The organism is Paractinoplanes toevensis, from assembly GCF_018332695.1.
Lineage (GTDB): Bacteria > Actinomycetota > Actinomycetes > Mycobacteriales > Micromonosporaceae > Actinoplanes > Actinoplanes toevensis.
Genome location: NZ_BOQN01000073.1, coordinates 1 through 55685 on the forward strand (window position 1 = coordinate 1; position 55685 = coordinate 55685).

Consider the following 55685-nt stretch of genomic DNA (forward strand, 5'->3'; position numbering starts at 1 on the left):
ACGACTTCCTCGAAACCCTCGAAACCACTCAGAAGTGAACGGCGTGGGGCGCGAGCGGGCATCAGAATGCAAGGCTTGTGCCGGCCCCGCCTGGGGCCGGCACCTTCCGGACTCACTCAGGAAGCGTTCTGCGCAGCCTGCTGGGTCTGGTCCTTGACGTCCTGCGCGGACGACTGGGCTTGGTCCTTGGTGGTCTGCGCGGCGTCGGTGGCGGTCGCTTTGACCTCGCCCGCGGCGTGTTGCACCGTGCTGGACAGGTCGTCCTTCAGGTCGGCGGCGATGTCCTTGACCTTGTCGGTGAGCTCGCCACTGTTGTCCTTGAGCTGCTGCCCGGCGCGCTTCTCCACGTCGGTCACCGGGATCAGGGTGGCGGCGAGCATACCGACGCCGAAGGCGATGATGCCGGCGGCCAGGGGGTTGCCCTGAGTCCGGGTGGCGACGGCCTGCGGGGCGTTGCGCACCGCGTCGGCCGCGTCATGGGCCTTCTCGCTCGCCACGTCACCCAGTTGCGACGCCTTGTCCTGCACGGTGCTCACCGCGGACGAGGCCGAGTCGCCCGCCGCGTGCCGGGCGTGGTCGGTGCTGCCCATAACTTTCTCCTTCACCGTGTTCCAGCGCCGCTGGGCGACCTTGGTGGGGCTGGTCTTCTCGGCCAGCAGGTCCACGTCGCGCGTCATCCGGGCGCGCGTGTTCTCGATGTCCTGCCTCAGCCGGTCGGGTTCTTGAGCCATTGCGCGTCCTCCTTGATCGTGTCGACGGTGCGGTGCGGCACGGGGTCGACGGTCTTGAGCTGGTTGCGGCCGGTGACGAACAGGACCGCACCGACGATTCCCCAGAGCACGGCCACGATGAGCGCCGCCCATCCGGCATCCATGACGTTGGCCAGGGCGAAGACCAGGGCGAAGCTGAGCAGGACGACGGCGAGGTAGCCGGCGAACCCGGCGACGCCGAGCATCCCGGCGGCCTTGCCGGCCTTGGCCGCCTCCTGCTTGACCTCGACCTTGGCCAGCTCGACCTCCTGGCGGAACAACTGCGACAGATCGTTGCTGATGTTGCCGATCAGCTCACCGATCGACGTCTGAGCGACCTGCTCCGTACGCGGCGACCCGTCGTCGGGGTATGAGCCGGTCACGGCCGCAACCCCGGCGCCGGGGAGACGTAGGGGTCCTCGACGACCACCGGCGTGCCCGTACCGGTGGTGGCGTACTCCGTACCCGTGTAGTCGGCCCCCGCGCCGGCGGTGGCGGCGAAATCAGGAGTCGGGGAGGCTAGCGGGTAGTCCGAGGTGAGCGCTTCGCTGCTCGCCTTCCCGGCGGCCGGGTCGGCTTTGGCGACGGTCTTGCCCAGGCGCCCGACAACGAACCCGGCCGCCAGTGCGGTCGCCAGGAAGGCGCCGGGCCGGCGCCGGGCGAAGTCCTGCACCTCCTGCAGCACCCCTTCGGGGCCGTTGCGGTCCAGGTAGTCAGCCAACTGCCGGCCGCCGTCCGCGACCCGCGACACGACCGCCGCGGCCGGCGAATCCGGCCGATCACCACGCATCTCGTCGAGGTGCTCCGCGGTCTGGCGAATGCTGCTGACCAGCTTGTCGTTCTGGGTGCGGGCCTGCTCGCCGACCTTGTCGCGCACGTCGGAGGCGATGTTGCGGGCCTGCGTCTTGGCTTCGGCGCCGACGCGCTGCGCCTGCTCCTTGGCGGTGTCCTTGACCTCCACGGCCGCCTGGGTGGTGGCTTCCTTGCCCTGCCCGGCCACCTGCTTGGCCTTCGACGTGCCGTCCGGCGCCGATGAATCCGACGCGTACGCGCCGGTCGATAGATCACTCACTGTGGCTCCTACCTAGATCGGGATGCGGTGACTGAACTTCCCCGTAATGCAATTCCTAATCACCTACAGCAATATTTCTGCGCTCATCCGAACAAGCGACGTTCCTACGAGCGGCAACCGGGTAAGGGGACGTACACCCGGAGGTCGTTTATGTGCTAAACGCACAGGCGAGCCGTATTCACGGGACAGTCTGACGGCTCTTGCCTGGCCACCCGCCGGTGACCGAATCGTCCAGACATCACCCACCTCGATCTATCGGAGACTTACGCGGCATGGCGACGGTCTCCCCCGGCGAGCACGGAGGCGGCGATGAACGATCCCGACACCCCCGCAGCGCGCGGCGACGCGGCCGCGATCAGCCCCGCCGACGCTCCCGACACCGGGCACGGCGGGCTGGACCGGCGGCGCATCCTCGACGCCGCCGTGCGGTTCATCGACGAGCACGGCCTGCGCGCGCTGACGATGCAGCGCCTGGGCGCCTACCTCGGCGTCGAGGGCATGGCCCTCTACCGTTACGTGCCCGGCCGCGAGGCGCTGCTGGACGGGGTGGTCGAAACCGTCGTCGACGAGCTGTTCGGCGACCCCGACGTACACCTGGAAGCCCACGCCGGCTGGGTCGACTACCTGCAACGACTGGCCCACGGCCTGCGCCGGATCGCCCTCGCCCATCCTGAGGTCTTCCCCCTGGTGGCCACCCGCCCGCCCGCGGCGCCGTGGGTACGACCGCCGCTGCGCAGCCTGCGCTGGATCGAATCCCTGCTCGACGTGATGATCGAATCCGGGTTCTCCGACGAGAACGCCGCCGCCGTCTACCGAGCCTTCAGCAGCTTCCTGCTCGGCTACCTACTCCTGGAGGTCTCCGCCCGCGGCGTCGAGACCGGCCCCGTCGAGGAACCCGACGTGTCCCCGATCGAAGACCTCAGCCGCTACCCGCTCCTGCAACGCCTCGAGCCGCACCTGTCCGTCGACGTGGCCGCACAGGACTTCGAAGAAGCCCTCGAAGCGCTTCTCGACCGGGTCGCCCTGCTGTTGCCCCGCCGGCGGAGACCAGCGCGCCTGACCGAAGGAAAGTGACCGGCCCCGGTCGGCTGAAATCCGTACGGCCCGCCGCGTTTATGACCTAAACGGGAGGGCATCCCACCCACCCCAGGATCGCATAACGCCATTCCTTTGCGTTCGCTGTGCCGCAGCCTCTTCGGCCGGCGCGGCGATCTACGGCTCTGCCCTGCGGTCGTTTTTCGATCGTGTGTCGTCCCCGAAAGGACCCGACATGATTACGCAGAACGACATCGCCCGGGTGACCGATGGCGACAAGATCGGCTCGATCGATGACCCACTTCGAGCAGACCGGAAAGGCACGGCTGCGTAAGTACGTGGTCACCGAGCAGCAGCAGGTCCGGGTACCGGTCTCGCACGAGGAGGTGCGGCTGGAGCGGGAGCCGATCACCGACGCGAACGCCGATGACGCGCCGTCGATCCGTACCGAATTCATAGAGGCCGACGGCGGTGCTGCGGCGGCGTCCTGCAGGGCAGGAGAGAGGTCCGGCATGGTGGTCAGCACGATCGCGACGAGCAACGGCATGTTCCATCTCCTCGTGGCCGGAGAGATCGACATATCGACTGTCGACGACCTCAAGGCAGCTCTCACCCACGCGATCACCGCGGACGCGGCCACCGCCGTGGTCGCGGACCTCGCCCGACTGACATTCTGCGACTCGTCCGGCATCGCCGCGCTCGACAAGGCCTATCACCAGGCTTCCAAGCGCGGCGTCACCTTCCGGGTGCGCAACGTGCAACCTCCGGTCCGACGCGTATTGGAGATCACCGGCGTCCTGGCCCGCCTTCTCGGACAATGACAACGGCCCCAGCGTCGCTCCAGGCCGGACAAGCTTGGTGCACGTGCGTTACCGCGTTGGTGGAATTCTCCGACCGGGCCGAAGCGGCCCCGACCTGCACTTCGAACGTCCCGCCTTCGGCCGGGCATGCATCGTTGCGGCTTATGCGGGCATACAGGACGCCATGAAGGGGTGGAGGATGCGCGGGCTGCCCGACGTTGACGAGCACATCGCTCGGTGGACTCTCGACCGGCCCCCGCAGTTGTCCGAGCTGAGGACCGGTCTGCAGAAGGCGGTGCTGGCCCGATCAGGTGTCGCAAGCGACGTGACTGACCTTGCGGAGCGGTTGATGATCGTCGCGACGGAGCTTGCCGGCAATGCCTTGCGTCACGCCGGTACTCCGACGGTGGTGGCGCTGCTACGCACCGACGGGCATCTGATCATCGACGTAGTCGACAGCGATCGCGGCGGCCGACCCGTTCCCGATCTGCGGCGGACGCCGGGCGACGGTGGTCTCGGGCTGGCGCTGGCAGAACGCCTAGCCGAGGAGGTCGGCTGGTATCCCACCGAAACCGGCAAACATGTGTGGGCGTTATTCACAGTGCCCGACAGTTGATCGCTTCGCCCACCCGAACGCCGTCCCGGCAGCAAGATCCATATGGACAGCTACGGACACCGCTCAACGCATTCGTGACGAAGCCGATGGACCTGGACTCCTTCGAAGCGGTCGTTCAAATGATCAACCGTTGCAGTCGCGCACCTGCCGACCGGCGGCTTCGGATCGGGGTTCGCGATTGCCGTGCTGCTCAAGGGGTATCCCCTCCTACGCTGACCGCTGCAGTGCCGGTGACCCGTTGGAGGAGACCGCGTTGTCCGACCGAAAGACAAGTCCCCGCTTCGTATTTCTCGATCAAGCTCTGGAGACGACTCAGGTCGGTCCAGAAAGCTTCATCGACGCGTACCCGACGGCCGCCAGGCCCCAGTTTGAGGCAGCCAAGGCCGGCGACACCGTCCGGATCCAGCTGACCGGGCAGGACACCGGATATCAGTCCTCCCTCCTCTGGCCATCTGCGGACTCCGCACCGGTAGAAATCGGCCCTGCCCTGCTCGAGGTACTCGAGCGCATCGACGGGGATCAGAACAGCAAGACGACGCGCGACTTGGCGGAACGGATCCGTTCATTCCTCGACCGGACGGGTCGCTGACGTCGGCACACCAGGTGAAGCTCAAGGGGTACGCGGACGGCATCGTGGTCACCGGTTCGTAGTTGGGGCCGCTGTGCTGCCCGGCGATAGCGCGGCGAGCTCGCCCACGCGAACCTGGCTCACATCCCACCTCGGCATCACGCTGCAGCACAGCGCCGCCGCGGCCGTCCCGGCCGTCAAGCTGTGACCGGCACTGAATGTGGTGCCGGTCGACTGTCCGGTGGCGAGGTTTCTGAGCACGGCGGCGAGGTCGGCCGGGCGGACCGGCTTGGCCAGGTAGTCGTCCATGCCGGCGGTGCGGCAGGCGAGGCGGTCCTCCGGCAGGGCGTTGGCGGTCATGGCGACGATGTGTGGTTGACGGCCGGTGGGCAGTTCCTTACGGATCCGGCGGGTGGCGTCCAAGCCGTCGAGCACCGGCATCTGCATATCCATCAGTACGACGTCGTAGTGGGCACGGTGCACCGCGTCGACAGCTTCTGCGCCGTTGGCGACGGTGTCCACCCGGTGGCCGAGTTTGGTGAGCATGAGCTGGGCGACTTTCTGGTTGACCGGGTTGTCCACGGCGAGCAGGACCCGCAACTGGTGCTGGGATGCCGCGATTTCCGGGAAAGTAGGGGGTTCGACCGGTATCTGCGGGCCCTCGCCGAGCAGGTGCGCCACGGTGTTGTGCAGGGCGCCGGCCCGTACCGGTTTGGACAGGATCGCTGCGAACAGGTCGCGTTCAGCGTCCTGGGGCCGCCCGTTCACGCTGCTGAGCAGCACGCGCGGCGCGTCGGCCACCTCCGGCAGCCGGTTCAGACGCTCAGCGAGGTGAGCGCCGTCGGTGTCGGGCATGTGCATGTCGAGCAACGCGATGTCGAACCGGGCGCCGTCGGCGATCAGGTCGAGGGCTTCGGTGGCGGACGCGGCGGTGACACAGTGGATGCCCCAGCCGGTGAGCTCACCCTGCAGCATTGCGCGGTTGGTGGCGTTGTCGTCGACGATCAATGCCGAACGGCCGGTGATCACCGCGGCGGCCGCCCGCCCGGCTTGCGGGCACGGCTGCATGAGCACGGTGACGGTGAACGTCGATCCGGCGCCCGGTCGACTGTCCACCACAATGTCCCCGCCCATCGCCCGGGCGAGCCGGCGACTGATCGCCAGGCCGAGCCCGGTGCCGCCGTAGATCCTGGTGGTGGAGCTGTCGACCTGGCTGAAGGACTCGAACAAGCGGCCCATGCGGTCGGCCGCGATGCCGATACCGGTGTCGCGTACGGCCACTCGCAGACGCACAGCGCCGTCCGAGACGGCATCGTCTGCGGTGACGGCGATGACGACCTCACCCACGGCGGTGAACTTGACCGCGTTGCTCAACAGATTGACCAGGACCTGTCGTTGATGATCACCAGCAGCGCCTCGCCGCTGTCCCGGACGGTGGTGACGAAGTCCCGCTGTTCGGCGCTCAGTTCGGTTTCCAGCAGCAGACCCGTCATGCCGATGACAGCGTTCATCGGTGTGCGGATCTCATGACTCATGGTGGCCAAGAACGACGACTTGGCGGCGGCAGCCTGCACAGCCTCGTCCCGTGCCGCCAGCACGTTGTCGGTGGCCTCGTTGACGATGGCGGCCATCTCACTCAGCTCGGTCAGCCCCACCACAGGAGCCCGCAGGTCGGTGTCGCCGGCGAGCACACCGCGGGCTGTGGCGGTGACACCAGCAACCGCCGCGTTGACCTTCCGGCTGGTCCAGAACGCACCCAGCCCGACGATAAGTCCTGCCACCAGGGACCCGCCGAGCATCAACCGGCGGGTGGCGGCGGCACTGTCGGCGCTGTCCTTCGAACGCTGGGCCAGCGCCAGTTCCTCCCGCTGGCTCATGCCGGCAAGAATCTTCTCGATGCCCGACATGAATGCCGCTCCGCGGTTGGTGTTCACCACCCCGGCTGCGGCGGTGAAACCCAGTTCGCGACGCAGACGCACGGTGTCTTCCAGCTCTACGAGCTTGTCGGCCAGCGGCCCGGCCAGTTGCTGAACGGCGTCGAGATCCTGGTGATGCCGGGGCGAGCCGACGGGCTGAGGCCGGTCGACCTCACCGACCACGACGAGTGGCTGCCGGTCGGCGGATGATCCCGGCGGGCGGTGGCACGAACCGTGCCACCGCCCCGGGTGGATCAGTGGCAGCCGATCCAGTCCTTGTAACCGGCGGGCACCTTGCCGGCGACGACCTTGTCGGCGAGCTCCCAGAACGCCTCGGCCCAGTCGCCCTCCTCGGTCATGTCCTTGAGGGCCTTCCAGTTGTGGCTGCTGCGCAGCGCGTCGGTGGCCTTCTTCATGGCGATCTGGTCACCGATCTTCTTGGCCCGCAGGTACTCCTCGATCCAGCCGCAGCCGACCGCCGAGGTCACCCCGGCGCTGAACTGGTACGGGTCGTTGACGCCGAGGCCGGCCAGCGCGGCTTTGTCGAACTTCGGCGGCAGCGGGATGCCCACCAGGAGCTTGTCGGCGGCCTCGTCGGCCTTGCCCGGCGTGACGATCTCCGGCGGGAGCGCCGCCAGCCAGGTGGGCACGTCGGCCCGCACGATCGTGGCGACCACCTCGTCGAACCGGGCGCGCGTCCAGTTGCCCCCCGTGCGCAACTCGACGAACGTGTTGTCCTTGGGCTTCACCATGATCGCCCAGTCGCTGTCGCTGTACTTGAATCGGTTGCCCGGCTGCCCGGCGACGGTCGCGGCCTCCGGCTTGCTGACGTTCAGCCGATCTTCGTAGTAGCCGTCGTACTGGTCGGCCGGGTACCAGTTGAACTCCAGCTGCAGGCCGCCCTTGCTGAAGGCGATCGTGCCGGTGTCCTCGGTGAAGCCGTAGACCGTGGTGGCCTTCCAGCCGGCCTCGCCGATGAGCAGGCGCGGGTTCTGTTCCGCGGCCCGCAGCACCAGCTGGGAGTAGGCCTCGCTGTCCGGCGCGACGGCCGGCGACGAGGTCACCGGCAGGGCCTGCTGCCGGTCGGGGCCGCCGGGGTGGTTGCGAAGGGCGACGGAGACGCCGAGGGCGGTGATGAGAACGGCGGCCGCCGCGACGGCGGTGACGAGCCGGCGCCGGAGGCTGCGGTGCGCGATAGGTTCGGACATGATCTCCTCGATCAGGGTCTGCCCGGCCCCGTCGAGGCGCCCGATGACCTCGGGGCGGTACGGGTCGGCGTCGCGGATCAGCCGGTCCAGTCGTTCGTCGGTCATCTGCCCTCCTTCGGGACGGGTATTGCCAGGACGTCGAGTACATGTCCGGGCGGTCCCGGATCGTCACCGATGAGTTCACGCAGCCTCGCCCGGGCCCGCGACAGTCGCGTGCGCACCACGGCCGGGCTCACCTCGAGGACCGCCGCGGCCTCGCGCGGCTCGAGACCTTCCCAGGCGGTGAGCATCAGCACCTCACGGTCGAGGTCGCCGAGGCGCGCCAGGGCGGCCCGCACGGTCAGCCGGTCGGACACCTCGTTGCCCGGGTCGGGGGTTGCCACCGCGGCGAGGCGCTGACGAAGGCGTACGCCTAATCGCTCCCGGCGCACCCCACCACGGAGATGGTTGGAAAGCACCCGCCGGGCCACGCCGTAGAGCCAGAGGCGCGCCTCGGCGCCGTCGGGAATCTCCCGATGGCGCCGCCAGGCGACGAGGAAGGTTTCCGCGACCACGTCGGCCGCGTCGGCCGGCTGGTCGACCCGCCGCAGGGCGTAGGCCAGCAGCTGATCGAAGTTGCCGGCGTAGATCCGCCGGAATCGGTCCTCGTGTGCGGTCGCGGAGGTCACGTCCCCTCCATGTCCGGCAGGGTGGATGTCGTGACAGGTTAATTTGTGCGCGCCAGCTTCCCGGCCGCCGTCAGGGCGATCGTGTGCATGCCGCGCAACCCGGCGTCCTCGGCGCCGACCGCCATGATGATGGCGGTGACTCCGCCTTCGGCGAAGACGATCAGGCGGGTCCGGATGGGCGGTTCGGTCCGGGTTTCGATGAGTACGGCGGAAGCACGCTCGCCGACGTCCGGGACTCCGGTGCGGCGCACGGTCAGCGCGAGGTCGCCGAGGCGCACGACCGGGCAGCGCCGGGGTGCGGCGGCGACCTCGGCGACCAGGGCGTGCGCCTGGGCCGGACCGGCCGCGATGAGGATCTCGTAGAGCAGCGGCCCGTTCCTGGTCCCGAAGAACGAGGTGTGCGCGGTGATGCCGGGCCGGTTGACGACGCTGCCGACGGCGACCGGGTCGCGGCAGATGCCGGGGCCGGGCGCGCCGGGGTCGACGATGTCGTTCCACTCGTCGGCGGACTCGTAGCCGGGCGGCAGGTCCTCGACGGTGAGCAGGGCGGCGTGCAGCTTTTCCAGGTCAGGAGGCCCGGCGGAGGCGGGGGTGGCGAAACCGACGACCATAACGGCAGTAACCGTGGCTTTTAGTACATTTCGGAACATAAATCCAGATTAAACGGGGTCCGGGTGGTATATGTCGGGTTCGAGGTAGATCACCTTCGCTGAGGGGACCGCTGTGCGCACTCTCGCCTCGGCGTCGTCGATCGTGGCGGCGATCTCCCGGCCCTCGTCGTGCGCGCCGATCGCGATCTTCGCGGCCAGCAGCAACTCGTCCGGGCCCAGGTGCATCGTCCGCAGATGGATCACCCGGTCCACGCCCGGCGAGGCGAGCAGCGCACTCTCGATCGCGGCCACCTGCTCCGGCACCGCGGACTCGCCGATGATCAGGCTCTTCGTCTCGGTGGCCAGCAGCACGGCGACGAAGACCAGCAGCAGGCCGATGCAGAGCGTCGCGATGCCGTCGTAGACGCCGTTGCCGGTCAGCACGCTCAGCCCGACCCCGACCAGGGCGAACAGCAGGCCGAACAGCGCGCCGCTGTCCTCCAGCAGGATCACCGGCAACTCCGGGTTGCGGGTGCGGCGGATGAAGGCCAGCCAGTCCCGCTTGCCGCGGGTGCGGTTGGCCTCGCCGACCGCGGTGCGCAACGCGTACCCCTCCAGCGCCGCGGCGAACACCAGCACGATCACCGCCACCAGCGGGGATTCCAGCGGATGCGGGTCCTTGATCTTGTGGTAGCCCTCGTATACGGCGTACAGGCCGCCCAGGCTGAACAGGATGATCGCGACCAGGAAGGCGTAGACGTACCGCTCCCGGGCGTACCCGAACGGGTGCAGGACCGACGCCGGGCGCTTGGCCCGCCGGCCGCCGATCAGCAGCAACACCTGGTTGGCCGAGTCGGCGACCGAGTGCACGCCCTCGGCCAGCATCGACGCCGAGCCGGTGATCGCCGCCGCGACGAACTTCGCCACCCCGATCGCCAGGTTCGCGCTCAACGCCGTCAGCACGGCCCTGGTACTGCCCTCGCTCGCCATCGCGCCCTTTCCGCTTTTGATCAACAACCAGTGTCTCAGGCCGCGGGTTGGCGCGGGGCCTCATCAAGGCGCCCTAGGCTGTTGACCATGACCGTGACGGAAATTGACCGGGGATATCTCGAGCGGGCCGTCGCTCTCGCCCGGGAAGCGCGTGACCGCGGCGACCATCCGTTCGGGGCGCTGCTGGTCACTCCGGACGGCACCGTGCTGGAGGCCCGCAACAGCGTGGTCACCCAGTCGGATCCGACCGGCCACGCGGAGACCAATCTGGTACGCCTGGCCGGCGCTCTCGATCGGGTGACCCTGACCGGCAGCGTGCTCTACACCAGCACCGAGCCGTGCGCGATGTGCGCCGGCGCGATCTACTGGTCCGGGATCGGCCGGATGGTGTTCGCGCTCTCCGAGGACGGCCTGGCCGCCATGGTGACGGAGGAGGAGGGCGTGCCGCCGCTGCGCCTGCCCAGCCGGGAGGTCTTCGCCCGCGGCGGCCGGGAGATCGCCGTCGACGGCCCGGTCCCGCTGCCCAGCGCCACCGAGGTGCACGAGGGCTTCTGGGATCAGTAGGACTCCTCGTCGTAGCTGCGCATCCGGGCCTCGACCGCGCCCGGGTCGTACGCCTCCTCGGTCACCTGCAGGTACAGCTCGTTCGGGTTGGACAGGGCGGTGACCCGCCGGATCGGGCTGAAGTACCGCGCGCGCTCGAAGACGAAGTCGGCGTAGTTGAACAGCCGGCCCGGCACGGACTGCACGAAGCGAAGTTCGTGGACGCGCGGCAGTGGCGCGGTCGAGATCCGCCGGCGCAGCACACCCTCGATCAGCAGGACGCGGTGCCCGGTGAGCACGAAGCGGCCGAACCAGTGGGCGATCAGCGCCCGCAGCCCGAGCAGGCCGCCCAGCACGGCGACACCGGCCCGGGCCCGGGTCAGGTATTCGTCCGCGACGTACCGCCGGACCAGGATCTCGCCGGCCACCGCCAGGGCGAAAGCCAGGACATAGCGCACGAAGACCCACACCCAGTGCCGCCGCCACTCGCCGCGGTAGCGCTCGGTCGGGAAGAGATAGCGGGCGACCAGCATGCTCGGCTCGTCCTCGAGCGGCAGCACCCGCCGGGGCGGGAGGTACTCCGACTCGGCCGCGGACAGCGCGTCCAGTTCCTCGTCGGTGAAGACCGGGCCGTCCGCCGGGAGACCCGACCAGGTCGGCGGGGCGGCGTGCGTCTCCTCCGGCACCGGCCGGACGAACTCGTCCCAGCGCACCCGGACCCGGCGGACGTCCTCGACGTCGACGTGCACCGGCAGCGCGTCGCCGGGCTCCGGCCAGGACCGCACCGGCGCCCGCCGGTCCCGGACCGCGACCTCGCTGGTGGGCAGGCCCGGCGCGGCCAGGATCACACTCAGCTCGCAGCGCCCGAAATCGCCGGCCACCGGCGGCGGCGACACGGTGAGCACCTCGGCCGTGCCGTTGATCCAGGCCCGCTGCCGGTGCAGGCGCGACCACCAGAACGACCGCAGGAGCAGGCCGGTGAGGGCGACCACGAACGCGGCGATGCCGAGCACGACGAACGTCCGGCTGCCGGCCGCGAACCCGTACAGTCCGAGATAGACACCCGCCGTGACGAGCGCGGAGACAGCGCTGAACCGGGCCAACCCCACTTGATCACGCACCGTGGACCTCCCGCTCACAGCGTAGTTTGATGGCGGGTGGATGTCGCGGCCTCGGGTCCGTGGTGGACCTCCGCCGAGCCGCCGCCGGTAGGGTGCCGGCATGGAACGCACCGCGCTGGTCACCGGGGCATCGTCGGGCATCGGCAAGGCGACGGCGGCGCTGCTGGCCGCGCGGGGCTACCGCGTCCTCGGCACCAGCCGCACGCCCGGCGACTCCGGCCTGCTCCGCCTCGACCTCGCCGACGAGGAGTCGGTGGAGGCGCTGCGCGACCGGCTGGCGACCGTCGACATCCTGGTCAACAACGCCGGCGAGAGCCAGTCCGGCCCGTTCGAGGAACTGCCGCCGGACGCGCTGCGGCGGCTCTTCCAGGTCAACGTGCTCGGCCCGGTCCGGCTCGCCCAGCTGGCGCTGCCCGGGATGCGCGAGCGCGGTTACGGCCGGGTCGTCATGATCGGCTCGATGCTGGCGTCGTTCCCGCTCGCCTACCGTTCGTCCTACGTGGCCACCAAGGCCGCGCTGAAGGGCTTCAGCAACGGCGCCCGGCACGAGTTCTCGCCGTACGGCGTCTGGCTGACCACCGTCGAACCCGGCTCGATCAACACCGGCATCAGCGAGCGCCGCACCAAGTACATCTCCGCTGATTCGCCGCACCGGCGCGAGTTCGAGACGATGCTGGCCGCCCTCGACCGCAACGAGAAGGCCGGCATCTCGGCGGAGAAGGTCGCCGAGACGATCGTCAAGGCCATCGAGACCGAAAGACCGAAGCAGCGGTACGCCGTGGGCAGCAACGCGCCGCTCGTGTTCGCCCTGCGCCGGATGGTGCCGGCGGCGGTCGCCGAGCGGCTCACCCACCGCCGCCACGACCTGAAGCGTTAGCGGGCTCGCTGGATCAGCACGACACAGGCCAGCACGACGACCGCGGCGCCGATGGTGGCCGGGGTGACGCTCTCGCCGAGCAGCAGCGCCGACCAGATCAGGGTGAGGACCGGCTGGGCCAGCTGGACCTGCCCGACCTTGGCGATGCCGCCCCGGGCGAGACCGGCGTACCAGGCGAAGAACCCCAGGAACATGGAGACCGCGGTGAGGTAACCGAAGGCGGCCCAGGCCCCGGCGGTCGCCTGCGGCGGGCTCAGCCAGGCGGCAATCACGGTGATCGGCAGGGTGGCGGGCAGCGCGAGAATCAGGGCCCAGCAGATCGTACGGGCGCCGCCCAGCTCCCGGGCGAGCACGCCGCCCTCGGCGTAGCCGAGTCCGCACAGCACCACCGCGGCCAGCAGGTAGAGGTCGTTGACGGAGAGTTCGCCGTGCACCGCGCCGGTCGTGATCAGGAAGGTCAGGACGACGAGGAGGCCCGCCGCGCCGGCCGCCCAGAACAGCGGTGGCGGCCGCTCGCCCGCCCGGACCACCGCGAAGATCGCCGTCATCGCGGGCAGCACGGTGACCACGACCGCGCCGTGCGCCGCGGTCTCTCCGGTCAGCGCCAGCGAGGTGAACAGCGGAAACCCGACGACCACCCCGAGCGCGACGATCAGCAGGCGCCGCCGCTGGCGCGCGGCCGGCCGGGGAGCGCCGGTGCCGCGCAGGTAGATCCAGGCCAGCGCGGCCGCACCGACGGCCCGGCCGAAGGCGACGAACCAGGGGTCGAGCTGCTGCACGGCGACCCGGGTCATCGGCAGCGACATGCTGAACGCGAGCACGCCCAGCGCGCCGAGGGCGAGGCCGCCCGTTACCGCCGGTGGTGCGATAGCGTTACTCTTGGCTCTCATGAATGACGGTATCGCAGCCGCTCGCGTTATCCAAGATCTCCGGCGGCTGGCCGGCGGTCTGGCGCCGGGCACGCGACTGCCGTCGGTGCGTGAGCTGACCGCCCGGCATCAGGCCTCACCGGTCACCGTGGCGGCCGCCCTGCAGACGCTGGCAGCGCAGGGCGTGCTCGAGACGCGGCCGGGCCGGGGCACGTTCGTGGCCTCCCCGGTCCCGCCCCCGTCGATCGCCGCCCCCGATCTGTCCTGGCAGACCGTGGCCCTCGGCGCCGCCCCGGCCGGTGACGCCGACATGGCGGCGTTACTGGCGTTACCGCCCGCGGGCGCGATCCCGTTGTCCGGCGGCTACCTCGACGCCGACCTCCAGCCGGCCGCCGCGCTCGGTGCCGCCCTGGCCCGGGCCGCCCGGCAACCGGCCACCTGGCAGCGCGGCCCGGTCGAGGGCCGCGAGGACCTGCGCGCCTGGTTCGCCCAGCAGTCCGGCACCGGGCTGCGCGCCGGCGACCTGGTCATCTGCCCCGGCGGCCAGGCCGCGCTCTCCTCGGCGCTGCGTGCGCTGACCGCACCCGGCGACACCCTGCTCGTCGAGTCACCCACCTACCTGGGCGCCCTGGCCGCCGCCCGAGCCGCCGGCCTGCGCATCGTGCCGGTCCCGGCCGACGCCGACGGCGTACTCCCCGACCAGCTGGCCGCCGCGTTCGCCCGTACCGCGGCTCGGTTGTTCTACTGCCAGCCGCTGCATGCCAACCCTTCCGGGGCGACGCTCGCGACGCACCGCCGCGCGGCGGTGGCCGCGGCGGTGCGCGCGGCCGGCGCCTTCCTGATCGAGGACGACTACGCCCGCGACCTGACCATCGACGGCGACGCCCCGCCCCCGCTGGCCGCCGACGACCCCGACGGCCACGTCATCTACCTGCGGTCACTGACCAAGTCGGCCGCCCCCGGCCTGCGCATCGCCGCGATCGGCGCACGCGGCCCGGCCGGCGCCCGGCTGCGCGCGGCCCGGCTGCTCGACGACTTCTTCGTGGCCGGCCCGCTGCAACAGGCCACCGTGGAGTTCGTGACCGCCCCCGCCTGGACCCGGCACCTGCGCTCCCTGCGCACCGCGCTGCGCACCCGCCGCGAGGCCCTGCTGACCGCCCTCGACCGGCACCGGCCCGACCTGGTGCCGGCGTCGATCCCGCGCGGCGGCCTGCACCTGTGGCCGCGCTTGCCGGACGGCACCGACGACGTCGCGGTGGCCGCGGCCGCCGCCGCACAGGGCGTGATCGTCTTCCCCGGCCGCCCCTGGTTCCCGGCCGAGCCCCCGGCCCCGCACCTGCGCCTCACCTACGCCGCGTCCCCGCCCGAGGAGATGGACGAGGCCGTCCGTCGCCTGGCCCGCGCGCTCTCCCGGTAACGGCTCACTTCCGCCGGGCCCGCCCCGGCCCCCGGAACCGGTGCACCTCCTGCGGCCAGTCGAGGGCGGTCGCGAGCCGGCCGGCCCAGTACCGCGCCGCCTCGTCATCGGCGACGTCCACCACGGCGAAGCCGCCGAGATGCTCCTTGCTCTCGACGTACGGCCCATCGGTGAACAGAAGCTCGCCGTCGACCGGCTCCACACTGCACACCGCGGTGGACCGGTCCAGCCCGCCGTTGGTGAAGATCAGAACCTCCGCCGCCAGCATCTCCCCGACCACGACCCGGGCGGCCGCGCTTTTCTCGCGCACCTCCTCCGCGGTGTGCGCGGGCACCCATTCATCGTTGAAGGTGATCAGGTACTCCGTCATCGTCGCCTCCTTCTGGTCCGGCGCCTCGATCCGACAGCATCCCGCAGACCTCAGAGGTCTATGCCGAAGAGGGTGGCCGCGTTGCCCGACGAGAACCGGGCGCGGTCCTCGGCGGAGGGGAAATGCTGCAGGAACGCCGTGATGTCGTCCCGGTGCGGGTGCTGGAACGGGTAGTCCGTCGAGAAGATCAACCGGTCGGCGGTGGTGACCGACAGCGCGTGCCGCAGCAGCGCCGGGTTGAGCATGCCGGACGTGGTGATGTGGAAGTTCGAGCGGACGTAGTCCGACACCGGCCGGGGCAGGCCCGCGACCCGGGACAGGCTGTCGGCGCGGTCCAGCCAGAACAGCAGCATCTCGCCCCAGTGGCCGAGCACGACCTGCAGGTCCGGATGCCGGTCGAAGGTGCCGCGCAGGATCAGGCGCAGCGCCGCCGTCGCGGCGTCCAGGTGCCAGCCCCACCCGAAGGTGGCGAGGGCGAGGTCGGTCGTCGGATCGAAGCCACGGTACGACGCGTCCCGCACCGCGCGGGACGGCAACTGCGGATGCAGGAACACCGGCTGCCCGAGGCGGGCGCAGGCGGCGAAGAAGTCTTCGTACGCGGGGTCGTCGAGCAACAGATCGCCCGCACGGCCGTAGACCATCGTGCCCACGTGACCCAGGTCCGCGGCCCGTTCCAACTCGGCGGCGACCGCTCCGGGCGCGGACATGGGCAGCGTCGACAGCGCACGGAAGCGGGTCGGATGGGCGCCGACGGCAGCGGCGGCCCGATCGTTGGCGGCGCGACTGAGGCGTACGGCGTCGTCCGGGGTGAGGGTCTGGGTTCCGGGCGGGGTCAGTGCGAGAACCGCCACGTCGATGCCCTGGGCGTCCATCGCGGCGATCCGGCCGGCGCCGAGGTCCCGCAGACGCGGCTGATGGTCGCCCAGGTCGTTGAAGGCGAGGCTGTCGTCGCGGCGCTCCGGCGGTGCGTTCCGGAGCGCGGCCGTCAGCTCCGACATGATCCAGTGCTCTTCGATGGCGATGAGAGTCATGATCCAAGCGTCGGCCGGGCCCGGTGCCGTGCCGGCCGGAATCATAGGATCAACACCATGACGGCCGTCAGAATCGAGGATTCCATCAGCTTGGAGCCGGAAGACGTACGAATCCTTCGGGCTCTGCAGATCGACCCACGAGCCGCATTTGCCGCCGTGGGTGCCGTCCTGGGTCTCTCCGAGCTGACCGTGGCCCGGCGCTACCGCCGGATGTGCCGCTCCGGGGCGGTCCGGGTGGTCGGCGTCGTCGACCCTGGGGCGCTCGGGCAGAGCCAGTGGCTGGTGCGGCTGCGCTGCCGGCCCGGCAGCGTCACCGCCCTCGCCGAGGCCCTCGCCCAGCGCGACGACGTCAGCTGGGTGACGGTGACCGCCGCCGGTTCCGAGATCACCTTCGCGGTCCGGTCGCGATCGCGGGAGGAGCGCGACGACCTGCTCGGCCGCCGCCTGCCCCGGGCCGCCGCCGTCCTGGACCTGCAGGCGTCGGTGCAGCTGCGCCAGTTCGTCGCCGGCCGTGGGCACTACTGGGCCGCGCTGGCCGGCGTGCTGACGCCCGAGCAGGAGTCCGCGCTCGGCTCGGCCGGGGTCAGCCCCTTCGCCGAACAGCCGATCGTCCGGGAACCGGCGTCGCTGAACGCCCACGACGACCGGCTCCTGGCTGCCCTCGCCGCCGACGGGCGGGCCAGCCTGGTCGACCTGGCCGCCGCGACCGGACTCACCCCCGGCCGCGCGTCACGCCGGATGCAGGCGCTGCTGTCCAGCGGGGTGCTCTACCTGGACGTGGAGATCGCACCGCTGGCCCTCGGCTATCGAGCCCGGGCGAACCTGCTGCTGCGGGTGCACCCGGCGCGGCTCAAGGCGGTCGGGCGGGCGATGGCGCGGATGCCCGAGGTGGCGTTCGCCGCGGCCGTCTCCGGGCCGCACAACCTGCATGCCGTCGTGCACTGCCGCGACCTCGACGGACTGTTCGAGTTCACCACCGGCCGGATCGGCACGCTGCCCGGCGTCGAGGCCATGGAGATCAGCCCGACCATGCGGCAGGTCAAGCAGGTGGGCACCCGGGTCGACAGCGATCGATTGACCGCGAACCCGGGCGGTCCCGTCTAGGGTGGCGTGATGACAGTGCTGCGGGTACGGGGATTCGGTCTTCCCGACGGCGAGCCGATCGATCTCTATGCCGACGGCGACCGGTGGACGACCGATCCGGTGCCCGGCGCCGAACTCGTGGCCGAGGGCTGGATCCTGCCCGGACTGGTCGACGCGCACACCCACCCGGGAGCCGAGAAACCGGGCCAGCCGCTGGACGACGGCGTACTGAAGGAAGATCTTCGGGCGCACTTGGACTCCGGGGTCACACTCATCCGCTCGCCCGGCCTCGCGGGAGACCCGCCGGACTGGTTCGGACAGGCGGAGGAAAGCCCGCGCGCCGTCCACGCCGGGCCGTGGATCGCCCAGCACGGACAGTTCATGGAAGGCTGGGGCCGCCGGCCCGCGCCGGCCGACCTGCCGGACGTCGCCGCCGCGCAGGCCGCCCGCACGGGATGGGCCAAAGTGGTCATCGACTGGAAACCCGGCGACGACGTCATGCCGGTGGAGCTGCTGCGCGAAGCGGTGCGCCGCGTGCACGCGGCCGGTGGCCGTCTCGCCGTGCACTCGCAGCACGGGGCGGGTGGAGCGGTCGCGGTCGAGGCCGGCGTGGACTCCGTGGAGCACGGCATGGGCCTGGACCCGGCGCTGCTGCCCCGGATGGCCGAGCAGGGCATAGCGCTGACCCCGACGCTGTCGGTGATCACCGCGGCCCTGGCACAGATCACCGCCGATCCGGAACGAGCGGGCAAGAGCTGGTACGTGCCGGGAGCCGCCGCGCACGCCCGGCTCACCGCGGCCGCCGTCGAGGCCGGCGTCACCGTACTGGCCGGCACCGACACCCGCCCGCACGGCGGCATCGCGCTGGAGATCCGCGCGCTGGTCGCCGCGGGCGTGTCACCGCACGAGGCGATCGCCGCCGCATCGTGGACCGCCCGCGCCTACCTGGGCCTGCCCGGCCTGGTCGACGGCGCCCCAGCCGACGCGGTCGTCTTCGACGCCGACCCAAGAGCCGACCTCAGCCAGCTGGACAAGCCACGCGCCGTCATCATCCGCGGCCGCCGGCGACGCTGAGCTCGCCCGGATCACCGCGAGGAGTTCGGCGATCCCACCCTTACCTGACGGACCCTCGTCGGGCCAGCGGCCTCCGTCCGGCCACCGCCCTGAGACGCGGAGACCGACGGTCCGCGACAGCTGGGGTTCGGCGAGTCGACCACACTCCGGTTGCCGGTTGCCGGTTGCCGGTTGCCGGTTGCCGGTTGCCGGTTGCCGGTTGCCGGTCCCGGTGCCGGTGCCGGTGCCGGTGCCGGGTTCCGGGTGCCGGGTGCCGGGTGCCGGGTGCCGGGTGCCGGGTGCCGGTGCCGGTGCCGGGTTCCGGGTGCCGGTTCCGGGTGCCGGGTTCCGGGTGCCAGCCGACGGTGCCGGTCGCGGTCGCCGGTCGCGGTCGCCGGTCGCGGTCGCCGGTCGCCGGTCGCCGGTCGCCGGTCGCCGGTCGCCGGTCGCCGGTCGCCGATTTTCCAAGGGTGCGGCGGTGTCTCGTCCGGTTTCGTGCCCGGGCGTGGGCGAGTCGGGAATGCGCGGATGGCGGTGCCGAAGTTACCCCCTCCCGACAGGAATTGTTCGATGATTCGTCACGCAACTGATTATCCGGCTTTATCTGGCCCCGGAGATTGGCATGATCATAAATTAGCGGGCGCGGTTCGGGGCGCGGGACAATATCTGCATGCGGCACCAGCAGCTTCAGCTATTCACCCGGTCGGCGACCGCCGCCATGCGGGACCGCACTAAAGGGCGTAACTATTCGCCGGAGAAAGATGAGTTCCGTCGTGACCATGCGCGTCGGCGGCGGTGGGGGCTCGAACGGCGCTACGGATGGAAGCGGTGCCGGCAGCACGGCTGCTCCCGGGAGTGCGCCGAGTTGGGTCTGCACGATGAGGCTGAGGCTGTCCCGCCGTTGATCTGGCCGGCGGAGGCAACCTGTGCGCGGCGGCCGGTGCCGGCGGTGACAAGCTGCGGCGTCGCGGCCGAGGATGACGGGCCCTCAGGCGGCGGGCAGCCGGTTCGCGAAACTGTCCTGACCGAGCGGACCTCCTCCGCAGGCGAGCCGGAAACCGCATCGCGCACCGAGTCCATGCGGGTGGCAGATGCCGCTGCCCAGGACGGGGGCACTCACAGGGCCGAAACCACCACCCAGACCACGCCCACCCACAAGGCCGAAACCACCACCCAGACCAGACCCACCCACAAGGGAGATGGTGCTGAGGCCGCACGGCAGGCCCAAGTAGCAAGGCGGGCCTGCCCCGCGAGCCGTGCGCACGTTGCTGTCCGAGCGGACCGGGCCGACGTGTTGAGTCGGTGCGCCGATCCGCGGCCGCCAGCCGTCGGATCAGCGAGGGAGGAACAACGTCGAACGCTTGATGCCGCCGCACGGTCCGGGTCGGGTTACCGGGCGATGCCGGACGGGTCGGCGAGTTCGGTCGGTCGGACTGCCGCTAACCGCACCGCCGCCAGCCGCACCACAGCCAGCCGCACCGCCGCCAGCCGCGCCACCGCTAACCGCACCGCCGCCAGCCGCGCCACCGCTAACCGCACCGCCGCCGGCCGCACCGCTAACCGCACCGCCGCCAGCCGCACCACAGCCAGCCGCGCCACCGCTAACCGCACCGCCGCCGGCCGCACCGCCGCCGGCCGCACCGCCGCCGGCCGCACCGCAGTCTCACCGCCAGCGGCCGATCTGCGACAGCCGCCTCGCCGTGGGCCGCCGTTGGGTCGTCACGACACACGTCGAGAACAGTGATGGGCGGTGGGAAGAGCCCGCGGTACATGGGGAACGGTAGTCGCCGGAGCATAAGAGACCGAATAGGAGCGGGCGGCGGGATTCGGGGTGGAATCAACCTTTCCACTCGCGGGAGAATGAAGCTGATTATTTCGCTTGGAGGAGGGAAGAATCTGACCTCAAACGAGCAATATGCCGAAACGTGGAGAACAATTGACAGATGCTCTCACCGGCATGCTCCCGGGCGCGTTCAATTCGGCATATCCGGAGGGCGAAGTCGCGCCGGCCTAGAGCGCCTGTCTATCAACCGGCCATGCACCACCGGAGGAGGTAATGCGGCACGCCAGGTTTGCCAGATCTTTGATGATCCGGTCTCGGCGCTGCCGGTCGGATAGCCATCTCTTGGTCTCGCCCCGCCTCCTCGATGTCCTGGTGCGGTCATCGGGCGACGTGGATCGTGCGGGTGCCGGTGGGCAGCGGGGGAACGGGGCGCTGGCGACCGGGTAGGCCTGGCGGTGGTCGGGAGGCCGCCTTCGAAGTGTGGGCTGCGCTGGTACACCGCACGCCGCCGTATCCGAAAGAGCTGATCAAGGCTGCCGGCGAGCGTCGCCTGGCGGCCCGTCGTGCTGGTCGGGCATGACTAGGCTGTGGGGATGGCCGCCCTTGATCTTTGCCGGTGCCGGTCGGGCTATTGGAGTCCGGCGTGACGGCGCCGCGGATTCGGGACGTTGCCGCGGCCGCTGGGGTCTCCTATCAGACCGTTTCTCGGGTTCTCAATGACTCGCCCAACGTGCGGCCGGAGACGCGGCAGCTTGTCGTCGAGGTGATGGAGCGGCTGCGGTACCGGCCCAATCGGGCGGCTCGTGCGCTCGGGCTCGGGCGGGCCCGAGCCATCACCGTGGTCACCGCCAACACCACGCTGTACGGCTACGCGAGTCTGCTGCAAGGGGTTGAGGAGGCCGGGCGGCTGCTCGGGCTGGCCGTCGGTGTCCGGGTGGTCGAGTCCGACTCCGAGGCCGACGTACGGCACGCGGTCGAGTATGTCAGCGACCCCACCGCGGGCAGCGTGGTGGTGGTCGCGTTCGATCCGGCCGGAGCGGGTGTGCTGCGCATGCTGCCGGCGGACGTGCCGGTGGTCGCCGCCACCGAGGCCGGTGGCCTGCCGGGCAGCACCAGCCGGATGATTTTCCTGGATGAACGGCAGGCGGCCGCCGACGCGACCCGGCACCTGCTGCGGCTCGGGCACCGCACGGTGCACCACGTGGCGATCCCCTCCGAGGCGCCGGCGGCCGCGCGGCAGGCCGGGTGGCGGGACGCGCTCGACGAGGCGGGGGCGCCGATCCCCGCGGTCGTCCCGGCCGGCTGGGATTCGCGGTCGGCCTATCTGGCCGGGCAGCAGCTCGCCCGGCAGCGCGATGTCACCGCGATTCTGTGCGGCAACGACGACACCGCCCTGGCGGTACGCCGGGCGCTGTTCGAGGAAGGCCGGGACGTGCCCGCCGACGTGAGCATCGTCGGGTTCGACGACGTGCCGGGGGCCGCCTACTGGACGCCGGCGCTGACCACCGTACGGATGGATTTCGTGGCTCTGGGCCGGGCGTGCGTGTCGGCCCTGGCCGACGCGCCGGAGACGCCCCTCGAGGCGCCGCGCCTGATCGTGCGGGAGTCCACCGCGCCGCCTCCGTAACAAAACCGTAACGAGCCCTTTTCCGAAGTCAGTGTGACCGGTCACACTCATGGTCACGGATGTGACCGGTCACATAGATGGAGGTCCATGGTGAAAAGACAGCTGGCCGTGCTCGCCACCGCCGCGCTGGTGGGCGCGCTGACCCCGGCCCCGGCCCGGGCGGCCGCCTCGCAGCTCGTCGTCGACCTGGCCGCGAACACCGGCGCGCTGCGCTACGGCGCCACCGGGTTCCTCTACGGCCTCGGCGACGAGGGCATTCCCAACGAGACCATGCTGGCCGCGCTCAAACCGCAGGTCACCGCCCAGAAAGCACCCGACGGCCGGCAGCACCCGAACGGCGACGCCCTGAAGATCGCGCCGATGTTCAAGCGGGCCGGCGGCCGCGACATCCAGATCTACCTGCAGGACGTCTACCAGCAGTGGCCGTACGAGAACAACGGCATCGCCGACTACCTGGCCAAGGTCGACACGATCGCCCGCAAGGTGGTCGCCGACCCGTACCGCGGCTCCTACGTGTACGTGCCGTTCAACGAACCCGACCAGATCTGGTACTCGGGCAACCTCAACGGCCTGCTCGCCGACTGGACGACGGTGTTCCGGAAGATCCGCTCGATCGACGCGAGCGCCCGGATCGCCGGCCCCAACTTCGCCGCCTACCGCTCGGCCGACCTGCGGGCCTTCCTCACCTACGCCAAGAACAACAACGTGCTGCCGGACGTGATGACCTGGCACGAGCTGGGCAACGACTTCTACTCGAACTGGCAGGACCACTACAACGACTACCGGTCCATCGAGACGAGCCTGGGCATCAGTGCCCGGCCGATCACCATCAACGAGTACGGCCGATCCTCCGGCGACCTCGGCGTGCCCGGCAACCTGGTGCAGTTCGTGGCGAAGTTCGAGGCCAGCAAGGTGGACGGCTGCCTCGCCTACTGGACCACCGCGGGCGGCCTCAACGACCTGGTCACCCACAACAACCAGGCGACCGGCGGCTGGTGGCTCTACAAGTGGTACGGCGAGCTGACCGGCAACACGGTCGCGGTCACTCCCCCGTCGGCCGCCGGCTCGTTGCAGGGGCTCGCCGCGGTCGACGCGGCCAAGAAGCAGGCGCGGGTGATCTTCGGGGGCAACAACCCGGCGTCCGGCACCTACGACACGAACGTGCTGGTCAAGGGCCTCCCGTCCTACCTGGGCACGACCGTGCACGCGACCGTCTGGGGCGTCGACAACACCGGCCTCAACGCGTCGGCGGCGCCCTACGTGGTCAAGGAGGGCGACTTCACCGCGAGCGGCGGGCAGGTCACGGTGCCGCTGACCGGCCTCAAGGGCTCGTCCGCCTACCAGATCATCGTCACCCCGAACACCGACACGGCGGCCGCGGCCGCCGGCCGCTACGAGGCGGAATATGCCGCCCTCGGCGGCACGGCCAAGGTCACTTACGGGACCAACACCGGCTACGCCGGGACCTACTTCACCGAGGGGTACGGGGCCAGCAGCACCGCCTCGACCAGGTTCGTCGTCTCCGTTCCGTCCGACGGCTACTACAACCTGGGCTTGCGCTACTCGGCCGGCCCCTACACCGGCGCGCCCGCCGACCGGTCGCTGCGAGTCCGGCTCAACGGCGCCGACCTGACAACGGTGGCTCTGCCCGGCACGGCCGACTGGAACACCTGGAAGACCGCCGTGACCAAGGTCTACCTGCCCGCCGGGATCAGCCGCGTCGAGTACAACGCCTACGCGACCGACGACCGCGACGCGGTGAACCTCGACTACCTGGACGTCGCCGCCACGAGCGGGACGGTCACCGCGTACGAGGCGGAAAGCGCGACCAACACCCTGGCCGGAGCCGCCGCGGTCGTCAGCGACACCGCCGCCACCGGCGGCCGGTATGTCGGCTGGATCGGCGCCGGCAGCGCCAACACGCTGCGCTTCAACGGCGTGACCGCGGCTGCCGCCGGGCGCTACCGGATGGTCGTCGGCTACGCCAACGGCGAGCTCGGCGACGGCGCCACCAACTACAACAGCAACATCGTCGATCGGTACGCGGAGATCAGCGTCAACGGCGGCACGGCCAGGAGGGTGTTCTTCCGCAACACACTCGGCTGGTCCAACTACTGGACCACGGTCGTCGACGTCGACCTGGCGGCCGGCGCCAACACGATCACCTTCGGTAACGCGTCGACCGGCTACGCGCCGAACATCGACCGGATCCAGATCGCCGCACCCGTCGGCTGACAAGGAGCACCAGTGAGGTTGGACATCGACCTGCCGCCCGACGGCCCGGCCGCGATCGCGGGCCAGCCGATCGTCGAGATCCTGGCGGCCGGGTTCGGGCGGGTGCACGTCTCGCAGCGCAACGTGCGGACGGCGATCGGCCAGGGCATGCGGGTCACCGCCGACACGGAGACCCGGGACGGCGCCTGGCACGAGCGGCACATCGACCAGCACGACGAGGCAAGCGGCCTGAGCACCCGAGTCAGCTTCCGCTCAGCCGAGGCCGGCGAGGCCTGGCAGGTGCGAACCACGGTGACCAACGACGGCGCCGAGCCGATCCTGCTGCTCGCCGTCACGTCGCTCGCGCTCGGCCTGGCCCAGGACCCGCTCGGAGCACCAGGACCGGGATCGGTCGACGCGCTCGATCTGGTGTCGGGGCACAGCGAGTGGCTCGGGGAAGGCCGCTGGACCCGCCGGCCACTGCGGGACGGGCTCGTCCCCGACCTCAACCTGCGGTTGCACGGGCAGGACGGGCGGGGGCTGGTCGCGCAGGTCGGCACCGGCACCTGGTCGACCGGCTCCCGCTCGCCGGCCGGCGGGCTCGTCGACCGGCGGGGCGGCGGGGCGTGGCTGTGGCAGATCGAGCACAACGGGCCCTGGCGGTGGGAGGTCGGTGAGCGGCTCGGCGGCGCCTACCTGGCGCTGCTCGGGCCGACCGACCTCGACCACCAGTGGCAGCAGCTGCTCCGGCCGGGCGAGTCGTTCAGCACCGTGCCGGTGTCGATCGCCTGGTCGCCGGACGGCTTCGACGCTGCGGTGGCCGCGATGACCGGCCACCGCCGGGCCCTGCGGCGGCCGCACCCCGACCGGGAAACGCTGCCGGTGATCTTCAACGACTACATGAACACGCTGATGGGCGACCCCACCACGGCGAAGCTGCTGCCGCTCATCGACGCTGCCGCCGACGCCGGTGCCGAGGTGTTCTGTGTGGACGCCGGCTGGTACGACGACGATGACGCCTGGTGGGACAGCGTCGGCGAGTGGCAGCCGTCGCAGACCCGGTTCCCGCGCGGCCTGGAGGAGGTCATCGCCCGGATCCGGCAGCGCGGCCTGGTGGCGGGGCTGTGGCTGGAACCCGAGGTGATCGGGGTGCGCAGCCCGATGCAGGACAAGCTGCCGCCCGCCGCGTTCCTGCAGCGCGGCGGGGTCCGGCTGGTCGAGCACGGCCGCTATCACCTGGACCTGCGGCATCCGGCGGCGGTCGCGCACCTCGACGAGGTGGTCGACCGGCTCGTCGAGCAGCTCGGGGTCGGCTATCTCAAGCTCGACTACAACATCGATCCGGGCGCCGGCACCGACGTGGACGGCAGCGTGGGGGCCGGGCTGCTCGGGCACAACCGGGCGCACCTCGACTGGCTGGACCGGGTGCTCGACCGGCATCCCGGCCTGATCCTGGAGAACTGCGCGTCCGGCGGGATGCGCGCCGACTACGCGCTGCTCGCCCGGATGCAGGTGCAGTCGACCAGCGACCAGCAGGACTGGCGGCGCTACCCGCCGATCGCGGTGTCCGCGCCGCTGTCCATCCTGCCCGAACAGGCCGCCAGCTGGGCCTACCCGCAGCCCGAGATGACCGCCGAGGAGGCCGCGTTCACGCTGGTCACCGGTCTGCTGGGCCGGCTGTACCTGTCCGGCCGGCTGGACGGCATGAGCAGCCCGCAACGGCAGCGGGTACGCGACGCGGTAGCGATATACCGAAAAATCCGGCACGACCTCGCGCGCTCCACGCCGAGCTGGCCGCACGGCCTCCCCGGCTGGGACGACACCTGGCTGAGCCTCGCGCTGCGGGCCGACGACGCCGAGCGAAGCACCCCGCCCGACGCTGAGCGAAACACCTCGGCCGGCGTCACCTACCTGGCGTTGTGGCGGCGCGGCGGCGCCGCGACCACCACGCTGCGCCTCGACCACCTGCGCGGCCGGCCGATCGCGGTCGACGTGCTCTTCCCCCGCGACCTGCCGGCCTGGACCCACGAGTGGGATCCGGCCGGCGCCACTCTCACCGTCACCGGCGGCCAGCCCTACGCCGCCCGGCTCTTCCGGATCACCCCGACCGAAGGATCACGATGAAACGAATACTCGGTGCCGCCCTTGTCGCCCTTCTCTCCCTCACCGCGTGCAGCGACCCCGGCTCGGACAGCACGTCGACCGGCAGCACGGAATGGCCCGCGCCCGACGCCAAGCTGGACGGTGTGAAGCTGACCATCTGGGCCGCGCAGAACAGCAACACCGTGCCGGCCAAGGTGATCGACGGGTTCCAGAAGGCGACCGGCGCCACCGTCCAGGTCGTCACCATCCCCGACCCCTACGAGCAGGGCATCCAGACCAAGGTGGCGACCGGCGACCAGCCCGACATCGCGTTCTGGCAGCCGACCGCCTCGATGCTGACCGCGCTCAACGCCAAGGCCAACCTGCAGCCGCTGACCGGCGCGCCCTGGCTGGACAAGCTGGACCCGTCGCTGAAGGACATCACCGGGATTCTCGGCGGCACCCGCTACGCCGCGTTGATCACCAGCCCGGCCGTCGAGGGCGTCTACTACAACAAGGAGGTCTTCGCGGCCAACGGGATCACCGCCACCCCGAAGAACTTCGACGAGATGATCACGCTGGCCCGGTCCCTGAAGGCCAAGGGTGTGACGCCGTTCTACGAGATGGGCGCCGACCGGTGGGCCACCCAGTGGTGGGTGCAGGTGCAACTGGCCGACGCGGCCAAGAACGGCCTGTGGGACCGCATCAACTCGGGCAAGGAGAAGTTCACCGACCCGACCGTGCTCGACGCCATCACGAAATACCAGACCCTGATCAAGGACGGACTGTTCAACACCGACATCAAGACCGCGAAATTCGAGGATCAGGGTACGGCGTTGCTCGGCGGCAAGGCGGCCATGGTCGTACAGGTGAATTCGTTCTTCGGGCAGTTGCAGGCGAAGGCCGACACCGCGGCGCTGGATAAGAAGATCGGTTTCTTCCCGATCGCGCCGTCCGGCAACATCGGCACGTTCATCCCGGACCAGTCGAACGCGCTGGTCGCCTTCAAGACCGGGGACGCCAAGCGGGAGGCGGCGGCCCGGCAGCTGCTCGCCTACTGGATGGGCCCGGGTTACCAGGACTTCGTGACCGACCGGAACACCGTCTCGCTGGAGACCGCGGTCCCCAGCCCGGCCGGCGTGCCCGCGGCGCTGCAGGATGTGCACGCCGCGCTGCCCACCTCGGTCGGATCGATGCAGGCGCTCGCGGTGGCCAACCCGGACCTGTATATCAACCTGGCCGACATGATCGCCGGGACGATGACGCCGGAGCAGGTCGCCAAGGCCACCCAGGACCAGTTCGCCCAGCTCGCCAAGGCCGCCGGAGCGGGCGGCTTCTGACCCATGTCCGTCGATCTCGAAACGCCGGTCCCGGTGCGCGCCGCCCGCGCGCCCGGGCCGGCCCCGCGCGTCATCCGGCGGCGCACGCACCCGATGTGGTTCCTGTTTCCCGCGTACGCCGTCCTGGTCGTCTTCTTCGTGCTGCCGACGCTGTTCAACTTCGTGTACGCGTTCACCGACTGGTCCGGTTTCAAGAGCGCCATCAACCCGGTCGGCTTCGACAACTTCACCGCCCTGGTGTCGGACGGGACGCTGTTCCGGTCGTTACGCATCACGCTGCTCTACGCCGTACTCGTCGCGGTCTTTCAGAATGTCTTCGGCTTCGGTCTGGCCGTTCTGCTCGAACGGGACACCGTGGTGAATCGGATCGCCCGCACGTTCTTCCTCATTCCGGTGCTGATGTCGGCGCTCGCGGTCGGCTACGTCTTCCAGGCCCTGCTCAAACCGACCGGGTGGCTCGCCGACACCACCTGGACGCTGCTGGTCGTGTCGCTCATCCACGCCTGGAAGTGGATGGGGCTGTCCATGCTGATCTATCTGGCCGGGCTGAAGACCGTGCCGGAGGACGTGCTGGAGGCGGCCCGGATCGACGGCGCGTCCCGGTGGCGCACGTTCTGGACGATCCGGGCGCCGCTGCTCGCGCCGGCCGTCACGTTCACCGTGGCCACCGCGCTGCTCGGCTCGATGAACGGCTTCGACATCGTGCAGGCCACCACCGGCGGCGGCCCGGCCCGCACCACCGAGATCCTCAACATCTTCATCTACCGGACCTTCGGGCAGGGGCTGTTCGCCCAGGCCACCACCATGAGCCTGGTGCTGTTCCTGCTGGTGGCGCTGCTCGCCTTCCCGGTCATCTACCTGCTGCGCAGACGGGAGCGGATCCTATGAGCGACCTTCCGCTGTGGCGGCGGCTCCAGCCCTTCGTCGCGGTGCTGCTCGTCGCCGGGCTGATCGGCGCGCCGCTGTGGCTCGTCGTGGTCACCGCCGGGAAGTCGCAGGGCGAGGCGATCGACCCGGACTTCTCGCTGCCGTCGCACTGGCAGCTGCTCGGCAACCTGCGCCAGGTGTGGACCGACGCGGACGTGCCGGCCGCGTTCCTGGGCAGCATGCTGATCGTCGTGCCCACCGTCGTCCTCGTGCTGGTCCTCGGCTCGATGGCGGCCTGGGTGCTCGCCCGGCGCACCTCGCGGCCGATTGCCGTGCTCTACGCGGTCGGGATCAGCGGCATCATCCTGCCGCCCGCCGTGGTCACCGTCGTCCTCCTGCTGCGGCAGCTCGGCCTGGCCGGCACCGCCATCGGGATGATCTGCGTCTACCTCGGCATCTACCTGTCCACGGTGATCTTCTTCGTGACCGGTTTCGTCCGCACCATCCCCGAATCGCTCGAGGAGGCCGCCCAGATCGACGGCGCCGGGCCGGTGCTGGTCTTCCGCCGGATCGTGCTGCCCCTGCTACGGCCGGTGCTGGCCACCGCCACGATCCTGATCTGCCTGTACGTGTGGAACGACGTGTTCTACGCGTTCTTCGTGGTCGGCGGCCGGCTCGACACCCTCCCGCTGAACCTGTTCCGGGTGGCGAGCGCCGGCCTCTACCTGAACAACTGGAACCTGATCTTCGCGTACGTGATCCTGATGAGCCTCCCGCTGGTGGCCGTCTTCGCGGTCGCCCAGCGGAAGGTCATCTCCGGCATCACCGGTGGGGCCGTCAAATAACCGTCGTCACCCGCGCCAGGCCTTGATCCGGGCCGCGGCGCGGGTGCCCAGGGTGACCGTGTCGCCCTTCTCCGCCGAGCCGGACTCCCAGCCGGTGTTGCTCACGAACGCGATCGTGTCGCCCTGCCGCACCGCCGCCCAGAACAGGCTGTGCACCTGCCCCGCGACCGGTTCGCCGGCGTCGTCGGTGGCCGGCCGGGTGCGCTCGATCAGCACCGAGTCGTCCCCGCCGCCCGGCACCGGTCCGCGCAGGAAGTTCTTCAGCGTGACGCCCGAGTCGTCCTTCTGGGTGGCGCAGCCCTGAACCGCCTTGCGCAGCGACGCCATGAACTGCTCGGCGCCGTCGTTCCGGTAGACGATGACGTCCTCGTAGACCGCGGCCTTCGGCGTCGAGCCCTCCGGCGCGTCCTCGCTGGCGAACAGGAGCAGCTGGGTCGCCCGTACGCCGACCTGGTCCTTAGTTTCGTAGCTGGACTTACAGAAGGCCGGCAGTTTCTGATCGCCGGCACCGAGGCGGTTGGGTTTCTCCTTGGCCTTGCCGGGCGCGTCGACCACCTGCAGGAACGCGATGGCCGGAATGGAATCCGGGATGGCCGCGGCGGCCGGGCTCTCGCTCGGCGGCGCGGACGACGCCAGGGCCGGCGGCGCGGCGGCCGAGGCCGACCCGGCCGACGGTGCGGTGGGTTCGCTGCCGGAACATCCCCCGACGATCAGCGCCGCGACTCCGCCGACCAACCAACTCGCCGCGTGGCGACCATTCCCCATCGTCAACCTTCCGTAGTCGCTGAAGGCATCATGTCCGATGCTGTCGAGGCTCTTCACCCCGTTTCGCCGGTCGTGGCGTGTATCCGGGAGTCGGCCGTCAGCACGTCGACGGTCGCGGCGATCAGGGCGATCACCACGAAGGCGATGGTCACCCACAGGGACGTGCGGAAGGCGGCCGCCCAGTCGCCGTGGCCGGCCAGGCGGTTGAAGAAGACCGAGCCGACCGCGGCGATGCCGACCGCCGTGCCGATGCGCTGGCCGGTCTGCAGGACCGCGCCCGCGCTGCCGGCTCGCCGCACCGGGACCTCGGCGAGGGTGAGCGTCTGGTTCGGGCTGATCACCAGGCCGCTGCCGAGGCCCGCGATCAGCAGCGGGAACGCGGCCGCCCAGCCGCCGCCGTGGCCGGGGACCAGGTGCAGGGCCAGGACCGTCCCGGCCAGGCCGGCCACCACCAGGATCAGCCCGGTCACCACCAGCGGGTGGCCGTAACGGTTGACCTGGCGGCCACCGATCGCCGACGCGGCCGCCGAACCCAGCGCGAACGGGGTGATGGCCAGGCCGGCCTCCAGCGCCGAGTAGTGCAGGCCGCTCTGCAGCAGCAGCGTGTAGGTGAAGAAGATCGAGGTGAAGCCGCCGAAGTAGAACAGGCCGATCAGGGCGCCGAGGCCGTAGGACCGTTTCCGGAAAAGGGACAGATCGACGACGGGAGTGCCCCGGTGGCGCCGCTCCCACGCGACAAATCCGGCGCCGACCGCGGCGGCGGCCACCACCAGCAGCCATTTCGCCGGGCCGTGCCACTCCCGCTCCTGCACCAGCGGCAGGAGCAGCAGGATCACGGCGGCGCCGAGCAGCACCACCCCGACCGGGTCGAGGCTTTCCCGCTCTTTCTCCTCCGGCGCCCGGGCCGGAATCCAGCGCAGGCCCAGGATGATCGCCGCGATACCGATCGGCACGTTGATGTAGAAGATCCAGCGCCAGCCCTCGGCCGCCCCGAAGACCTGGATGAGCAGGCCGCCGAGCAGCGGGCCGACCGCGGTCGAGATGCCGATCGTGGCGCCCAGCAGGCCGAACGGGCGGCCCCGCTCCTTCGGCTCGAACAGCTGCTGGATCAGGCCGGACACCTGCGGGTTGACCACGCCGGCCGCGGCGCCCTGCACCAGCCGGGCGATCACCAGCCAGGTCGGCCCGGTGGCCAGCCCGGCCGCCGCGCTGGCCAGGGTGAACACGGCCAGCCCGGCGATGAAGACGTTGCGCCGGCCACGGGCGTCGCCGAACCGGCCGGCCGGCACCAGCAGCAGGCCGAAGGTGAGCGCGTAGCCGGACAGCACCCACTGCAGTTCGCTGGAGCTCAGGCCGAGATCGGCGCGGATCGACGGCAACGCGACGTTGACGATGCTCACGTCGAGGAGAGTCATGAACCCGGCCACCAGCGCGACCGTCATCGCGTGCCATCGGTTTGTCACGGCCGGGCTTTTCCCGGCGGGTGCGACTACAAACCCTGGATGTGGGCGGCGGCACGGGCATGCCGGCCCAGGATGTCCTCGGTGTTCGCGGCCACCAGCACGCCGTTCTCGACGACCGTCCGGCCGGCCACGACGGTGTGCCGGGCGGCGGACGGGCCACAGCGCAGCCACGCCTCGATCGGGTCGGTCAGGGCACCGGCGTACGCGATCCCCTCCACCGGCCAGCACACCAGATCACCGGCCGCGCCCACGGTCAGCTCGCCGAGCTCGCCCCGGCGCCCGAGGCAGGCGGCGCCGCCGCGGGTGGCCATGTCGAGAACCTCGCGGGCGGTCATCCCGGTCGGCCCCCGGCGCTGCCGGCCCAGCAGCAGCGCGGTGCGGGCCTCCAGCCACAGCGACGCCGAGTCGGTCGACGCCGACCCGTCACAGCCCAGCCCGACCGGCACGCCCGCCTGCCGGAACTCCCGCACCGGCGCGAACCCACCGCCCCCGATCAGCATGTTCGAGCTCGGGCAGTGCGCCACCCCGACACCGGCCGCGCCGAGCCGGGCGATCTCCTCGTCGTTCGGGTAGATGCAGTGCGCCACCCAGGAGCGATCGGTCAGCCAGCCCACCTCCTCGAACTGCTCGATCGGGCGGCGGCCGAACCGCTCCCGGCAATAGGTGTCCTCGTCCGGGTCCTCGGCCAGGTGGGTGTGCAGCCGCACGTCGAGGCGCTCGGCCAGCTCGGCGGCGTTCCGCATCAGGTCCGGGCTGACACTGAACGGTGAGCAGGGGGCGATCGCCACCCGCACCATGGCGCCCCAGGACGGGTCGTGGTGCTTCCTGATCAGCCGCTCGCAGTCGGCGAGGATCTCGTCCTCGTCCTGCACCACCTCGTCGGGCGGCAGGCCGCCGTCCTTGCGGGAGACGCTCATCGAGCCCCGCGTCGGGTGGAACCGCATGCCCAGTTCGCGGGCCGCGGCGATCTCGGCCGACCACAGGTCGCCGCCGCCCTTGGGCGCGACGTAGAGGTGGTCGGTGGTGGTCGTGCAGCCGCCCAGGGCCAGCTCGGCGAGCCCGACCCAGGCCGACAGATAGGAGGCCTCCTCGTCGAGCCGGCTCCACAGCGGGTAGAGCCCGGTGAGCCACTCGAACAGCGTGCCGTTGACGACCGGCCGGTAGGATCGGGTCAGGTTCTGATAGATGTGGTGATGCGTGTTGATCAAGCCCGGCGTGACCAGGCAGCCACCGGCGTCGAGAGTTCTGGCGGCCCGCGGTGGCGGGTCGGCCGGCCCACCGACGCCGCTGATCAGCCCGCCGGTGACGGCCACCCAGCCGCCGGCGATCTCCCGCCCGTCGCCGGCAGCGACCAGCAGAGCGTTGCGGACAAGCAGGTCAGCGCGTTGATCCATCCGACGACGCTAACGTAGGGATCCGAACACGGCACCGGCCACCGCGGCGCCGATCGCGGCTCCGACCAGCACCTGCGCCGTCGTGTGGTCGCGCAGGCGGACCCGGGACCACCCGACCGCCGCCGCCAGCCCGCCGGTCAGCAACAGCCACGGGCCGAAGACCATGGTCAGCACCACCGTGGTCGCCGCGGCCACGCCCGCGTGGATGCTCGACTTCCAGAAATGGTTGATACCGGTGGCGATCACCCCGCCGGCCAGGGACGCCACGATCAGGGCGGTCACCTCGCGCGGCGCGTGCAGGATCAGCAGCAGCACGACCCCGATCGTCACCGAGGCCAGGCCGAACAGCAACGGCCGGGTCCGCTGCTCGCGGACCCCGATGTGGTGGTCGCTCAGGCTGCCCCCGCACACGCCTTTCACAATCATCGCGTACGGGATGACCGCGCAGAAAGTGCTGGCCAGCAGCCCCCACAGCAGTCCCGCGGTGACCGACGCGGCCGCCTGCGCGCCGACCACGAGCGGCAGCAGGCCGGCCAGGACGGCGGGAGCGAAGACCTCGGTCAGCCCGCGTGCCAAGGTGTCCCCCGTGTTACGCATCGGTCACATCCTGCCTTCCGTGGGAGCGCTTCTCATGTTCAAATGAAGATCTTCGATCCGCGTTGGGCTGCGATGCGTATCACTGGTGAACCGTGGCAGACACGCCCGGCGAGTGGAGGTGCCGCGGTGTCCGGTAAGGCGGGCAACACCGATGATCGGGGCTGGTTCCAGGCGGTGGACGAGCCCACTCAAACCATGCCCACCGTCCCCCGCCCGGCGCCGCCGGTGGTGGTGGCGCGTGCGGTGATCGTCTATCAGGAGAAACCGCGCCGGCCGTGGCGGCTGTGGGCGTTCACGGCGGTGCTGGTCGCGCTCACCGTCGGCGTCGTGCTCGGGCAGACGGTGGCGTTCGAGCCCACCTACCGCTCGACGGCGAACGCGCAGACCCCCACCCCGGCCGACGTCATCCAGTCGCTGCCGGCGAGCGCCGCGGCCTGGCCGGACGATGCGCACCGGCTCACCGCGCCGCTCGGCACCATCAAGACCCGCACCCTCGAGGTGGCCGGCGCGTCCGCGGTGCTGCACGTGCGCAGCGCCGACCTGGGCGACAGGCTCTTCGACGTGGCGACGATCGACCGCAGCGCGGTGCCCCGCCTGGAGGACACGAAGGCGGCCGCGAGGGTCGAGCTGATCAAGACCGGCGAGGCCGGCACGATGGGTGCGGAGATCCAGCTCAACGCGAAGGTCGCCTGGACCCTCAAGCTGACCGGCGGCACCACCGAGCAGAACGTCGACATGCAGGCGGGCGGGGCCGCGGCGATCACGCTCACCGGCGGCACGGCGCACGCGGTCCTGCAACTGCCACCCCCGAAGGGCACGGTCCGTCTGGCGGTGGCGGGCCCGATCGGAGAATTGAGCGTACGGCGTAAGACCGGCACGCCGATCCGGGTGAAGCTGGCCGGCGGCGCGCAGGCGGCGACCGTGGACGGCAAGGTCCAGGGCGTCGTGAAGCCGGGGACGCTGAGCTCGACCGACTACAAGACGGCGAAGAACCGCTACGACGTCTCGGTCACCGGCAAGGTCTCCGCCGTGCTCACCGAGACGTTCTGAGGAGGATCCTCCCCCGTCAGGCCGTCGATCGCCTCGCGGAACAGGTCGGCGTGCCCGACGTGCCGGGCGTACTCGTCGTGCAGGTCGACCACGATGCGCCGCAGGTTGGGATGGTTGCCGTTGTCGTCGCTGGTGAACTTGGCGGGCTGGTCGAGCCCGCCGTCGGCGAGGGCCGCCGCCATGGCCGCCCGGGACCGCGCGACCGCGCCGGACCACAGGCCGTAAAGGACCTCCGGGGAGTCGTCGGCGGCCGTCCGCCACACCCAGGCCGGGTCGTCGTGGTCGGCGTCGGAGAGCGGCGGCCCGGGCGGGCGCCCGCTGAAGTCGATCGTGTACCGCTCCTCCACCAGCGCCAGGTGCTTGATGAGCCCGCCGAGCGTCATGGCCGACGGCGGGTGCGCGCGGCCCAGGGCCGCCGCGTCCAGCCCGCCGGTCTTCCAGGCGAACGTGGCCCGCGACCGGGCCAGCGCGAACAACAGCATCTCTTCCTCACCGGCGTTCAGCGACGGCTCGGGGACAGCGGTGTCTGTCATGGCGATCAGGTTAGGTCCATTCTCGGCCGGGTACCGCCCCGGCATGGAACTCGGACCGGGCGAGGCGGCGGCGGGACCGTGGACGGTCGTACCCGTGGAGGTGTTCGCCCGGTCCCTCGCCGCCGCGGCCGGCACTCCGGCCGGCCGGCCGCGGATCATCGCCGTGGACGGCCGGGGCGGCAGCGGCAAGACGGTGCTGGCCGAGCGGCTCGGCCACCGGCTGGAACCGGCCGCCGTGGTGCACTCCGACGACGTGGCCTGGGGCCACGCCCGCTTCGGCTGGGACGACCTGATGATCACCGGCGTACTGGAACCGCTGCGGTCCGGCGCCGCGGTGCGCTACCGGCCTCCGGGCTGGCCCCCGGACCGACCCGGTCACCTGGAGTTGGCCGCCGGCCTGTCGACGGTGCTCATCGAGGGCGTCGGGGTGTCCCGCCGATCGCTGCGGCCGCTGGTCGACGCGGCGGTCTGGGTGCAGTCCGACTACGTCGAGGCCAAACAGCGCGGGGTACGCCGCGACATGGCCGAGCTGGGCCGCACCCCGGCGGAGGCGGACCGCCTCTGGGACGAGTGGGAGGCCGAGGAGGTCCCCTTCCTCGCCGACGACCGCCCCTGGCAGCGCGCCCACTTCATCGTCGGCACCGCCTCGTCACTACCGCACGACCCCAACACCGAGGTAGTCGTCGCCGAGCCGGCGTAGCAGGGCGGTCAGCGCGCCAGCCAGCCGCCGTCCACCGGGAGGACGGTGCCGTGGATGTAGGCGGCGGCGTCGGAGGCCAGGAAGACGACCGCGCCGGCCAGGTCGGCCGGGGTACCCCAGCGGGCGGCCGGGATGCGGTCGAGGATGGCGGTCGCGCGGGCCTGGTCGTCGCGGAGCGCGGACGTGTTGTCGGTGGCCATGTAGCCGGGGGCTACCGCGTTGACGTTCACGCCGTGCGCGGCCCACTCGTTGGCCAGGGCCTTGGTGAGGCCGACGACCGCGTGTTTGGCCGCCGCGTACGCCGGGACGCGGATGCCGCCCTGGAACGACAGCATCGACGCGATGTTGATGATTTTGCCGCCGCCCGGCCGGTCGAGCATGACCCGGCCGGCCGCCTGGGACAGGTGCCAGACCGCGTTCAGGTCGACGGTGAGCACGTCGTCCCAGTCGGCCGTGGTGACCGCGGTGGCGTCGTCGCGGCGGATGATGCCGGCGTTGTTGACCAGGATGTCGAGCCGGCCCAGTTCGTCGAGCACGGTCCGCACGGCGGCGGACAGGTCGGACGGTGTGGCCGTGGCCAGGTCGCACGGCACGTGCAGAGCGGCCCCGGCGGCGCCGCTGCGGCCGAGCACGGCCACCTCGGCGCCGGCCTCGGCCAGGGCGGTCACGCACCCCAGGCCGAGGCCACGGTTGCCGCCGGTGACCAGGGCGACCCGCCCGTCCAGCCGGAAGCTGTCCAGGATCATCGTCAGTGCCCCAGGTCGCGCAGCATCGGCACGGTCCGGCCGACCCAGGACAGGTTCACGTCCTCGAGGGCGCCCTGGGTGCGTTGCGTGCCGGCCAGGAACCACAGGTAGTAGGTGGTGTAGCCGGGCGCGCTGACCACCGTGTGGTAACCGGACGGCATCATCTGCACGGCGTGGTCGCGGGCGGTGTAGTTCTCCTCGTACCCGTCGTCGGTGTAGACCCGGGAGATCCCGAAGCCGTCGCCGGGCGAGACGCGGAAGTAGTACATCTCCTCGTGGGCGGCCTCGCCGGGCAGCGCGTCGAACTTGTGCCGGTGCGGCGGGAACGTGCTCCAGTTGCCGGACGGGGTGTAGGTCTCCCCCACGATCAGCCGCCGGGCCGGCAGATCCGGCTGGGCGATCTCGGTGAGGATCTGGTGGAAGGTGCGCCCGAAGTTCGCCGCGCCCCAGCGACCGGCGGCGACCTGGCCGGGCGCGATGACGTAGGGCGGCACGTCCAGGTCGCTGGGCGCGCTCGGCAACGCGATCTCCACGTTTCCGACGGCCGTCACGGCGTACGCCGTACGGGCCGGAATGTAGACCGAATGCGGCTTTCCGCCGAAGACGTTCGGGCGACCACCGACGGCCTCGAATTTCTCGCCGCCGACCGTGAACGAGGCGACCCCGCCGAGGATGACCGCGAGGATCTCCCGGTCGCCGGACTCGCCGGACCAGGACTGCCCGGCGGACAGCCGCAGCAACCGGAAGTCGAGCAGGTCGCACGGGTTGACCGGCAGCTCGTTGAGGCCGGGCTCGGACGGGATCGTGCAGTGGTACCGGTAGTCCATGGGTCTCCTCACCAGTGGTCGGACCAGTCGGGACGGGTGACGCGGGTGAGGGCCTCCAGGTAGAAGTAGTCGCCCCAGAGATTTCCCTCGTCCACACCCACCCCCTTGGGTTTGTCGTAGACGCCGTGCAGGATCAGCGCGTTGGATTCCGGCCGCGCCGCCGTCGAGTAGTGGTCGATGAGCGAGCCGAGGATCCGCCCGGCCGCCGCCCGGTACCGCTCCCCACCCAGGGTGAGCAGCCCGCACACCGCGATCGCGGCCGCCGAGCTGTCCCGTTCCTCGCCGCTGCCGTCGCCGAACACCAGATCCCAGTAGGGCACGTCGTCGGCCGGCAACCGGCTGAGGAACCGTTCCGCGCAGGTGCGGGCCGCGTCCCGGAGTGTCGGGTCGCCGGTGTGCCGATGGTTGAGCGCGAAACCGTAGATGCCCCACGCCTGCCCGCGCGCCCAGCAGGACTCGTCGGAGTTGCCCTGCTCGGTCTCCCCGCGCAGCGGCTCGCCGGTCACCGGGTCCCAGTAGAAGGTGTGGAAGGTGGTGCCGTCCGGCCGCAGGATGTGGTCCCGCAGCTGGACGGTGTGCCGCCGGGCCACCTCCGCGTACCGCGGGTCGCCGGTGATCTCCGAGGCCCAGAACAGCAGCGGCGTGTTCATCAGGCTGTCGATGATGGTCCGGCCCTGCTGCCGCGGGTCGGTCATGTCACCCCAGGCCTGGATGATCCCGGCCGGTTCGAGCACCCGGGTCAGCAGGTGGTCGGCCGCGGCGACCGCGGCGTCCCGGGCCACCGTGTCGCCCGCCAGCTCCCACGGCACCACGCAGGAAAGTGTGTACAGGAAGCCGAGGTCGTGGGTGTCCACGTCGGACCGGGTGGTGATCCGCTCGGCGAAGCTCGGCACGTGGGCGGCGGCGGCCCGCGCATAGGAGGGGTCGCCGGTCAGCTCGTGCGCGAGCCAGACCATCCCCGGCCAGAAGCTGGTGGTCCAGCCGACGTTCCCGGCCCGTTCGGCGTACTTCCCGCCGGCGGTGGTGTCGCCGGGATAGCCGGCGCCGAAGGACGCGATGTTCTCGTCGATCGTGCGCAGCGCGGCGGCAACCGCAGCCGCAACGGCCTCGGCGCGGACGTCAATGGCCGTCATACGGCTCCTCTCGATACCGACGAACGTTCGGGCAGCACGGCGTTCAGCGAGAACCGGCTGCCGGACCACACCAGATAGAGCAGCGGCGCGGCGGCCAGCCCCAGCGCGATCGCCGGCCGGGTCGAGAGCAGCACCTCGAACAGGCCGAGCACGACCAGCGAGAACAGCGTCAGATACCAGTGCCGGACGGCGAGGAAGAGGCTGACCCGGCTCGCGTCGCGCACCCGCACGCCCGGCCGCTCGGACAGCACCACCAGGGCCAGCATCGTCGTCGCCAGCACCAGGATCATCGCGACGACCAGCACCGGGATGACCAGCGCGCCCACCGGCCGGCCCCACGCGAAGCGGACGTCGACGCCGAGCACGACCAGGGTCGCGGTGGCGGCCGCGACGAGCGCCGGCGACCGGCGCGCCGAGGCGCGCCACACCCGCGTGAAGGTCCGGGCCGCGGCGATGTCGCGATCCGCCGAGTACGCGGCCAGCACCGCGAACGCCCCGCACACGCCGGGACCGGCCAGCGGGGCGAGCAGCGCCAGCAGCGGCCAGGAGCGGGCCGGGTCGGTGGTCATCAGGACCACCACCAGCGGCGAACAGGAGAGAGCGAGCAGCAGGTTCGTCATCAGTCCCAGATAGGCGATGTCGAAGAAACGCTGGATCACGGCCTCACCCCTTCAGTCCGGTGCTGGCGATGCCCTCGACGAAGTAGCGCTGGCCGAGCAGGAAGATGACCGCGATCGGCAGCACCGACAGCACCGAGCCCGTCATGATCAGCGCGTACTCGGCGTTGTAGGTGTTCACGAACGTCTTGAGACCGATCTGGATCGTCCACAGGTCCCGGCTGCGCAGGTAGATCAGCGGTCCCATGTAGTCGTTCCACGTCGTGACCAGGGTGAGCAGGGAGAGGCTGGCCAGTGCCGGCACCGAGAGCGGCAGCATGATCCGGCGGTAGATGCCGTACTCGCTCATGCCGTCGATGCGGGCCGCGTCCAGCAGCTCGTCGGGGATCGTCTCGTAGTACTGCTTCATCAGGAAGACGCCGAACGCGCCGAACGCCTGCAGCGCGATGATCGACCACAGGGTGTCCGACAGGTGCAGCTTCGAGAACAGGATGAACTGCGGGATCATGTAGGACTGCCAGGGCACGGCCAGGGTGCCGATGTAGGCCAGGAACAGCACGTTGCGGCCGGGGAAGCGGACCTTGGCGAAGCCGTACGCGGCGAAGCTGCCGGTCAGCACCTGCAGGAAGGTGACCGCGACGGACAGGATCAGCGTGTTGCGCAGCCACGTGGTCAGGTCGGACTTCTGCCAGATGTCGAGGTAGTTGCGCCAGACGACCGGGTCGGGCAGCCACTGCACGGGAATCGTGTAGACGTCGTTGTTGGCTTTCAGCGACGACATCACCATCCAGTAGAACGGCAGCAGGATCGCGGCGGCCGCGACGATCAGGGCCGCGTACCCCAGGAAGCGGTAGCGGCTCTTGCGCCGGGCCCGCGGTGGGTCGAGCGACACCCGACTGTCCAGGGGCGGCGCTTCCAGGAGGGTCATGAGTCGCTCCCCCGCCGGTTGATCACGAACTGGACGATCGTGATGACGAAGCAGATGAGGAACAGGGCGATCGAGATCGCCGACGCGTAACCGAACTGGTTCTCGACGAAGCCCTTCTGATAGATGTACTGCGACAGCACCAGGGTGGACTGGCCCGGCCCGCCGTTGGTCATCACCAGGATCAGGTCGAACACCCGGAAACTGCCGATGGTGAGCATCACGACCACGAAGAACGTGGTGGGCCGCAGGCCGGGCAGCGTCACCGCCCGGAACCGCTGCCACGCGTTGGCGCCGTCCACCTTCGCCGCCTCGTACAGCTGGGCCGGAATGGTCTGTAATCCGGCCAGGAACAGCAGCATGTAGTAACCCATCTCGCGCCAGGTCCCCACCACGATCACGGCCGGCATCGACCAGTCCGCCGACGTGGTCCAGCCCGGCGGATTCGCCACGCCGACGCCGCGCAGGAACGCGTTGATCGGGCCGTATCCGGGGCTGAACAGCATGTTCCACACCTGGGCCAGCGCCACGATCGAGGTGATGTAGGGGAAGAACGCGACCGTGCGGAAGAACGCGACCCCGCGCAGCCGCCGGTTGAGCAGCAGCGCGAGGGCGAGCGCGGCGACCAGGGTGAGCGGGATGTGGAAGACCGTGTAGTAGAGCGTGTTGACCAGGGCGGTCCGGAAGCTGGCGTCGTGCAGCATCTGCCGGACGTTCGCCAGGCCCGTCCACTCGGCGCCGCCGAACACGTTCCAGGTGGTGAACGCGTAGTAGAAGAGCAGGCCGACCGGCACGAGGGTGAGCACGGCGAAGCCCACGAAGTTGGGCAGCAGGAACGACCAGCCGACCGCGGTGTTGCGCAACACCTGCCGGCCTCGCCTGCGGCGGGCCAGAGGCAGAGACGTCATCTTCAGCTCCCGGGTGGTTTCGGTTCCCGCGGGCGTACGTCGTACGGCACGCCCGCGGAAACCGGTGTCGCTACTTGTTCAGGACCTCGTTCTTGGCCCGGTTCTGTGCCTCGGTGATCGCCGTGTTCACGTCCTTGCTGCCGGACATGACGGCGGTGTGCAGATCGGACAGGATGTTCTGCAGCGCGGCCGTGTACTTGGAGACCGGGTTCTCCGGTTTCGTGTCGTGCGCGGTGAACGCGAACTTCGACAGGTCGTCCTGCGGAACGCCCTGAAGCTGGAAGAACGTGTCCTTGACGGCATCCGTGTCGGCCGGGGTGATGCCGATCCCGGCGAGGGCCTTGGCGCCGTCCGGCCCCGCGGCGTACTGAAGGAACGCCTTGGCCGTGGCCTCCTTGCCCTTGCCGATCTTGGGGTTGATCCCGAGCCCGGTCGGGTCACCGAAGGTGATCGGCGTGGCGCTCGTGCCGGTCGTGCTCTTGTCCAGCTGCGGCGCCGGGGCGAACCCCCAGTCGAACTTGTCCGCGTCGCCCGAGGCCTGCTGCTTGAGCAGGGTGGCGACATACCAGGAACCCATCACCATCATCGCGGCCTGTTGCTTGCCGAACTGGGCCTGGTAAGTGAGGTTGTTGGTGGTGGCGTCGCCGAACTTCACCTGGGCGCCGCTGTTCTGCAGGTCGAGCGCCCGGTCGTAGTACGGCTTGAGATAGGCGAAGTTGCCGCTCTCGATGCTGGCCCCGCTGGTCTGCGCGAGCGCGAAACCCTGCACGGTCGACTGCCAGATGTGCTCGTAGTCGCCCTTCGGCCCGCCGAGCTTCGCGGTCAGCGCCTTCGACGCGGTCGCGTAGTCGTCCCAGGTCCACGTGCCGTCCGGCGGTTTGACGCCGGCCTTGGCGAACAGCGCCTTGTTGTAATAGAGAACCCAGGAATCCTGCCGGTACGGGATCGCCCAGGTCTTGCCGTCGGCCTGGTAGTTCGCGATGCCGCCGACCTTGTCACCGAGCGCAGCGGCCACGTCGGACACGTCGACCAGCTGCTTGCCGTTCTGATAGGTGTAGAAATTCTTGAGCGTCTTCTGGGCGTAGATGTCGGGTGCCTTGCCGGCGGCGAGGTCGGCGACCATCTGGGTGTCATAGTTGGCCGCGTCGTACTCCTTGAGTTCCACGGTGACGTCCGGGTGCGTCGCGTGGAAGCCGTCGGCCAGGGTCTTGAACTCGGGGGTGGTGGCAAAGCTCCACCCGGCGAGGGTGAGCGTCTGCGGCCCACCGGCCGATCCCTCGTCGTCATCGCCGCTGCTGCAGCCGGCCAGGACCAACGAGATCGCCGCGGTGGCGCCGAGGACGGCCGCGATCGAGCGTTTCATCCTTACTCCTTGGTTAACGGGGTGCGGGTGGTAACTCCGTCGGGCCAGGTGGCCCGCACCTCCCACCCGTGGTCAATGGAGGCCGCCGCGCGGGGCGGGGCGGGGTCGCGCGACAGGACGACGAGGGCGGCGCGCCATTCACCCGGCGCCACCTGCCATTCGAGCCAGGGCACCCGGGTCTTTCCGCCAGCCAGAGGCCCCGCGTCGCGGTGAACGTCTTCGCCTTCGTGAGCCCCCCGAACGTTGGCGCTCACGATCAGGGGCGTCAGGTGGGAGTGGAGGTCGTTCGTTACCGGCCAGCCGCCCATCCTGAGCCGGCCCGCCCTTTCGGTGCGCGCCAGGCGGATCTCCCAAGGGCCGCGCACCAGCGAGAACACGGTGATCTCGCCGGCGTCGGTCGCCTGGCCCGGCCGGCCGGCGCCGTGGTCGCGCTGGTCCGGGCCGGGGGTGTTCCAGTGGGCCGCGCCGGTCGAGCCGGCCACGCCGACCTCGCCGTCGACGCGAACCGTCAGCGTGCGGAAGCCGGTGCGGTGCGAGCGGCGACCGCTGTCGTCGACCAGGACCACGGATTGGTCGAGCGGGTCGGTCCAGCCGCTCTCGTCGAGGATCGGGAACGTCGCGGTGGAGTAGCCGATCCGGGCGTACAGCGGGGAGTCGCCGGTGGTGGCGCCCTCGACGGCGTGGTCGGTGCCGTGGTTGATCACCCGGACGATGCCGTCGGCCCGCACCCCGGAGATCAGCCAGCCGGGAGCCTTCACCGCCCGCAGCACGTCGCCCTTCTCGATCGGGAGCGGCTCGGCCGGTGCGGTCCACACCGGGTGGTCGGCCGGCAGGGCGATGCCGAGCATGCCCTTGCTCGCCCAGTACGGCGAGCCCGGGCCGGAGTACGCCTGGCCCAGCCGCCGCCACGGGCCGTGCCAGCCGATGGTCAGCAGGCCGTCGTCGTCGGGGGCGCCGTGGTCGGCGAAGTGGTGGACGATCCGGTCGGCGGCGTGCCGCAGCGTGCCCGGTGTGGTCGACGGGACGCCGGCCAGCGCGCCGGCCCAGAAGGGTGCGGCGGCGGCGAAGCGGTAGGTGAGGCTGCGGCCCTGGATCAACGGCGAGCCGTCCGCGCCGATCAGGGTGATCGCGTCCTGCAGGAAGCGGTCGAGGTCGGCGGTGTCCCGGTCGCGGCGGGGGTCGGCCAGGTCGCTCGCCCCGGACATCCGCGCCCACAGGATCGGATAGAGGTGCAGGGCCCAGCCGGTGTAGTGGTCGTAGGCGCGGGACTCCCCGTCGGCGAGCCAGCCGTCAGCACGACGGAAACTGTCGTGGGTGGCCAGGTCCTCGACCATCTCGGTGCCCGACCAGGGGCCGCCGACCGAGCGCAGGAAAGTCTGCACGACCAACCGGAACCACACCCAGTTGATCCGGGGGTAGGTGTTGTCGCCGACCGCCGGGGACAGGTAGTCGACGACTCGCTCCTGCACCGACGGGGTCAGCCGGTCCCAGATCCAGGGGCGGGTCAGGTCCAGGATCAGGGCGATCGAGGCGGCCTCCACCTTGGCCTGGCCGTGTTCGTCGAGGCGCGGCCAGCGTTCGCAGTCGGGTGCCTTCGGGTCGGTGCCGGCGGCGAGGCCCGCGGCGTACCACTCGGCGAGCTCGTCGAGGCCGCGGCCGCGCTCCCCGGCGATGCGGAAACCGGCGAGCAGGAACGTACGGGCGAAGCCTTCGAGGCCGTCGACCGCCCGGCCGAAGTCGCCCTCGGCACCCGGCACGTCGACGCGGGCGTGACCGGGTGAGGCGTACCGGCGGGCGGCGGCGAGCATCCGGTCGGCGAGGGCCAGCCAGTCGTCGCGGGAGTGGGTCTCGGGCACGCGTCACCGTCCGATGTGCTCGGCAGCTGCGGGGTTTATGGCGGGTTTCCGGGAAGTAAAACGCTCAGATTCAATCATGTCAACGCCATGTTCATCCTGAATGGAATCTAAAGTGCTCTGATACGATCACAATCGATCACAGTGGAGGCGCGATGGCCGATCCCCCTCTTCCGCCGGCGAAGTCACTGCCGGTCGCACCCGCCGCCGACCGCACGGTCTGGGATGCCGCCCGGCTCGATCCGGCGACGATCCGCGGCCTCGCCGAGCGGGCCGCCGCCGACCGCGCCAAACCCTGGCCGGCGCTCCTGGCCGGTGGGTACGCGCGCTACTTCCGCGACGGCGACCGCGACGCGTACGAGCAGTTGCTCTGGGAGCGCGCCGAGCGGCTGACCCGGGCCGCGGTCATGGCGGCCGTGACGCTCGATCCGGCGTGGATCGACGCCGCGGCCGACGGGGTCGTGCTGCTGTGCGAGCAGAGCAGCTGGTGCTGGCCGGCCCACGACGACACGTTCCGACGGCACGGCGCGGTGCTGCCCACGGTCACCGAGCCCTACCTCGACCTGGGCGCCGGCGAGGTGGCCATGCAGCTGGCCTGGATCGACCACCTGCTCGGCGACGTCTTCGACGACCGGGTGCCGGGCCTGCGGGCCCGGATCCGGTACGAGGTGGACCAGCGGGTGCTGACGCCGTTCGAGACCCGGCGTGACTGGCACTGGCTCGACAGCCTGAGCAACTGGACCGCGTGGATCCACGGGAACGTCCTGGTCGCGGTCCTCGCCCTGGTCGAGGACCCGGAGCGCCGGCAGGACCTGATCGAGCTGATCGAGGCGGGCCTGGATCGGTACGCGGCGTCGCTACCGGCCGACGGCGCCATCGACGAGGGTTATTCGTACTGGTGGAACGGCGCCTGCCGGCTGCTGGAGGCGTACGACCTGCTCGCGTACGCCACCGGCGGCGCCCTGGGTGACGCCACCGCCTGGCCCGCGCTGCGGCAGACCGTCGCGTTCCCGCACCGGCTGCACCTGGGCGGCGACTGGTATGTCAACCACGCCGACGGCTGGGCCCGCCCGCCCCGCTCGCAGCCCTGGCACGCGCTGCACCGGGCGGCCCGCCTGTTCGGCGACGGCGAGGCCGAGGCGCACGCCGCCACCCACCGCGACCCGACCGAGCCGGTCGTCGCGGAGTCCCAGGGCGTAGGCCGCCTGCTGATCGCGCTGACCGACCCGCATTGGCTGGCCGCGACCGCGCCGGCACCTCCGGATCTTGTGGGCCTCCCGCGCGGAGCGAGCGCCAACTCCACAAGCTCGCAGCAGACACCGGACACAGCGGCGAATCTTGTGGAGCTCCCGCGCGGAGCGAGCGCCAACTCCACAAGATCGCAGCGAGGTTCCGGCGGGCAGGCGCAAAGCGGTGCGGCGGCGGCGGACGTGTGGTTTCCGTCCACGCAGGTGATGATTCGGCGCGGGGCGCGGCTTACGCTGGCCGTCAAGGGTGGGCACAACGCGGAGAACCACAACCACAACGACGTCGGCAGCGTCATCGTGGCGCTCGGCGGGGTGCCGGTGCTGGTCGATCCGGGGCGGCCGACCTACACGCGGCAGACGTTCGGGCCGGACCGCTACGAGATCTGGACGATGCGGAGTTCGTGGCACAACACGCCGACGATCCTCGGCCGGGAGCAGCGGGCCGGCCGGGAGTTCGCCGCTTCCGGGGTGCAGCGCACAGGTGACGGCATTTCCATGGACCTCTCCGACGCGTACGGCCTGGAAGGCTGGAGGCGGACCGCCCGGCTGGACCACGACGTGGTTGTCGTGCGCGACGAATGGGCGCTCCGCGGCGACGGAACGAGTCTGATCCACTATGTCCTGGCCGGATCAGTTTCGGTCGGGGACGGCTTCGCGGAGGTCGTTGCGCTGGAGGCCGCAGGGCGCTTGATCTTGTCGTGGGAGCCGGCGGTAACGTGCGCCGTCACCGTGCGCGAGCTCGACGACCCGATGCTGAGCGACGTCTGGGGCGAGCGCCTGACCAGGCTCGACATCGACGTCACGGCCCTCGGGGCGAACGGTGGCCTCGAACTGACCGTTAAGGAGCAGCGGTGAGCACCTCAGACAAGCGCGGGCCACTCCAGGTGGCCCGGCGCGCCCGGCTGCTGGAGGCGTTGCAACGCGACGGCGTGCTGCGCATCTCCGACCTCACCGACGCGCTCGGCGCGGCCGCCGTCACGATCCGCCGCGACATCGCCCAGATGGCCTCGGAAGGCCTGGTCAAGCGGGTGCACGGCGGGGTGGCGCTGCCGTCCGCCGACGCTTCTCCGGTGGAGGAAGCCGGCGGGGAGTCGATCGGGATGCTGGTGCCGTCGCTCGACTACTACTACCCGAGCGTGGCGCAGGGTGCCGAGGAGGCCGCCCGCGAGCTGGACATGCGGATCGTGCTGCGCGGCTCGTCGTACCAGTCGGAGGATGACCTTCCGCAGCTCAGCCGCCTGGTCGAGCAGGGTGCCGACGCGCTGATCGTGGTGCCCCGGATGGACGCGCCGACCTCGGCCCGCACCATCGAGTGGCTCAACGACCTGGACATCCCGGTGGTGCTGCTGGAGCGCACCGCGACCGGCGGGCCGCACCACGAGTTCCTCGAGTCGGTGGTGACCGATCATGCGCTCGGGGCCGCGATGGCCGTGCGGCACCTGGTCGGTCTCGGACACACCAGGGTGGGCGCGGTGCTTGCCGAGCACAGCCCGACCACCCCGCACATCCGGCGGGGATGGCTCGAAGCACTGACCGGCGAGGCCACGGTGGACGCGCTGGTGCCGGACGCCCGGCTGCCCGCCTGCGCCGCCGCGCTGGACCGGGCGCTGGACCGGTGCCGCCAGACCGGCACCACGGCCCTGCTGGTGCATGCCGACGCCGAGGCGATCGCTCTCGTCCAGCGGTGCGAGCAGCGCGGGCTCGTGGTGCCGCGCGATCTCTCGATCATCGCCTACGACGACGAGGTGGCCGGGCTGTTCTCGCCGGCGCTGACCGCGGTGCGGCCGCCGCGCCGTTCGATCGGGCGGGCCGCCGTGCGGCTCGTCGCCGACCGGCTCGCCGATCCGGAGCGGCCCACGCACCGGGTGGTGATCAGCCCGTCGTTGACCGTGCGAGCCTCGACGGCCGCCCCGACCCCTGCTTGACCGGTTAAGAAAGCTCCCTATGGGAGCGCTCACATTGAGGCACATCGAATCAGCCGTTCGGTGGATGCGTCGATCGTCTTCGATACGACAGCGTGCTTGGCGGACAAGCAAAGCCCACATCCACGGGGGAGTGTTCGGTGCGCGTGTCGAGACGATTCAGGCTGCTCTGCCATGCCCTGATCGCGGCGTTGATCGCCGCCTATCTGGTTTCCTTCCCGATCTCACCAGCCGTCGCGGCGCCGGTCGCCGCGCCCGGAGCTGGACCGGTTAACCGGCCGCTGCCGGCCACCGCGACCGCCAACCACGGTCTGCCGCCGGGCGTCTCCGCACCGCCGGAGCCGCCCGCGACCTCCACCGACGGTGCCAAGCCACGAGTGCCGACCGCGGCCGAGAAGGCGAAGCGGAAGGCATCGCTGCTGGCCGCCGCGTCGAAACCGATCGTCCGGCCCGGCTTCCTGCTCGGGGACACCTCGCTGGTCGTCTACTGGGACGCCGAGATCAACACCGGCGACCCGAACTCGTGGGGCCGCTGGTTCGCCACGGTCACCGACACCGAGACCGGCGCCGAGCAGCGGTCCGCCGAGCTCAAGCAGTCCGATCTGGCCTACTGCTTCTCCCCCGCCGAGCTGTGCCGCAGCTTCGGCGCGGCCGACGGCTGGGTGCTCGACGAGGCCCGCACCTACACGGTGACGGTCACCGAGATCGCCGCCGACGGCACCGAGCAGACCAGCCCGCCGTCGGCCGCCGCGCACCCGCGGAAGGTCGACGACGTGCCCACCGTCGCGGCCGGGCAGGTCGTCGGCTGCGGCTGCAGCACGGTGCTCGGCCCGACGGTCACCGCGCAGGCGCTGCGCGGCGCCACCGTAAACACCGCGACCGGCAACTACCTCCGGGTCGAGCGGGACTTCACGATGGCCTCCTACGGCATCCCGTTCAACCACGCCCGCTACTACTCGTCGGCCAACACCAACGCCGGCATGTTCGGGCCGGGCTGGAGCTCGTCGTACGACATCCGGATCATCGCGGCCGACAACGGCGCGGTCCGGGTGCGGGCCGAGGACGGCACCGAGGCGGTCTACCTGCTCCAGTCGGACGGCAGCTACCAGGCGCCGGCCGGCATCCGGGCCGCGCTGACCCGGGCCGGCACCGGCTGGAAGCTGGTCCCGCCGGACAAGCGGGTGCTCAGCTTCGACGCCGACGGCCGGCTGCTGTCCATCAAGAACGCCCGCGGCCTGGGCATCACGCTCGCCTACTCGGCCGCCGGCCCGCTGAGCACGGTGACCGACGCGAGCGGGCGGGTCGTACGGTTCGAATTCCGCACCGACCTGCGCCTGATCACCAAGATCACCCTGCCGGACGGGCGGTCGACCCAGTTCGACTACCAGGACGGGCGGCTGCTCAAGACGCAGGACCCGCGCAACTACGTGACCAGCTACTCCTACGACGCGGCCGGGCGGCTGAGCGAGATCACCGACGCCCGCGGCGCCAAGCTGATCCGCAACACCTACAACGCCGACGGGCGGGTCGCCGAGCAGCTCGACCCGGAGGGTGGCCGGACCACCTTCGACTGGAAGCCGGCCACCCAGGTCGCCACCACGGTCGACCCGGACGGCGTCACGATCAAGGACGGCTACAAGAACAACGTCCTGCTCTACAGCCAGAACGGCAACAACGACACGGTCAACCACCGCTACACCGGCAAGCTGAACAAGAACCTGGTCGTCGACCCGAAGGGCAACCAGGAGGTCACCAAGTTCGACGACGCCGGCAACCCGGTCTCCCGCACCGCGCCGGAGCCGTTCTCGTTCACCTCGGTCAACACGTTCGACGGCAACAGCAACGTGACCGCGGTCAAGGACGGCCGGGGCAACACCTGGTCGTACACGTACAACCAGTTCAACGAGATGACCTCGCAGAAGGACCCGAAACAGGGCACCGGCTACGAGTACACCTACGACAGCAAGGGCCAGCTGGCGACCCGCAAGGACGCCAGAGGCAAAATCACCAAATACGAGTACGACGTGTACGGCGACCGCACCGCGGAGATCTCGCCGACCGGGCGTCGCACCGAGATGACGTACGACGGCACCGGGCGGCTGGCCTCCGTGGTCGACCCGCGCGGCACGGTCGCCGGGGGCAACAAGGACGCCTACCGCACCCGGTACACGTACGACCAGATGAGCCAGCTGACCGAGACGTTCGAGCCCGGTAAGGCCCAGCCGACCCGGACCACGTACGACGAATTGGGCAACGTGGTCGTTCAGACCGACCCGCTGTCGAACTCCAGCCGGTACACCTACGACAAGGCGAGCCGGCTGGTCGAGGTCAAGGACCCGATCGGGAACGTCACCGCGACCACGTACTCGGCGGGCGGGCGCCGCACCTCGGAGACCGACGGTGAGGGTAACCGGACCAGGTGGACCTACGACGGCAACGGGCGGGTCGCCACCGAGGTCTCCCCTCGCGGCAATGTCGCCGGCGCCGATCAGAGCCTGTTCACCACGGTCTTCCACTACGACTACAACGGCAACCTGATCCGTACCGACCGGCCGTACGGCTCGGGCGGGCAGCGGGTCGAGGTGGACACCGCGTTCGACGCGCTCGACCGGCCCACCGAGCAGGCCGACCAGTTCAAGAACGGCACCAAGGTCGGCTACGACAACAACGGCAACGTGGTCTCGATGACCAACGAGCGCGGCGAGAAGCTGGAGAACTTCTACGACGAGGCGAACCGGCGCACCGGCAGCTCGGGGCCCGCGGCGGGCGCCGCCGGGATCGAGTACGACGACGCCGGCAACGTGATCAAGCAGACCAGTCCGACCGGCGGCACGACCACCACGTCGTACGACGACGACGGACGGGTCGTGGCGATCACCGAGCCGCGCGGCAACGTCGCCGGGGCCGACCCGGCCGACTACACCACGAAGTACGGCTACGACCAGGCCGGCAACCCGAGCACGGTGATCGATCCGCTCGGCAACGTCACCGCGGCGAGCTACGACGCCATCAACCGGCTCACCGCGACGACCGACGCCAACGGCCGCATCAGCAAGTACGGCTACGACGCTGCCGACCGGCTCATCTCGGTGACCGGCCCGGACGCACCCGGCGGCCAGTCGCTGATCTACGGCTACAACGCCGACGGCCAGGTGATCAAGCGGACCGACCCGCTCGGCCGCACGTCATCGCTCGAGTACGACCGGGCCGGCCGCAAGACGGTCTCCACCGACGCGATCGGCCGGCGCCGCGAGTACGCCTACGACGCCGACTCCAACCTGATCGAGGAGGTCACCGCCCGGATCGTCGAGCCGGGCCGCCCGGATCCGAACCGGCCGGCCCGCACGATCTTCTACTCCTACGACAACCTCGGCCGACTGACCAACAAGCAGCTCGGCGCCGGCGGCACGGCCTACTCGTACGGCTACGACGCCAAGAACCGGGTGGTCAGCGCGGCCGACCCGACCGGCGTGATCAGCTACGACTACGACGTGACCGACCGGCTCAACTCGGTCACCCGGGGCAGCGAGGTGTTCCGGTACGAGTACGACAGTTCCGACCGCGTCACCACCCGGACCTACCCGGACGGCACGACGATCGGCGCCGAGTACGACGAGGGCGACCGCATCACCGGGCTGACCGCCAACCGCGGCGGCACGAGCGCGAACTACGGGTTCAGCTACGACGTCGCCGACCACCTGACCGGGATCGACTATCCGTCGGCCACCGGCATCGACGAGAGCCGCACGTTCGACCGGGCCGGGCGGATGACCCGGATCGCCGCCACCAAGGGCGACACCACGCTGTCCGCGTTCGACCTGACCCTCGACAAGGTCGGCAACCCGACCAAGATCGTCAAGACCTCCGGCGAGCCGGGGCAGCCCACGATCACCGAGGCGACCGCGTACACCTACGACGCGGCGAACCGGCTCACCGCCGAGTGCTACGGGGCGCAGTCCTGCTCCGGCGCGTCGGCCTCGCGGAACGACTACACGTACGACCTGGTCGGTAACCGCACCACGATGAAGCGGGTCGCCACCGGCGAGAACACCACCACGACGTACGCCTACGACGGCGCCGACCAGCTCACCGCCGAGACGATCGCCGGGAGCCGAAGCAGCACCCGGACCTTCGCGTACGACCTCGAGGGAAACCAGACGCAGGCCGGGACCGACCGGTTCACGTTCGCCCTCGACCACACGATGACGTCGTCGACAACCAGCGGCACCACTACGAACTACGCGTACGACGCGGTGGGCAACCGGATCTCGGCCACCTCGGGTGCCGTTACCCAGACCTGGAGCTGGGACGTCAACGCGAACCGGCCGCTGCTGGCCCAGGAACGGCAGACCGGCAGCGCCGCCCGGGACTACGTCTACGACCCGACCGGTCAGCCGCTCGCCCTGCTGTCCTCCGACGGAGCCCACTCCTACCTGCGGGACTGGCTCGGCGGGGTCTCCGGGGTGGTCTCACCGACCGGCGCCTCCGAATGGGAGTACGCATACGACGCGTTCGGCGGGGATCGGGGCACCACCAAGAAGGCCGGCGACGCGCCGGACAACCCGTTCCAGTACGCCGGCACCTACCAGGACACCAGCCAGGGCGACCGGTACGCGATGGGCGCCCGCAGTTACGACCCGTCCACCGGCCGGTTCGCCTCGGCCGACCCGGTGGCGCAGCCGCAGAGCGACCAGGCGGTGTCGACCTACTCGTACACCAACGCCCGGCCGACCGTGCTGACCGACCCGACCGGGCAGGACCCGGACGGGATGGCCGACACCTACTCCGACTACTACCAGGCGATGGCGTGCGCGAACTATCCGCCCGCGTGCGCGGCCACCACCGACGCCAACACCGCGGCCGCCGGCGAGGGCGAGGAGGCGGTCGACAACCCGGACTGGCTCAACTCGAAGAAGATCGTGGACGAGGCCGAGGGCTTCGTGAAGCAGATCGGCGACGAGATCGTCAATCTGATCCTCGATCTGGTCGGCTTCAACGACGCGAAGGCCTGCATCACCGAGGGCGACATCCTGGCCTGCGTCAGCACGGCGCTGCAGGCGGTGCCGTGGGGCAAGATGTTCAAGGCCGCCAAGGTCGCGATCAAGGCGGTCGGGGTCGGTCGCCGTCTGATCGACGCGTACAGCCGGTTGAAGTCGGCGAAGAACGCCCTGTCCGCGATTCCGCGCTACATCAAGAAGGCCACCCAGACCGCCGGCGAAGCGGCCGACTCCAAGAGATACGCGGACGAGGCGGCCAAGGCGGCGAAGGGCGCCAAGGACGCCGGTGGAAAGGCGAAGGCGACCTCGCAGAAGGCCGCCGACAATGCCAAGAAGGCAAAACAGAAGGAATCTCCCACCGGGGAAAGCTGCAAGGCCGCGGCCGGAAACGCGTCCCGGCTGGCGCAGAACTCCTTCGCCGCCGGCACTCCGGTGCTGCTGGCCGACGGCAGCACCAAGCCGATCGAGAAGCTGGAGCCCGGCGACACGGTGCTGGCCACCGAGCCGTCCGCCGCTCTGACCGAGCCTGCCCAGGTCACCGCCACGGTCGTCGGTACCGGCGACAAATCCCTGGTGGACGTCGTCCTGGACGGCTCCGGGGTGGTCACCGCCACGGCCGGGCACAAGTTCTACAGCCTCACCCGCGACGAGTGGGTGCCCGCCGCCGAACTGAAGCCCGGCGAGACCCTGCGCGACGACCACGGCGGAAAGATCACGGTCACCCGGCTGGCCGAGCGCAGCGCCACCACGACCGTCTACAACCTGACGGTCAGCCGCGAGCACACCTACTACGTGCTCGCCGGTTCCGACCCGGTGCTGGTGCACAACTGCGGCGACGGCGTCGACCACCGGGGGAACCCGTGCAGCTGTAGGATCGGCGAGGGCAACTGGCGTGGCCGATTCCAGGCCGACCTGGCCAAACAGGGTAAGCCGCGAATGCCGCAGGACTGGGACGCGCACCACGCAGTGCCGCAGTACTACCGCGACCACCCCGAGTTCGAGGACTTCGATTTCGACTCCCCGGCCAACATTCGCGGTGTCCAGGGCTCGCATGCGGGGCCGGGCAACAACATCCATCAGCTGATCACCAACGAATGGACAGCCTTCCAGAAAGCCGCTCCGAACGCCTCGCGATCGTCCATCGAGATGTTCGCCTGGCACATAGATGTCAAGTACGGAAAGTATTTCTGGTAAGCCCTCGTCTGGTCAGAACCGCCGGAGGTAAATCACCATGAGTGGGATCACGGACTGGAAGACGGACGTCCGTGCCGAGCTGGAACGGCTCGGCACGGGGTTCGAGGAAAGGTTCGGCTACCCATTCGGTGCGGACGAGAATTACGTCGACGAGCCCGAGGCCGGTGGGAACGACATCCCGCTCCCACCGGCCCTGGCCGCCTTCTACGCCGAGGTCGGCGCGGTCTCGCTGGCCGATGTCCACAACGGTTACTTCATCCACCCGGCGACCCAGATCCCGATGTCCGCCGAATGGGGCCGTCCGGTCCGCGCCGAGGTGGACGACATCGGCGACGTCGTTACGTTCGGCACCGACGGCAGCGGCGGCTTCTTCAGCCTGGCGCCGAGCGACGGTTCGGTCTATCACCTGCCGGCCGGCGAACTGGTGGCCGGCATCTATCGCGGCGGCCTCGGCGACCCGGTGAAAGTCGCCAAGGACTTCCCCGAGTTCCTCGACCGGCTCCTGGGCGTGGTGCGAGAGTTCACGGCCGACGGCCACACCTCCGGCCTGTAGCTGAACTCTTTCTTCTGAGATGGACTTCGCCGACTTCCGGGAGATCGCCGAGGAGGCGCGGGCCGCGCATGCGAGCAAGGGATATCCGCCCGAGATCCGGTTCCTCGACGAGATACGGGATTCCGGTCCGGGGCGGCCTTCTCCAGGAGAACACCGGGGCGTACGCCGTGCCGGGGTTCGTCTCGGTCGCTCCGGTCGGCAGCGGTGACATGTGGGGCTTCGTCGTCCACGACGGCCACTGCGAGGAGGCGGTGAGCATGCGCCTGCATGACACCGGCGAGATCGTCTTCGAGGCGAAGGACTTCCTCGAGTTCGTGGCCACCCGAGGCCTCCGGCGCCCATGAGGTCTTTGACGGTCCATGCTGAAATCAAGCCGCAACGGTCAGGCGACGGTCACGGTGATCGTGTGCAGGCCGGTGGCGCCGTTGGGGAACGGGGTTGCTCGGGCGGCGGTCTGTGCAGCCCCCGTCCGGTCGGTGGCTCGGACCGACAGGGAGTGCGGGCCTGAGGTGGCCTTCCAGCTGTAGCGCCACTGCACCCAGGTGTCGATCGATGGGACCGGCAGCAGTTCGGCCGGTTTCCAGTCGCCGCCGTCGACGCTGATCTCGACCGCTTTGACGCCTCGGCGCTGGGCCCAGGCCACGCCGGCCACGGTCACCGGGCCGGCGGCCGGGCGGGCGAACGGCTTCGGCTTGTCGATCCGGGAGGCGGTCTTCACCGGGCCCTCGGCCGACCAGCCGCGCTCCACCCAGTACGCGTCGAACTTCGCGAACGTGGTCAGCTCCAGCTCGGTCAGCCACTTGCAGGCGCCGGCGTAGCCGTACAGGCCGGGGGTCAGCATCCGGACCGGGAAGCCGTGCTCGAGCGGCAGGGGTTCGCCGTTCATGCCTACCACCAGCATCGTGTCGCGGCCGTCCAGGGCGGTCGCGGTCGGCGTGCCGATGGTCATGCCCTCGGCCGAGCGGGCCACGATCTGGTCGGCGCCGGGCCGGATCCCGGCCTCCGACAACAACGGCGCCAGGGGTACGCCGAGCCACTTCGCGGTGCCGATGTAGGGGCCGCCCACCTCGTTGGACACGCAGTTGAGGGTCATCACCCGCTCGACCAGCGGCCGTCGCAGCAGGTCGTCGAACGACAGCCGCATCTCGTCGCCGACCATCCCGTGGATCCGCAGTTCCCACGAGCCGGGGTCGATCCGGGGCACGGTCAGCGCGGTGTCGACCCGGTAGAAGTCGGCGTTGCCGGTGACGAAGCCGGGATCGGTGCCGGCCGGCACCGGCTTTCCGGGGTCGGCCGCGGCGGGCAGCCGGATGTCGGCCCGGGACCGGGCCGCGGCGCCGCCGCGAATCCGCTTCACCCCGGTCGCCCCGGCCTCGGCGACGACGGCCCCGGCCGCCACCAGGGCCGCCGCCGCGAGGAATCTCCGCCGGTCGACCGCGCTCAACGAGCGCGTGCCGCCGGAACCGGCGTCACCGCGCGATCCGAGCCGGGCGGCCAACCCGCCGGCCGGGCCGGCGGAGATTCCCGTGCCGGCCGAGCCGGAGGCCGGTGCCATGCCGGCCGA

The 55685-nt window shown here is 70.6% G+C and carries 50 protein-coding genes; 22 read left to right on the plus strand and 28 right to left on the minus strand.

Annotated elements, in window-relative coordinates:
* Window positions 1-116 precede the first annotated feature (116 nt).
* Genes Ato02nite_RS28935 through Ato02nite_RS28945 form a run of 3 tightly spaced genes read right to left on the minus strand, consistent with a single transcriptional unit; the run spans window position 117 to window position 1821 of the window.
* Entirely contained in the window at window positions 117-731 is a 615-nt protein-coding gene (locus Ato02nite_RS28935; protein WP_213009812.1) for a DUF3618 domain-containing protein, read from the minus strand.
* Window positions 707-1132, minus strand: a complete 426-nt coding sequence (locus Ato02nite_RS28940; RefSeq protein ID WP_213009813.1) for a phage holin family protein — start codon at window positions 1130-1132, stop codon at window positions 707-709. The genes Ato02nite_RS28935 and Ato02nite_RS28940 overlap by 25 nt, the downstream gene beginning before the upstream one ends.
* The gene (locus Ato02nite_RS28945; protein ID WP_213009814.1) at window positions 1129-1821 is read right to left on the minus strand and encodes a hypothetical protein; all 693 of its coding nucleotides are present in this window, start codon (window positions 1819-1821) and stop codon (window positions 1129-1131) included. Before Ato02nite_RS28945 ends, Ato02nite_RS28940 begins: the two co-directional genes overlap by 4 nt.
* 309 nt (window positions 1822-2130) lie before the next feature.
* On the opposite strand from Ato02nite_RS28945, the gene Ato02nite_RS28950 reads away from it, so the two are divergent.
* The 4 genes from Ato02nite_RS28950 to Ato02nite_RS28965 all read left to right on the plus strand — a co-directional run bounded on the left by Ato02nite_RS28950 (window position 2131) and on the right by Ato02nite_RS28965 (window position 4861).
* Window positions 2131-2895 carry a TetR/AcrR family transcriptional regulator gene (locus tag Ato02nite_RS28950; protein WP_246607509.1) on the plus strand — a complete coding sequence of 255 codons (765 nt, stop codon included), beginning with the start codon at window positions 2131-2133 and terminating at the stop codon, window positions 2893-2895.
* Window positions 2896-3194: 299 nt separating this feature from the next.
* Window positions 3195-3677 (plus strand): anti-sigma factor antagonist, encoded by a 483-nt coding sequence (locus tag Ato02nite_RS28955; protein ID WP_246607510.1) that lies wholly within the window; start codon window positions 3195-3197, stop codon window positions 3675-3677.
* Between the two features lie 178 nt (window positions 3678-3855).
* A complete protein-coding gene (locus tag Ato02nite_RS28960) occupies window positions 3856-4272 on the plus strand; it encodes an ATP-binding protein (RefSeq protein ID WP_246607511.1) in 417 nt (138 codons plus the stop codon).
* Window positions 4273-4510: 238 nt separating this feature from the next.
* Complete coding sequence (locus tag Ato02nite_RS28965) at window positions 4511-4861, plus strand: hypothetical protein (RefSeq protein ID WP_213009816.1); 351 nt, start codon at window positions 4511-4513, stop codon at window positions 4859-4861.
* Between the two features lie 48 nt (window positions 4862-4909).
* Here Ato02nite_RS28965 and Ato02nite_RS28970 read toward each other — a convergent pair whose 3' ends face one another.
* The 6 genes from Ato02nite_RS28970 to Ato02nite_RS28995 all read right to left on the minus strand — a co-directional run bounded on the left by Ato02nite_RS28970 (window position 4910) and on the right by Ato02nite_RS28995 (window position 10236).
* Complete coding sequence (locus Ato02nite_RS28970) at window positions 4910-6214, minus strand: response regulator (protein ID WP_213009817.1); 1305 nt, start codon at window positions 6212-6214, stop codon at window positions 4910-4912.
* A complete protein-coding gene (locus tag Ato02nite_RS28975) occupies window positions 6211-6939 on the minus strand; it encodes a histidine kinase dimerization/phospho-acceptor domain-containing protein (protein WP_213009818.1) in 729 nt (242 codons plus the stop codon). Before Ato02nite_RS28975 ends, Ato02nite_RS28970 begins: the two co-directional genes overlap by 4 nt.
* 71 nt (window positions 6940-7010) lie before the next feature.
* Window positions 7011-8069: a hypothetical protein gene (locus Ato02nite_RS28980; protein WP_213009819.1), complete on the minus strand. Its 1059-nt coding sequence runs from the start codon at window positions 8067-8069 to the stop codon at window positions 7011-7013.
* Window positions 8066-8632: an RNA polymerase sigma factor gene (locus Ato02nite_RS28985; protein ID WP_213009820.1), complete on the minus strand. Its 567-nt coding sequence runs from the start codon at window positions 8630-8632 to the stop codon at window positions 8066-8068. The genes Ato02nite_RS28980 and Ato02nite_RS28985 overlap by 4 nt, the downstream gene beginning before the upstream one ends.
* Before the next feature lie 38 nt (window positions 8633-8670).
* Window positions 8671-9243, minus strand: a complete 573-nt coding sequence (locus Ato02nite_RS28990; RefSeq protein WP_213009821.1) for a hypothetical protein — start codon at window positions 9241-9243, stop codon at window positions 8671-8673.
* 48 nt (window positions 9244-9291) lie between these two features.
* A complete protein-coding gene (locus tag Ato02nite_RS28995) occupies window positions 9292-10236 on the minus strand; it encodes a cation diffusion facilitator family transporter (protein WP_307854033.1) in 945 nt (314 codons plus the stop codon).
* Between the two features lie 63 nt (window positions 10237-10299).
* Here Ato02nite_RS28995 and Ato02nite_RS29000 point away from each other — a divergent pair, with 63 nt between their 5' ends.
* Window positions 10300-10776, plus strand: a complete 477-nt coding sequence (locus Ato02nite_RS29000) for a nucleoside deaminase (RefSeq protein ID WP_213009822.1) — start codon at window positions 10300-10302, stop codon at window positions 10774-10776.
* Here Ato02nite_RS29000 and Ato02nite_RS29005 read toward each other — a convergent pair.
* Window positions 10770-11876, minus strand: a complete 1107-nt coding sequence (locus Ato02nite_RS29005; RefSeq protein WP_213009823.1) for a PH domain-containing protein — start codon at window positions 11874-11876, stop codon at window positions 10770-10772. The genes Ato02nite_RS29000 and Ato02nite_RS29005 overlap by 7 nt on opposite strands.
* Window positions 11877-11976: 100 nt before the next feature.
* Between Ato02nite_RS29005 and Ato02nite_RS29010 the strand changes: the two genes are divergently transcribed.
* Window positions 11977-12753 (plus strand): SDR family oxidoreductase, encoded by a 777-nt coding sequence (locus tag Ato02nite_RS29010; RefSeq protein ID WP_213009824.1) that lies wholly within the window; start codon window positions 11977-11979, stop codon window positions 12751-12753.
* On the opposite strand, the gene Ato02nite_RS29015 is transcribed toward Ato02nite_RS29010, so the two are convergent.
* Window positions 12750-13643 carry a DMT family transporter gene (locus Ato02nite_RS29015; protein WP_213009825.1) on the minus strand — a complete coding sequence of 298 codons (894 nt, stop codon included), beginning with the start codon at window positions 13641-13643 and terminating at the stop codon, window positions 12750-12752. The two genes, Ato02nite_RS29010 and Ato02nite_RS29015, sit on opposite strands and share 4 nt — an antisense overlap.
* Between Ato02nite_RS29015 and Ato02nite_RS29020 the strand changes: the two genes are divergently transcribed.
* A complete protein-coding gene (locus Ato02nite_RS29020; RefSeq protein ID WP_213009826.1) occupies window positions 13642-15039 on the plus strand; it encodes an aminotransferase-like domain-containing protein in 1398 nt (465 codons plus the stop codon). The genes Ato02nite_RS29015 and Ato02nite_RS29020 overlap by 2 nt on opposite strands.
* A gap of 4 nt (window positions 15040-15043) precedes the next feature.
* Here the strand turns inward: Ato02nite_RS29020 and Ato02nite_RS29025 are convergent, their stop codons facing one another.
* Both Ato02nite_RS29025 and Ato02nite_RS29030 read right to left on the minus strand, forming a co-directional pair.
* The gene (locus tag Ato02nite_RS29025; protein ID WP_213009827.1) at window positions 15044-15409 is read right to left on the minus strand and encodes a YciI family protein; all 366 of its coding nucleotides are present in this window, start codon (window positions 15407-15409) and stop codon (window positions 15044-15046) included.
* A 50-nt stretch (window positions 15410-15459) separates the two neighbouring features.
* Window positions 15460-16440, minus strand: a complete 981-nt coding sequence (locus Ato02nite_RS29030) for an amidohydrolase family protein (protein WP_213009828.1) — start codon at window positions 16438-16440, stop codon at window positions 15460-15462.
* Between the two features lie 57 nt (window positions 16441-16497).
* Between Ato02nite_RS29030 and Ato02nite_RS29035 the strand changes: the two genes are divergently transcribed.
* Together Ato02nite_RS29035 and Ato02nite_RS29040 are read left to right on the plus strand one after the other, a co-directional pair.
* On the plus strand, window positions 16498-17544 hold the full coding sequence (locus tag Ato02nite_RS29035) for an Lrp/AsnC family transcriptional regulator (protein ID WP_213009829.1): 1047 nt from the start codon (window positions 16498-16500) through the stop codon (window positions 17542-17544).
* 9 nt (window positions 17545-17553) lie between these two features.
* Entirely contained in the window at window positions 17554-18597 is a 1044-nt protein-coding gene (locus Ato02nite_RS29040; protein ID WP_213009830.1) for an amidohydrolase family protein, read from the plus strand.
* 1368 nt (window positions 18598-19965) lie between these two features.
* Here the strand turns inward: Ato02nite_RS29040 and Ato02nite_RS29045 are convergent.
* Complete coding sequence (locus Ato02nite_RS29045) at window positions 19966-20232, minus strand: hypothetical protein (protein ID WP_213009831.1); 267 nt, start codon at window positions 20230-20232, stop codon at window positions 19966-19968.
* Window positions 20233-21002: 770 nt separating this feature from the next.
* On the opposite strand from Ato02nite_RS29045, the gene Ato02nite_RS29050 reads away from it, so the two are divergent.
* The 6 genes from Ato02nite_RS29050 to Ato02nite_RS29075 all read left to right on the plus strand — a co-directional run bounded on the left by Ato02nite_RS29050 (window position 21003) and on the right by Ato02nite_RS29075 (window position 29334).
* Window positions 21003-21986: a LacI family DNA-binding transcriptional regulator gene (locus tag Ato02nite_RS29050; RefSeq protein WP_246607512.1), complete on the plus strand. Its 984-nt coding sequence runs from the start codon at window positions 21003-21005 to the stop codon at window positions 21984-21986.
* A gap of 87 nt (window positions 21987-22073) precedes the next feature.
* Window positions 22074-24221 carry a carbohydrate-binding protein gene (locus tag Ato02nite_RS29055; protein WP_213009833.1) on the plus strand — a complete coding sequence of 716 codons (2148 nt, stop codon included), beginning with the start codon at window positions 22074-22076 and terminating at the stop codon, window positions 24219-24221.
* Between the two features lie 12 nt (window positions 24222-24233).
* Window positions 24234-26324 (plus strand): glycoside hydrolase family 36 protein, encoded by a 2091-nt coding sequence (locus Ato02nite_RS29060; protein ID WP_246607513.1) that lies wholly within the window; start codon window positions 24234-24236, stop codon window positions 26322-26324.
* The gene (locus Ato02nite_RS29065) at window positions 26321-27622 is read left to right on the plus strand and encodes an ABC transporter substrate-binding protein (RefSeq protein WP_213009834.1); all 1302 of its coding nucleotides are present in this window, start codon (window positions 26321-26323) and stop codon (window positions 27620-27622) included. The genes Ato02nite_RS29060 and Ato02nite_RS29065 overlap by 4 nt, the downstream gene beginning before the upstream one ends.
* 3 nt (window positions 27623-27625) lie before the next feature.
* Window positions 27626-28510 (plus strand): carbohydrate ABC transporter permease, encoded by an 885-nt coding sequence (locus Ato02nite_RS29070; RefSeq protein ID WP_213009835.1) that lies wholly within the window; start codon window positions 27626-27628, stop codon window positions 28508-28510.
* The gene (locus Ato02nite_RS29075; RefSeq protein ID WP_213009836.1) at window positions 28507-29334 is read left to right on the plus strand and encodes a carbohydrate ABC transporter permease; all 828 of its coding nucleotides are present in this window, start codon (window positions 28507-28509) and stop codon (window positions 29332-29334) included. The genes Ato02nite_RS29070 and Ato02nite_RS29075 overlap by 4 nt, the downstream gene beginning before the upstream one ends.
* 6 nt (window positions 29335-29340) lie before the next feature.
* Here Ato02nite_RS29075 and Ato02nite_RS29080 read toward each other — a convergent pair whose 3' ends face one another.
* Genes Ato02nite_RS29080 through Ato02nite_RS29095 form a run of 4 tightly spaced genes read right to left on the minus strand, consistent with a single transcriptional unit; the run spans window position 29341 to window position 33553 of the window.
* The gene (locus Ato02nite_RS29080; protein WP_213009837.1) at window positions 29341-30099 is read right to left on the minus strand and encodes a hypothetical protein; all 759 of its coding nucleotides are present in this window, start codon (window positions 30097-30099) and stop codon (window positions 29341-29343) included.
* 53 nt (window positions 30100-30152) lie between these two features.
* Window positions 30153-31562, minus strand: coding sequence for an MFS transporter (locus tag Ato02nite_RS29085; RefSeq protein ID WP_213009838.1), 1410 nt, complete (start codon window positions 31560-31562; stop codon window positions 30153-30155).
* 26 nt (window positions 31563-31588) lie between these two features.
* Window positions 31589-32956, minus strand: coding sequence for an 8-oxoguanine deaminase (locus Ato02nite_RS29090; protein WP_213009839.1), 1368 nt, complete (start codon window positions 32954-32956; stop codon window positions 31589-31591).
* Between the two features lie 9 nt (window positions 32957-32965).
* Window positions 32966-33553: a phosphatase PAP2 family protein gene (locus Ato02nite_RS29095; RefSeq protein WP_213009840.1), complete on the minus strand. Its 588-nt coding sequence runs from the start codon at window positions 33551-33553 to the stop codon at window positions 32966-32968.
* Window positions 33554-33679: 126 nt separating this feature from the next.
* On the opposite strand from Ato02nite_RS29095, the gene Ato02nite_RS29100 reads away from it, so the two are divergent.
* Window positions 33680-34603, plus strand: coding sequence for a hypothetical protein (locus Ato02nite_RS29100; RefSeq protein WP_213009841.1), 924 nt, complete (start codon window positions 33680-33682; stop codon window positions 34601-34603).
* Here the strand turns inward: Ato02nite_RS29100 and Ato02nite_RS29105 are convergent.
* Window positions 34549-35136, minus strand: a complete 588-nt coding sequence (locus Ato02nite_RS29105; RefSeq protein WP_213009842.1) for a mycothiol transferase — start codon at window positions 35134-35136, stop codon at window positions 34549-34551. The genes Ato02nite_RS29100 and Ato02nite_RS29105 overlap by 55 nt on opposite strands.
* A 43-nt stretch (window positions 35137-35179) precedes the next feature.
* On the opposite strand from Ato02nite_RS29105, the gene Ato02nite_RS29110 reads away from it, so the two are divergent.
* Window positions 35180-35836 (plus strand): uridine kinase family protein, encoded by a 657-nt coding sequence (locus Ato02nite_RS29110; protein WP_246607514.1) that lies wholly within the window; start codon window positions 35180-35182, stop codon window positions 35834-35836.
* A gap of 8 nt (window positions 35837-35844) precedes the next feature.
* On the opposite strand, the gene Ato02nite_RS29115 is transcribed toward Ato02nite_RS29110, so the two are convergent.
* The 8 genes from Ato02nite_RS29115 to Ato02nite_RS29150 all read right to left on the minus strand — a co-directional run bounded on the left by Ato02nite_RS29115 (window position 35845) and on the right by Ato02nite_RS29150 (window position 44211).
* Window positions 35845-36582: an SDR family oxidoreductase gene (locus Ato02nite_RS29115; RefSeq protein ID WP_213009843.1), complete on the minus strand. Its 738-nt coding sequence runs from the start codon at window positions 36580-36582 to the stop codon at window positions 35845-35847.
* A gap of 2 nt (window positions 36583-36584) precedes the next feature.
* Window positions 36585-37409, minus strand: a complete 825-nt coding sequence (gene iolB / locus Ato02nite_RS29120; RefSeq protein ID WP_213009844.1) for a 5-deoxy-glucuronate isomerase — start codon at window positions 37407-37409, stop codon at window positions 36585-36587.
* Window positions 37410-37417: 8 nt separating this feature from the next.
* A complete protein-coding gene (locus tag Ato02nite_RS29125) occupies window positions 37418-38542 on the minus strand; it encodes a glycoside hydrolase family 88 protein (RefSeq protein ID WP_213009845.1) in 1125 nt (374 codons plus the stop codon).
* Window positions 38539-39201: a hypothetical protein gene (locus Ato02nite_RS29130; RefSeq protein WP_213009846.1), complete on the minus strand. Its 663-nt coding sequence runs from the start codon at window positions 39199-39201 to the stop codon at window positions 38539-38541. The genes Ato02nite_RS29125 and Ato02nite_RS29130 overlap by 4 nt, the downstream gene beginning before the upstream one ends.
* A 4-nt stretch (window positions 39202-39205) precedes the next feature.
* Entirely contained in the window at window positions 39206-40087 is an 882-nt protein-coding gene (locus Ato02nite_RS29135; protein WP_213009847.1) for a carbohydrate ABC transporter permease, read from the minus strand.
* Window positions 40084-40992 (minus strand): carbohydrate ABC transporter permease, encoded by a 909-nt coding sequence (locus Ato02nite_RS29140; RefSeq protein WP_213009848.1) that lies wholly within the window; start codon window positions 40990-40992, stop codon window positions 40084-40086. Before Ato02nite_RS29140 ends, Ato02nite_RS29135 begins: the two co-directional genes overlap by 4 nt.
* Window positions 40993-41062: 70 nt before the next feature.
* Complete coding sequence (locus Ato02nite_RS29145; RefSeq protein WP_213009849.1) at window positions 41063-42355, minus strand: ABC transporter substrate-binding protein; 1293 nt, start codon at window positions 42353-42355, stop codon at window positions 41063-41065.
* Window positions 42356-42357: 2 nt separating this feature from the next.
* A complete protein-coding gene (locus Ato02nite_RS29150; protein WP_246607515.1) occupies window positions 42358-44211 on the minus strand; it encodes a DUF2264 domain-containing protein in 1854 nt (617 codons plus the stop codon).
* Between the two features lie 152 nt (window positions 44212-44363).
* Here Ato02nite_RS29150 and Ato02nite_RS29155 point away from each other — a divergent pair, with 152 nt between their 5' ends.
* The 5 genes from Ato02nite_RS29155 (at window position 44364) to Ato02nite_RS29175 (ending at window position 54465) form a co-directional block, all read left to right on the plus strand.
* Window positions 44364-46310, plus strand: coding sequence for a heparinase II/III domain-containing protein (locus Ato02nite_RS29155; RefSeq protein ID WP_213009850.1), 1947 nt, complete (start codon window positions 44364-44366; stop codon window positions 46308-46310).
* Window positions 46307-47380: a substrate-binding domain-containing protein gene (locus Ato02nite_RS29160; RefSeq protein WP_246607517.1), complete on the plus strand. Its 1074-nt coding sequence runs from the start codon at window positions 46307-46309 to the stop codon at window positions 47378-47380. Before Ato02nite_RS29155 ends, Ato02nite_RS29160 begins: the two co-directional genes overlap by 4 nt.
* Before the next feature lie 143 nt (window positions 47381-47523).
* The gene (locus Ato02nite_RS29165) at window positions 47524-53568 is read left to right on the plus strand and encodes a DUF6531 domain-containing protein (RefSeq protein ID WP_246607519.1); all 6045 of its coding nucleotides are present in this window, start codon (window positions 47524-47526) and stop codon (window positions 53566-53568) included.
* 37 nt (window positions 53569-53605) lie between these two features.
* Window positions 53606-54121, plus strand: coding sequence for a hypothetical protein (locus tag Ato02nite_RS29170; RefSeq protein ID WP_213009852.1), 516 nt, complete (start codon window positions 53606-53608; stop codon window positions 54119-54121).
* Window positions 54122-54189: 68 nt separating this feature from the next.
* A complete protein-coding gene (locus tag Ato02nite_RS29175) occupies window positions 54190-54465 on the plus strand; it encodes a hypothetical protein (RefSeq protein WP_213009853.1) in 276 nt (91 codons plus the stop codon).
* Window positions 54466-54503: 38 nt separating this feature from the next.
* Here Ato02nite_RS29175 and Ato02nite_RS29180 read toward each other — a convergent pair.
* A partial coding sequence (locus Ato02nite_RS29180) for a molybdopterin-dependent oxidoreductase (protein ID WP_213009854.1) occupies window positions 54504-55685 on the minus strand: 1182 nt, incomplete at its 5' end.

Excerpts from the sequence above, each read along its gene's own strand:
- Ato02nite_RS29140 (WP_213009848.1), bottom strand. The coding sequence starts at position 40,992 with ATGACGTCTCTGCCTCTGGCCCGCCGCAGGCGAGGCCGGCAGGTGTTG.
- Ato02nite_RS29125 (WP_213009845.1), bottom strand. The coding sequence starts at position 38,542 with ATGACGGCCATTGACGTCCGCGCCGAGGCCGTTGCGGCTGCGGTTGCC.
- Ato02nite_RS29065 (WP_213009834.1), top strand. The coding sequence starts at position 26,321 with ATGAAACGAATACTCGGTGCCGCCCTTGTCGCCCTTCTCTCCCTCACC.
- Ato02nite_RS29095 (WP_213009840.1), bottom strand. The coding sequence starts at position 33,553 with ATGCGTAACACGGGGGACACCTTGGCACGCGGGCTGACCGAGGTCTTC.
- Ato02nite_RS29025 (WP_213009827.1), bottom strand. The coding sequence starts at position 15,409 with ATGACGGAGTACCTGATCACCTTCAACGATGAATGGGTGCCCGCGCAC.
- Ato02nite_RS29145 (WP_213009849.1), bottom strand. The coding sequence starts at position 42,355 with ATGAAACGCTCGATCGCGGCCGTCCTCGGCGCCACCGCGGCGATCTCG.
- Ato02nite_RS29015 (WP_213009825.1), bottom strand. The coding sequence starts at position 13,643 with ATGAGAGCCAAGAGTAACGCTATCGCACCACCGGCGGTAACGGGCGGC.
- Ato02nite_RS29170 (WP_213009852.1), top strand. The coding sequence starts at position 53,606 with ATGAGTGGGATCACGGACTGGAAGACGGACGTCCGTGCCGAGCTGGAA.
- Ato02nite_RS29040 (WP_213009830.1), top strand. The coding sequence starts at position 17,554 with ATGACAGTGCTGCGGGTACGGGGATTCGGTCTTCCCGACGGCGAGCCG.
- Ato02nite_RS29000 (WP_213009822.1), top strand. The coding sequence starts at position 10,300 with ATGACCGTGACGGAAATTGACCGGGGATATCTCGAGCGGGCCGTCGCT.
- Ato02nite_RS29175 (WP_213009853.1), top strand. The coding sequence starts at position 54,190 with ATGCGAGCAAGGGATATCCGCCCGAGATCCGGTTCCTCGACGAGATAC.
- Ato02nite_RS29110 (WP_246607514.1), top strand. The coding sequence starts at position 35,180 with ATGGAACTCGGACCGGGCGAGGCGGCGGCGGGACCGTGGACGGTCGTA.
- Ato02nite_RS29115 (WP_213009843.1), bottom strand. The coding sequence starts at position 36,582 with ATGATCCTGGACAGCTTCCGGCTGGACGGGCGGGTCGCCCTGGTCACC.
- Ato02nite_RS28980 (WP_213009819.1), bottom strand. The coding sequence starts at position 8,069 with ATGACCGACGAACGACTGGACCGGCTGATCCGCGACGCCGACCCGTAC.
- Ato02nite_RS29010 (WP_213009824.1), top strand. The coding sequence starts at position 11,977 with ATGGAACGCACCGCGCTGGTCACCGGGGCATCGTCGGGCATCGGCAAG.
- Ato02nite_RS28950 (WP_246607509.1), top strand. The coding sequence starts at position 2,131 with ATGAACGATCCCGACACCCCCGCAGCGCGCGGCGACGCGGCCGCGATC.
- Ato02nite_RS29070 (WP_213009835.1), top strand. The coding sequence starts at position 27,626 with ATGTCCGTCGATCTCGAAACGCCGGTCCCGGTGCGCGCCGCCCGCGCG.
- Ato02nite_RS29155 (WP_213009850.1), top strand. The coding sequence starts at position 44,364 with ATGGCCGATCCCCCTCTTCCGCCGGCGAAGTCACTGCCGGTCGCACCC.
- Ato02nite_RS28935 (WP_213009812.1), bottom strand. The coding sequence starts at position 731 with ATGGCTCAAGAACCCGACCGGCTGAGGCAGGACATCGAGAACACGCGC.
- iolB (WP_213009844.1), bottom strand. The coding sequence starts at position 37,409 with ATGGACTACCGGTACCACTGCACGATCCCGTCCGAGCCCGGCCTCAAC.
- Ato02nite_RS28960 (WP_246607511.1), top strand. The coding sequence starts at position 3,856 with ATGCGCGGGCTGCCCGACGTTGACGAGCACATCGCTCGGTGGACTCTC.
- Ato02nite_RS29090 (WP_213009839.1), bottom strand. The coding sequence starts at position 32,956 with ATGGATCAACGCGCTGACCTGCTTGTCCGCAACGCTCTGCTGGTCGCT.
- Ato02nite_RS28990 (WP_213009821.1), bottom strand. The coding sequence starts at position 9,243 with ATGGTCGTCGGTTTCGCCACCCCCGCCTCCGCCGGGCCTCCTGACCTG.
- Ato02nite_RS29105 (WP_213009842.1), bottom strand. The coding sequence starts at position 35,136 with ATGACAGACACCGCTGTCCCCGAGCCGTCGCTGAACGCCGGTGAGGAA.
- Ato02nite_RS29080 (WP_213009837.1), bottom strand. The coding sequence starts at position 30,099 with ATGGGGAATGGTCGCCACGCGGCGAGTTGGTTGGTCGGCGGAGTCGCG.
- Ato02nite_RS29055 (WP_213009833.1), top strand. The coding sequence starts at position 22,074 with ATGGTGAAAAGACAGCTGGCCGTGCTCGCCACCGCCGCGCTGGTGGGC.
- Ato02nite_RS29135 (WP_213009847.1), bottom strand. The coding sequence starts at position 40,087 with ATGACCCTCCTGGAAGCGCCGCCCCTGGACAGTCGGGTGTCGCTCGAC.
- Ato02nite_RS29020 (WP_213009826.1), top strand. The coding sequence starts at position 13,642 with ATGAATGACGGTATCGCAGCCGCTCGCGTTATCCAAGATCTCCGGCGG.
- Ato02nite_RS29030 (WP_213009828.1), bottom strand. The coding sequence starts at position 16,440 with ATGACTCTCATCGCCATCGAAGAGCACTGGATCATGTCGGAGCTGACG.
- Ato02nite_RS29075 (WP_213009836.1), top strand. The coding sequence starts at position 28,507 with ATGAGCGACCTTCCGCTGTGGCGGCGGCTCCAGCCCTTCGTCGCGGTG.
- Ato02nite_RS29035 (WP_213009829.1), top strand. The coding sequence starts at position 16,498 with ATGACGGCCGTCAGAATCGAGGATTCCATCAGCTTGGAGCCGGAAGAC.